Raw genomic sequence first — 56,975 nt, 5'->3', positions numbered from 1 at the left:
TTCTGGCGCTCGGCTCGGACTGGCCGATCGCCCACTACGACGTACGCCAGGTGCTGGCCACCGCACGGCTGCGGCGGCTGCCGGGGGCGTACGACACCGAGCCCGTGGCCCCGGAGCAGGCGCTGACCGGGCTGATGGCGCTGGAGGGCTGCACCTCGCACGCGGCCGTCGCGGCGGGGGAGCAGCAGGTGGCGGGGCGGATCGCGCCCGGCTTCCGGGCCGATCTGACGGCCTTCGGGCTGGACCCGGTCGACGCCCCGGCCGACGAGCTGGGCGAGGCGCCGGTGCGGCTGACGGTCACCGGGGGGCGGATCGTGCACCGCGGGTAGCGGCCCCGACAGGACGAACGGGGTGCGGGGCGGACATCGTGTCCGCCCCGCACCCCGCATCCCGTGCGGCCGCAGCCGCCGCCGCTACGGCCTTCGCGAACCGGCCGTCTCCGCCTCCGGCGCGGATTTCGGCTCCGGCGCGGACTTCGGCTCCGGCTCCGGTTCCGAGGCCGGGCGTGGCAGTCTGGCGGCGCGCAGTCCGGTCAGCCGGCCCTTCCCGTTCCCGGAGTGCACCCACTTCGGCAGCCGGTGCGGCAGCGAGCCGTACCAGACGCGGGAGACCGCGTAACCGAACGCGAGGCAGGCCATGCCGCCCACCGCGTCCAGCCAGAAGTGGTTGGCGGTGGCCACGATGACGACCAGGGTGAGCGTCGGGTAGAGCAGGCCCAGAATGCGGGCCCAGGGCGCCGAGGCCAGGGCGAAGATCGTCAGGCCGCACCAGAGCGACCAGCCGATGTGCATCGACGGCATCGCCGCGTACTGGTTGGACATGTTCTTGAAGTTGCCCGACGCCATCGAGCCCCACGTCTCGTGCACCAGCACGGTGTCGATGAAGTTCGCGCCGTTCATCAGACGGGGCGGGGCCAGTGGGTAGAGGTAGTAGCCGAGCAGGGCCACCGCCGTCGTCGCGAAGAGGACGAGCCGCGTTGCCGCGTAACGGCCCGGGTGGCGGCGGAACAGCCAGACGAGGACGCCGATGGTCACGACGAAATGCAGCGTCGCGTAGTAGTAGTTCATCGACACGATCAGCCATGTCACGGAATTGACCGCGTGATTGACCGTTTCCTCGAAGGCGAGACCGAGGGACTTCTCCGCCGACCAGATCCAGTCGGCGTTGCGCAGGGCCGCCGCCTTCTGCTCCGGAACGGCGTTGCGCACGAGTGAATACAGCCAGTAACTGACCGCGATGAGCAGAACCTCGAACCACAGCCGGGGGCGGCGGGGCATCCGCAGCGAGCGGAAGCGGGCGGACCAGCCGGGCTTGGCCGTCCTGTCGGCCACGATGGGTGAAGGACCGGCCGTCGACCGGCCTTCCTGTGCTGTCACCTGTGTTTCACCCATAGGCAGAGAGTCTTCCATAGAGATTCCCCTGCCCCCGATCATCCTCCGGTCGGGTTCCGGCCGCACATCCTGCGTCTCAAGGACGAGGGTGTGACCCTGAGCCGCCTGCGGGTCCGGCGGCCGTCGAGCCGCGAACCACCAGCTCGGGCATGAAGACGAACTCGCTGTGCGGGGCCGGGGTTCCGCCGATCTCCTCCAGGAGCGTGCGCACCGCGGCCTGGCCCATCGCCGTCACCGGCTGCCGGATCGTCGTCAGCGGCGGGTCCGTGAACGCTATGAGCGGCGAGTCGTCGTAGCCCACGACCGACAGATCCCGCGGCACGTCCTTGGACAGCCTGCGGGCTGCCCGGATCGCCCCGAGCGCCATCATGTCGCTCGCGCACACGACCGCCGTGCAGCCGCGCTCCATCAGGGCGGAGGTGGCCGCCTGGCCGCCCTCCAAGGTGTACAGAGAGTGCTGGATCAACTCCTCCACCTCGTCCGGGGCGAGGCCCAGCTGCTCCCGCATCGTGGCGTGGAAGCCCTCGATCTTGCGGAGCACCGGGACGAAGCGCTTCGGGCCGAGCGCGAGGCCGATGCGCTGGTGGCCGAGCGCCACCAGATGCGTCACCGCGAGGCGCATCGCCGCCCGGTCGTCGGGCGAGATGAACGGCGCCTGCACCTTGGCCGAGAAGCCGTTCATCAGGACGAAGGGGACGCCCTGGCCGCGCAGTTGCTCGTAGCGCTGTACGTCGGCCGAGGTGTCCGCGTGCAGCCCGGAGACGAAGATGATGCCGGACACGCCCCGGTCCACCAGCATTTCGGTGAGTTCGTCCTCGGTGGAGCCGCCGGGGGTCTGGGTCGCCAGCACCGGGGTGTAGCCCTGCCGGGTCAGCGCCTGGCCGATGACCTGCGCCAGCGCCGGGAAGATCGGGTTCTCCAGCTCCGGGGTGATGAGGCCGACCAGCCCCGCGCTGCGCCTGCGCAGTCGCACCGGGCGTTCGTACCCCAGGACGTCGAGCGCCGCGAGGACGGATTCGCGGGTGGTCGCCGCGACTCCGGGCTTGCCGTTCAGGACTCGGCTGACCGTCGCTTCGCTGACCCCCGCCTGAGTTGCGATATCGGCAAGCCGTGCGGTCATGGGATGGGACTGTACCGGGCCCGTGTCGGATTGCCCACCGTGCGTGGGGTGGTGCGGAGGCGCCGCCGCATGGCTGTGAGTGAGGCCTTCGGCAGGCTTTCCGGCAACGTCTTGCAAGGACTTGCGGCAGCGGATCGCGGGCTGCGGTCAGATCGTCGCACTGCGGATATGCCGTGTCGCGCCTGCCTCTGTCAGGGGTGGACGACCGCCGTCAAGGGACTTGACGGCAACCTTGAGGACACGCGAATGTAACGATCACCAAGGCTTGCAGAAATCCCCCGCAAGGTCTTTCGATCGTCTTTCATCCTTGTTACGTTCACGTCGACCCGGCGCCGCGACGGAGCGGTACGGCAGTTGAAGGAGTTCAGATGCGACGTGGCATAACGGCCACCGCCCTGGTCGCGGCCCTGGCGCTCGCGGCGACCGCCTGCGGCAGCGACGACGAGTCCGGCGGCGGCAAGAGCTCGGGCGAGCTCTCCGGCACGGTGACCTGGTGGGACACCTCCAACGTCGGCAGCGAGGACAAGGTCTTCAAGAAGCTGGCCGAGGGCTTTGAGAAGCAGCACCCGAAGGTCGACGTCAAGTACGTCAGCGTGCCCTTCGGCGAGGCGCAGAACAAGTTCAAGAACGCGGCCCAGGCCGGCGACGGCGCGCCCGACGTGATCCGCTCCGAGGTCGCCTGGACGCCGGACTTCGCGAGCCTCGGCTACCTGGCCCCGCTGGACGGCACCTCCGCCCTGAAGGACCAGGACGACTTCCTCAAGCAGGCCGTCGCGTCCACCAAGTACGAGGGCAAGACCTTCGCCGTTCCGCAGGTCATCGACTCCATGGGCGTCTTCTACAACAAGAAGATGTTCAAGGAGGCCGGTGTCGAGGCGCCCGCGAACCTGGACGACCTCAAGACCGTGGCCAAGAAGATCAAGGACAAGACCGGCAAGACCGGCCTCTACCTCCGCGGCGACGACCCGTACTACTTCCTCTCCTTCCTGTACGGCGAGGGCGGCGACATGGTCGACGCCGGCTCCAAGAGCGTCACCATCGACAAGCCCGAGGGCGTCAAGGCGTTCAAGGCGGTCAAGGCCCTGGTCGACGACGGCACCGCGAAGACGGACGCCTCGGACGGCTGGGAGAACATGATGCAGTCGTTCAAGAACGGCGACGTCGCGATGATGATCAACGGCCCCTGGGCCGTCGCCGACACCCTGGCCGGCAAGGAGTTCAAGGACAAGGACAACCTGGGCATCGCCCCGGTCCCGGCCGGCTCCGCCGCCCAGGGCGCCCCGCAGGGCGGCCACAGCCTCGCCGTCTACGCCGGCTCCAAGAACCTCCAGGCCTCCTACGCCTTCGTCGAGTACATGACGTCCGTGGACAGCCAGGCCACCGCCGCCGGCGAGCTGAACCTGCTGCCCACCCGCACCTCCGCGTACGCCAAGCAGGAAGCGGTCGACAGCGAGATCGTCGGCTTCTTCAAGCCGGTCGTCGAGACCGCCGTCGAGCGCCCCTGGATCCCCGAGGGCGGCAGCCTCTTCGAGCCGCTGCGCGTCGAGTACACCAAGGTCCTCACCGGCCAGACCACGCCGGAGAAGGCCGCCAAGTCCACCGGCGACTCCTACCGCAAGCTCCTCGAGGGCTGGAAGTAACAGGAAGGTTGGCCGACTGATGGCTGTCCACACCAGCCAGTCGGTGGTGAAGGCCGCGGGCGAGAACACCGCCCGCGGCCGGAGCCGCGGTACTGGCACCCCACCACCGACCCCCGGCCGTCTCCGGCGGGCCCTGTCGGTCCACTGGTACGCCTGGGCCATGGTCGCCCCGGTCGTCCTCGTGATCGGCGTGATCATCGGCTACCCGCTGGTCCGCGGCATCTTCCTCTCGACGACCGACGCCGACGAGCGCAACGTCGCCCGTTCCATCGGCGTCAACGAACTGCCCGCCACCTACAAGTTCGTCGGCGCGGACAACTACATCGACGCGCTGACCGGCTCGCAGTTCCTCGGCACGCTCGGCTGGACGCTGGTGTGGACCGTCTCCTGCGTGAGCATCACCTTCGCCCTCGGCATGGCCCTGGCGAACCTCCTCAACCGCCGTATCGCCGGGCGCTCCGCCTACCGCATGGCCCTCATCCTGCCCTGGGCCATCCCCGGCTTCGTCTCCGTCTTCGCCTGGCGCTTCCTCTACAACGAGGACCGCGGGCTGCTCAACAAGATCCTGACCGGATCGGGCCTCGACGGCGTCCCGTGGCTGAACGACCCCACCTGGGCCAAGTTCTCCGTCATCGCCGTCAACGTCTGGCTCGGCATCCCGTTCATGATGGTCGCCCTCCTCGGCGGACTCCAGTCCATCCCCTCCGAGCAGTACGAGGCGGCCGAGATGGACGGCGCGACCGCCTGGCAGCGCTTCTGCCACATCACGCTTCCCGGACTGCGCCCGGTCTCCACCACGGTGGTCCTGCTCTCCACCATCTGGACCTTCAACATGTTCCCGGTGATCTTCCTGCTGACCCGCGGCGGACCCGGTGAGGCGACCCAGATCCTGGTGACCCAGGCGTACAAGTTCTCCTTCGAGATCAGCCCGCGCGACTACGCGCAGTCCTCCACCTGGGGCGTGCTGATCCTCGTACTCCTGATGCTCTTCGCCGTGGTCTACCGGCGAGTCCTGCGCTCCCAGGGAGACAAGTGGTGACCACCGCGACCGACACCCCCGCCCGGCACGCCGTACGCAAGGCCCGACCGCGCGGCGAACGCTCCCCGATCGCCTCCGTCGGCCTGCACCTCACCCTGATCGTCGCCTCGGTGATCGCGGTCTTCCCGGTGCTCTGGGTCCTGCTGACCTCGCTCAAGCCGGCCGAACTCGCCACCACCACGGACTTCTTCCGCGAGACGACGTTCGTCAACTACACGAACCTCATCCGCGACACCGAGTTCCTCAACTGGTTCGCCAACTCCGCGATCATCGCCTCACTCTCCACCCTGATCGGCGTCTTCGTCTCCGCCACCACCGGCTACGCGGTCAGCCGCTTCCGCTTCCCCGGCAAGCGCGGGCTGATGTGGACGCTGCTGATCACCCAGATGTTCCCGGTCGCCGTCCTCATCGTGCCGATCTACAACATCATGTCGAACCTCGGGCTGCTCAATAAGCCCGCCGGTCTCGTCATCACCTACCTCACCATCGCGGTGCCGTTCTGCGCCTGGATGATGAAGGGCTTCTTCGACACCATCCCGCGCGAGATCGACGAGTCCGGCGAGGTCGACGGCCTCACCCCGTTCGGCACCTTCTTCCGGCTCGTCCTGCCGCTGGCCAAGCCGGGCCTCGCGGTCACCGCGTTCTACTTCTTCATCACCGCCTGGGGCGAAGTGGCCTACGCCTCCGCCTTCCTGGTCGGCGACGAGAACCTCACGCTGGCCGGCGGACTCCAGAAGTTCGTCAACCAGTACGGAGCCCAGTGGGGCCCCATGACCGCCGCCTCCGTCCTCATCGCCATCCCGGCCGCCCTGGTGTTCCTGTTCGCCCAGAAGCACCTCGTCACCGGCATGTCCGCCGGAGCCGTCAAGGGCTGAGGACCTCCCGGACACCAGCACCCGCACGCACCACCGCACCCGTCACGGCGGCGCCGGAACCCCGACCCGGACCCGGCGCCGCTCCCCACCCAGACACCTCAGGGACGACATGACCCAGCATCTCGCTGCCCCCTCCACCGGCACGTCCGACGACGCCCCGGGCCACCGCACCGGCTGGTGGCAGGACGCGGTGATCTACCAGGTCTATCCACGGAGCTTCGCCGACGGCAACGGCGACGGCATGGGCGACCTCGCCGGCGTCACCGCCCGCCTGCCCCACCTGAAGGACCTGGGCGTCGACGCGGTGTGGCTCAGCCCCTTCTACGCCTCCCCGCAGGCCGACGCCGGCTACGACGTCTCCGACTACCGGGCCATCGACCCGATGTTCGGCAATCTGCTGGACGCCGACGCGCTGATCCGCGAGGCCCACGGCCTGGGCCTGCGCGTCATCGTCGACCTGGTCCCCAACCACTCCTCCGACCAGCACGAGTGGTTCAAGCGCGCCCTGGTCGAGGGCCCCGGCTCCGCCCTGCGCGAGCGCTACCACTTCCGCCCCGGAAAGGGCGCCGACGGTGAACTCCCGCCCAACGACTGGGAGTCCATCTTCGGCGGCCCCGCCTGGACCCGTACGGTCAACCCGGACGGCACCCCCGGCGACTGGTACCTCCACCTCTTCGCCCCCGAGCAGCCCGACTTCAACTGGGAGCACCCGGCCGTCGCCGACGAGTTCCGCTCCATCCTGCGCTTCTGGCTCGACATGGGCGTCGACGGCTTCCGGGTCGACGTCGCGCACGGCCTCGTCAAGGCCGCGGGCCTGCCCGACCTCGGCGTCCACGACCAGCTCAAGCTGCTCGGCAACGACGTCATGCCGTTCTTCGACCAGGACGGCGTCCACGCGATCTACCGCAGCTGGCGCACCATCCTCGACGAGTACCCCGGCGACCGCATCGCCGTCGCCGAGGCGTGGACGCCGACCGCCGAGCGCACCGCCAACTATGTGCGCCCCGACGAGATGCACCAGGCGTTCAACTTCCCTTACCTGGCCACCGCCTGGGACGCCGCCGAACTGCGTAAGGTCATCGACTCCTCGCTCGACGCCATGCGCCCGGTCGGCGCGCCCACCACCTGGGTGCTCTCCAACCACGACGTCACCCGGCACACCACCCGGTTCGCCAACCCGGCGGGCCTCGGCACCCAGATCCGTACCCCCGGCGACCGCGAGCTGGGCCTGCGCCGGGCCCGCGCCGCCTCCCTGCTGATGCTCGCCCTGCCCGGCTCCGCCTACGTCTACCAGGGCGAGGAGCTCGGCCTGCCGGACGTCACCGACCTGCCCGACGAGGCCCGCCAGGATCCGTCGTTCTTCCGCGCCGCGGGCCAGGACGGCTTCCGCGACGGCTGCCGCGTCCCGATCCCGTGGACCCGCGAGGGCAGCAGCCACGGCTTCGGCGACGGCGGCAGCTGGCTCCCGCAGCCCGCCGGCTGGGGCGAGCTGTCCGTCGAGGCGCAGACCGGCGTGGAGGGCTCCACCCTGGAGCTGTACCGGGCCGCGATCGCCGCCCGCCGCGACCACCCGGGCCTCGGCGCGGGCACCGGCGTCGAGTGGCTGGACGCCCCCGAAGGCGTCCTCGTCTTCGCCCGCCCCGGCTTCGTCTGCACCGTCAACACCACCGGCTCCCCGGTCCGCGTCGCCGCCCGCGGCCGGGTGCTGCTCGCCAGCTCCCCGGTCACCGTGGACGGCGCCGAGGCCGAGCTGCCCGCCGACACCACGGTCTGGTGGACGGTGTGACACTGCCGTCGCCCAGGATCACGGCCGCGCCCCGCCTCTCCGACATCGCCGGACAGGCGGCGGTCAGTGAGGCGACCGTCAGCCGGGTCCTGAACGGGAAGCAGGGCGTCGCGGACTCCACCCGGCAGCGGGTGCTCGCGGCGCTCGACATCCTGGGCTACGAGCGGCCCGTACGGCTGCGGCAGCGCAGCGCCGGACTGATCGGCCTGGTGACGCCCGAACTCACCAACCCGATCTTCCCGGCGTTCGCGCAGTCCGTCGAACAGGTGCTGGCCGGACACGGCTACACCCCCGTGCTCTGCACCCAGGTGCCCGGCGGGGCCACCGAGGACGAACTCGTCGAGCAGCTCGTGGAGCGGGGCGTCGGCGGCATCGTCTTCCTGTCCGGGCTGCACGCGGACACCTCCGCCGACCCGGAACGGTATGCCGCGCTCACCGAACGCGGCATACCGTTCGTCCTGATCAACGGCTACAACGAGCGCATCAACGCCCCCTTCTTCTCGCCCGATGACAACGCTGCCGTACGGATGGCCCTCGGGCACCTCGCCGACCTCGGCCACCGCCGGATCGGCCTGGCCATCGGCCCGCAGCGCTACGTCCCCTCCCGCCGCAAACGCGACGGGTTCGTGGAGGCGGCCGTCTCGATGCTCGGCATGGACCCGGCGGAGGCCGAACCGCTGGTCTGCTCCACGCTGTTCAGCGTCGAGGGCGGTCAGGTGGCGGCCGGCGCCCTGCTGGACGCGGGCTGCACGGGCATCGTCTGCGGCAGCGACCTGATGGCCCTCGGCGTGGTCCGCGCCGCCCGGGGGAGAGGCCTGGAGGTGCCGCGCGACGTCTCGGTCGTGGGCTTCGACGACTCGCCGTTCATCGCGTTCACGGACCCGCCGTTGACGACCGTGCGCCAGCCCGTGCAAGCGATGGCGGCGGCCGCCGTGGGCGCGCTGCTGGAGGAGATAGGCGGAAACCCGGTGCAGCGCACCGAGTACGTCTTCCAGCCTGAGCTGGTCGTCCGGGGCTCGACGGCGGCGGTACGCACGGGGAGCTGAGGAAGGCTTCGGGGCACGTACGGAGCTTCGTGGCGCCGTACGGAAGAGACACGTACAGGAGAGGCACCAGGAGTCGGCCCAGGAAGGGCCGGCGGGGAGTTGTGGCGACTCCGGGTGCCTCTCTTGTCGTGACCGGCCCGGCCGGCCGGGCGCGTGGGGTCCGACACCGCGCGAGCGACGCCGGAACCCCCGGCCGACCGGACCGGAGTCGGATGAAACGTAACAGGCGCGCAATATCTTGCGAAAGACCTTGCAGCAAGAAATCGGGTGGACGTCAGGAAGAAAACGCCGCTGTTTCACGGATGTGAGCGGTAGATGTCCAAAGGGTTGACCGGTGACGGGCGGGCTCGTACGGTCTGCGCTGCGGCAAGGTTTGCATTCTTGCAGCAAGAACCTTCAGGAGCCTTGAGGGCATGGCGCGTTGCCGGCTGAGGCTGCACCGTCACCCGCGTTTCCCCCACCCGCAGGAGGAAAGACATGGCACGCAGACCCCTGTCTGTCGCGCTCGCCCTCGTGGCCGGCGCCGCCGCCCTCGTCATCCCCACCGGATTCGGCGCCGCGTCCCCCGCGCAGGCCGCCGCTCCGGGCGACAAGGACGTCACCGCCGTGATGTTCGAGTGGAAGTTCGCCTCCATCGCCAAGGCCTGCACGGACACCCTCGGTCCGGCGGGCTACGGCTACGTCCAGGTCTCGCCGCCCCAGGAGCACATCCAGGGCGGCCAGTGGTGGACGTCCTACCAGCCTGTCAGCTACAAGATCGCCGGCCGCCTCGGTGACCGCGCCGCCTTCTCCGCCATGGTCAACACGTGTCACTCGGCGGGCGTGAAGGTCGTCGCGGACGCCGTCATCAACCACATGGCGGCCGGCAACGGCACCGGCACCGGCGGCTCGTCGTACACCAAGTACGACTACCCGGGCATCTACTCCGGCAGCGATCTCGACGACTGCCGCGCCCCGATCAGCAACTACAACGACCGCGCCGACGTCCAGAACTGCGAGCTGGTCGGCCTCGCCGACCTGGACACCGGCGAGGACTACGTACGCGGCAGGATCGCCGGCTACCTCAACGACCTGCTCTCGCTCGGCGTCGACGGCTTCCGGATCGACGCCGCCAAGCACATGCCCGCCGCCGACCTGGCCGCCATCAAGTCCCGGCTGAGCAACCCGAACGTCTACTGGAAGCAGGAGGCGATCTTCGGAGCGGGCGAGGCCGTCTCGCCGTCCGAGTACCTCGGCACCGGCGACGTCCAGGAGTTCCGTTACGGGCGGAGCCTCAAGCAGGTCTTCCTCAACGAGAACCTCGCCCACCTGAAGAACTTCGGCGAGGGCTGGGGCTTCATGGAGTCCGGCAAGTCGGGCGTCTTCGTCGACAACCACGACACCGAGCGCGGCGGCGACACCCTGAACTACAAGAACGGCTCCGCCTACACCCTCGCCAACGTCTTCATGCTGGCCTGGCCCTACGGCTCCCCGGACGTCCACTCCGGCTACGAGTTCAGCGACCACGACGCCGGACCGCCGGGCGGCGGCCAGGTGAACGCCTGCTACAGCGACGGCTGGAAGTGCCAGCACGCCTGGCGCGAGATCTCCTCCATGGTCGGCCTCCGCAACGCCGCACGCGGCCAGGCCGTCAGCGACTGGTGGGACGACGGCGGCGACCGGATCGCCTTCGGCCGGGGCGACAAGGCGTACGTCGCCATCAACCACGAGGGCTCCGCGCTCACCCGCACCTTCCAGACCTCGCTGCCCGCCGGCGACTACTGCGACGTCCAGTCCGGCAACGGCGTCACCGTCAACGGCTCAGGCCAGTTCACCGCCACCGTCCCGGCCGGCACCGCCGTCGCCCTGCACGTGAATGCCCGGACATGCTCCGGGGGCGGCGGCACGAACCCCGACCCGGGCCCCGGCAACGGCTCCTCCGGCGCCTCCTTCGGGGTGAACGCCACCACCCAGCCCGGCCAGAACATCCACGTCACCGGCGACCAGGCCGCCCTCGGCAACTGGAACCCGGCGAACGCGCCGAAGCTCGACCCGGCCGCGTACCCCGTGTGGAAGGCGGACGTGGCCCTGCCCGCCGGGACCACGTTCGCCTACAAGTACGTCCGCAAGGACGTCGGCGGCAACGTCACCTGGGAGAGCGGAGCGAACCGCACCGCGACCGTCCCGGCCTCCGGGAAGGTCACGCTGACCGCCGACGTCTGGCGCGGCTGACCCGTACCCCCTTCTCCGCGGGCCGGTGGCAGCGCCACCGGCCCGCAGCCCACCCTCCTGACACCAGCCGAGGAGCATCCTCCGTGTCCCGAACCACCCTGAGACGAGGGGCGGTGGCCGCCCTGTGCGCGGCGCTGCTGCCCGTCGTCCCGGCGGCCACCGCCGCCGCGTCGCCCCGACCGCCCGCCCCGCCCTCGGACGCCCAACTGGCCCGCGAGGCGACCCGGCACGACCTCACGCGCGAGCAGTTCTACTTCGTGCTGCCCGACCGCTTCGCCAACGGCGACGCCTCCAACGACCGGGGCGGGCTGACCGGTTCACGTCTCGACCATGGCTACGACCCCACCGACAAGGGGTTCTACCAGGGCGGCGACCTCAAGGGCCTCACACAGAAGCTCGACTACATCAAGGGCCTCGGCACCACCGCCATCTGGCTGGCGCCGATCTTCAAGAACCGTCCCGTGCAGGGCACCGGCAAGGACGCGTCGGCGGGCTACCACGGCTACTGGATCACCGACTTCACCCAGGTCGACCCGCACTTCGGCACCAACGCCGACCTGGAGAAGCTGATCGACAAGGCCCACGCCAAGGGCATGAAGGTCTTCTTCGACGTCATCACCAACCACACCGCCGACACCGTCGACCACGCGGAGAAGGCCTACGGCTACAAGCCCAAGGGCGCCTTCCCCTACCTCGACGAGGACGGCCGCCCCTTCGACGACCGCGAGGGCGTCGAGAAGGTGGACCGGGACTCCTTCCCGTACACCCCGGTGCAGACGCCCGGCGTGGGCAGGAAGGTCCCGTCCTGGCTCAACGACCCCACCATGTACCACAATCGGGGCGACTCGACGTGGGCCGGCGAGTCCACCGAGTACGGCGACTTCAACGGGCTCGACGACCTGTGGACCGAGCGTCCCGAGGTCGTGCAGGGCATGCGGAAGATCTACGAGAAGTGGGTCCGCGACTTCGACATCGACGGCTTCCGCCTCGACACCGTCAAACACGTCGACCTGGACTTCTGGACCCAGTGGGCCACCGCGCTCGACGCGTACGCCGAGAAGCGCGGCCGGGACGACTTCTTCATGTTCGGCGAGGTCTACTCCGCCGACCCCGAGATCACCGCGCCCTACGTCACCCGGGGCCGCCTGGACTCGACGCTGGACTTCCCGTTCCAGGAAGCCGCCCGGCAGTTCGCCTCCCAGGGTGCGCCCGCCGACCGGCTCGCCTCCGTGTACGGGAACGACTTCCGCTACACCACCGACAAGGCCAACGCCTACGAGCAGGTCACCTTCCTCGGCAACCACGACATGGGCCGCATCGGGACCTTCCTGAAGCAGGACAACCCGCAGGCCGACGACGCGGAACTGCTGAAGCGGGCCCGGCTCGCCAACGAGCTGATGTTCCTCGGCCGGGGCAACCCGGTGGTCTACTCCGGCGACGAGCAGGGCTTCACCGGCGCGGGCGGCGACAAGGACGCCCGCCAGCCCCTCTTCGCCTCGAAGACCGCCGACCACCTCGACGACGACCAGCTCGGCACCGACCGCACCCACGCCTCGGACGCGTACGACCCCAAGCACCCCGTCTACCGCTCCATCGCCGCGCTCTCCAAGCTCACCGGGGATCACCCGGCGCTGCGCGACGGCACCCAGATCGAGCGGCTCGCGGACGGATCCGTGTACGCCACCTCGCGCATTGCGACCGAGCGGCCGTACGAATACCTCGTCGCCTCCAACAACGGCACGAGCCCGAAGAAGGTCCAGCTCGTCACCGAGTCGGCAGGGATGGACTTCCGTACGCTGTACGGCGGTTCCGGCATGGTCCGCAGCGGCAAGGACAAGAAGGTCACCGTCACCGTGCCCGCCCTCTCCAGCGTCGTGCTGAAGGCGGACCGGGCCGTCGGAGCTCCCGCGGCCAAGCCCGTGATCTCGCTGAAGGCCCCGGCCGCCGGCGCCACCGGCACCGTCGAGATCTCCGCCGACGTGGACGGCGGACAGCTCAACCGGGTCGTCTTCGCCGCCCAGGCCGGCAACGGCAAGTGGCAGACCCTCGGCACCGCCGACCACGCCCCGTACAAGGTCACCCAGTATCTGGACGCCTCGGTGCAGGCGGGAACGCCCCTGCGCTACAAGGCCGTTGTCGTCGACCGGACCGGCCGCACATCCAGCGCTCTCGCCTCGACCACCGCCGGCCAGGCTCCGACGCCCGGCAAGCCCGTGGCCGTCGAGCGCGACCGGGCCGTCGTCCACTACCGGCGCGCCGACGGCGACTACACCGGCTGGCAGCTCAAGTCCGGTGACAAGACCGCCGAGTTCATCGGCCGGGACGCGTACGGCGCGTTCGCCTGGATCGACGTGGAGGAGGGCGCGGGCTCTCTCCCGTACACCGTCGAGAAGGACGGCACGACCGACGGCCCGGAGCGGACCGTCGACCTCGGTGCGACCGGTCAGGTCTGGATCGAGCAGGGCAAGGACGAGCAGACGGCCGAAGCCCCCGAGGCCCCGCCGCAGGACACCACGAAGGCGGTGCTCAACTACCACCGCCCGGACGGTGATTACGACGGCTGGGGGCTGCACACCTGGGCCGGGGCCAAGGAGCCCACCGACTGGGCGAAGCCGCTGGCACCGGTGAAGAAGGACTCCTACGGGGTCACCTTCGAGGTGCCGCTCGTCGACGGCGCCACCACGCTCAGCTACATCCTGCACAAGGGCGACGAGAAGGACCTGCCCACCGACCAGTCCCTCGACCTCGCCACCTACGGCCACGAGGTGTGGATGCTCGGCGGCAAGCCCGGCTATCTGCTCCCGCAGACCGGCGGCGGCGCGGCCCCCGACCTGTCGAAGGCCGAGGCGCAGTGGATCGACGCGAACACCGTCGTCTGGAAGGTGAAGGCCACCGACGCCACCAGCCAGCAGCTCGTGTACGCGAAGAAGGGCGGCATCTCCGTCGTCGACGGGGCGCTCTCCGACGAGGGCCAGTGGCTGCGGCTCCAGCAGGGCGAGCTGAGCGACGCGCAGAAGGCCGAGTTCCCGCATCTGAAGGACTATCCGGCCTTCACCGTCGACCCGCGTGACCGCGACCGCGTCCGTGAAGCCCTGCGTGGCCAGCTGATCGCGACCCAGCGTGCCGCCAACGGCGCGCTGCTCGCCGCCACCGGCGTACAGACCGCGGGCATCCTCGACGACCTGTACGGGAAGAAGGCGGCCTCCGCCGAACTCGGCCCGGTCTTCCGCAAGTCGACGCCCACGCTCTCCGTGTGGGCCCCGACCGCCGCGACCGTCGCCCTCGAACTCGACGGCCGCACACACCCGATGAAGCGCGACGACCGCACCGGCGTCTGGTCGGTCACCGGGAAGAAGAGCTGGCAGGGCAAGCCCTACCGGTACGCCGTGACCGTCTGGGCTCCGAGCGTCCAGAAGCTGGTCACCAACAAGGTCACCGACCCCTACTCCACCGCCCTGACCGCCGACTCCGCCCGCAGCCTCGTCGTCGACCTCACCGACCCGAAGCTGGCCCCGCGCGGCTGGTCCGGCCTGAAGAAGCCTGCCGCCACCCCGCTGCGGGACGCCCAGATCCAAGAGCTGCACGTCCGCGACTTCTCCGTCACGGACCGCACGGCCGAGCACCCCGGTGAATACCTCGCCTTCACCGACACCCGCTCGGCCGGAATGAAGCACCTCAAGAAGCTCGCCGACTCCGGCACGAGCTACGTCCACCTGCTGCCCGTCTTCGACATCGGGACCATCCCGGAGAAGAAGAAGGACCAGGCGACGCCCGACTGCGACCTGACCGCCCCCGCACCCGACTCCGAGAAGCAGCAGGAGTGCGTGAGCAAGGCCGCCGCCGAGGACGGGTTCAACTGGGGCTACGACCCGCTGCACTACACCGTCCCCGAGGGCTCCTACGCCTCCGACCCGGACGGCACCCGGCGCACGGTCGAGTTCCGGCAGATGGTGCAGGGCCTCAACCAGGCCGGTCTGCGCACGGTCATGGACGTCGTCTACAACCACACCGTCGCCTCCGGGCAGGACGACAAGTCGGTCCTCGACAGGATCGTGCCCGGCTACTACCAGCGGCTCCTGGAGGACGGCTCCGTCGCCACCTCCACCTGCTGCGCCAACACCGCGCCCGAGAACACCATGATGGGCAAGCTCGTCGTCGACTCGATCGTCACCTGGGCGAAGGAGTACAAGGTCGACGGCTTCCGCTTCGACCTGATGGGCCACCACCCCAAGGACAACATCCTCGCCGTCCGCACGGCGCTCGACAGCCTCACGCTCGCCAAGGACGGCGTCGACGGCAAGAAGATCGTCCTGTACGGCGAGGGCTGGAACTTCGGCGAGATCGCGGACGACGCCCGCTTCGTCCAGGCCACCCAGCAGAACATGGCCGGCACCGGCATCGCCACCTTCTCCGACCGGGCCCGCGACGCCGTGCGCGGCGGCGGCCCCTTCGACGAGGACCCCGGCGTCCAGGGCTTCGCCACCGGCCTCTACACCGACCCCAACTCCTCCCCGGCCAACGGCACCCGCGCCGAGCAGAAGGCCCGGCTGCTGCACTACCAGGACCTGATCAAGGTCGGCCTCACCGGCAACCTCGCCGACTACACCTTCACCGACACCTCCGGCCGTACGGTCAAGGGCTCGGACGTCGACTACAACGGGGCGCCCGCCGGATACGCGGCCGCACCCGGCGACGCGCTGGCCTACTCCGACGCCCACGACAACGAAACCCTCTTCGACGCCCTCGCCTTCAAACTCCCGGCCGCCACCACGGCCGCCGAACGGGCCAGGGCCCAGGTGGTGGCGATGGCCGCCGCCGTCCTCTCCCAGGGGCCCTCGCTCTCCCAGGCGGGCAGCGACCTGCTGCGCTCCAAGTCGCTGGACCGCAACTCCTACGACAGCGGTGACTGGTTCAACGCCCTGCACTGGGACTGCCGCGACGGCAACGGCTTCGGCCGGGGCCTGCCGCCCGCCGCCGACAACCAGGACAAGTGGGCCTACGCGAAGCCGCTCCTGGCCGCCACCGGCACCATCGCGCCGAAGTGCGCCCAGATCGACGGGGCTTCGGCCGCCTACCGCGACCTGCTCACCATCCGTACGACGGAGAAGGAGTTCTCGCTGAGCACCGCGGGCCAGGTGCAGTCCGCCCTGTCCTTCCCGCTCTCCGGCACGGCCGAGACGCCCGGCGTGATCACCATGCGCCTCGGCAAGCTCGTCGTCGTCCTCAACGCCGCGCCGGCCACCGCCACCCAGCGGCTCGCCGCACCGGCCGGGAAGACGTACGCACTGCACCCGGTCCAGGCCAAGGGTGCGGATCTTACGGTCAAACGAGCCAGGTACGACGCGAAATCGGCCACTTTCACCGTCCCGGGACGCACGGTGGCCGTCTTCACTCTGCGCTGACCTCGGGCGGCACTACGGTGACGGCAGACGTCGGCAACGGTGCCGCGACAGCCGTCCTGGTCCACCGGGCCGGTCCCGCTCTCCCCGCCGGGGGAGGCGGGGCCGGCCCGCGGCCGTCGGCCCGCCGGCGCACCCTGCCCCAGCGTGCGGACGGTGATGATGACCAAGGTGGGATACCTTCCCGAGGAGACGAGCAGCTTCGTCGGGAGGCGGGCCGAACTGGCCCGGCTGCACACCGCGTTGACCACCCGGCGGATGACCACCCTGATCGGCCCCGGCGGCGTCGGCAAGACCCGGCTCGCGCTCCGGGCGGCCCGCGCCGCCGCCGACCGTTACGCGGACGGCGCCTGGTGGGCCGACCTCTCCCCGCTCTACGACGACGGGCTGCTGCTCCCCACCGTCTCGGACGCGGTCGGCCTCGCCGACCACACCCTGCGGATGCCCGTCGAGGCGCTCTGCGAATGGCTCGGCGACAAACACCTCCTGCTGGTCCTCGACTCCGCCGAACACCTCCGCGCCCCCTGCTCCCACCTGCTGGCCGAGATCCTGACCACCTCCTCGCGCCTGACCGTCCTGGTCACCAGCAGGCAGCCGCTCGGCACCCGGGGCGAGCACGTCGTCGCGGTGGAGCCGCTCCCGGTCGACGGCGCGCCCGACGCCCTCCAGCTCTTCGCCGACCGGCTGCGTGCCGCCGACCCCGGGGCCGGTCTCGACGCACCCGGCGACGAGGCGGCCGCCGCCGAGATCTGCCGCCGCCTCGAAGGCATCCCGCTCGCCATCGAACTGGCCGCCGCGGGCATCGGCCGGCACAGCGTGGCCCAGCTCGCCGCCCGGATCGGCACCCGCTTCGACGCCCGCAGCGCCCCCTCCGGCACCCTCTTCGGCACGCCCTTCGGTACGCCCTTCGGCACGCCCGGCCGGAGCGGCGGCCTCGCCCTCGGCCCCGGTTTCGGCGCACCGGGCGCGGGCGACGGGGCCGAAGGGGCCCACGGAGCCGGCGGGGGCGACGAGGACCCGGGCCGCACGGCCCGCCTCGACCTCCTCGCCGACGCGACGGTGTGGCCCCGCCGCCACCGCACCCTGCGCACCGCCATCGGCTGGTCCCACGAGCTGTGCACCCCGCTGGAGCGTCTGCTGTGGGCCCGCCTCACCCCGCTGCGGACCGACTTCGACGCGGAGGTCGCCCGCGAGGTCTGCGCCGGGGGCCCGCTCACCGCCGACGAGGTGGGCCGGGCGCTCCAGGGCCTCGTCGCCCAGTCCGTCGTCCAGCGCGACGGCGACCGCTACCGGATGCTCGACACCCTGCGCGAGTACGGCCGGATGTGGCTCACCGAGCTGGGCGAGGCCCGCGCCGCCGCCGACCGGCACGCGGCCAGCTTCCTGGGCCTCGCCCGCCGCGCCCACGACGGCTGGACCGGGCCGGACCAGGTGTCCTGGTACCACAAGGTGTCCGACACCCACCTGGACCTGTGCGCCGCGCTGGAGCACCTGCTCGCCCACGACGTCGGCGGGGCCCAGGAGATGGCGGGCCGGGTCGGCTTCTTCTGGGCCTGCTGCGGCCACCTCTCCGAGGCCCGCGACTACGCCCGGCGCGCCCTGGACGCGGGCCCCGTCGACGGCCCCCACCGGACCAGGCTGCAATGGGTCATGGGCGTCGCGGCCCTGCTCCAGGGCGACTTCGCGACCGCCGAGAAGTACGGCGCGCTCTGCACGGCCGTCGCCCTGTACGACCGGGACGACGAGGGCATGCTCGGCGCGGCCTATCTCTCCGGCCTCACCCAGCTGATGACCGGGGAGCCCGCGGCGGCGCTGGAGGCGGCCGAGCGCGTCCTGCGGATGACCGGGAGCGTCCCGGCGGGCTCGGCCCACCGGCTGCGCTGCCACCTCGTCACCGTCTTCGCGCTCACCGCGCTCGGCCGGCTCACCGAGTCCGAGGCGGCGGCCACCGCGCTGCGCCGCGCCTGCGAACGCGGCGGCGAGTACTGGACCCGCTCCTACGCGGACTATCAGCTCGCCCTGATCGCCCTGCTCCAGGGCCGCCCGGCGGACTCCGCCGCGCACGCCCGGTCGATGCTCGCGGGCAAGCACCGGCTCCGCGACAGCTTCGGCATCGCGCTCGGCCTGGACATCCTGGCCGCCGCCATCGCCGCCCAGGGCGCGGGAGCCCAGGCCGCCCGGGTCTACGGCACCGGACACGCGTACTGGCGGATGGTCGGCCACCCCCAGCGCGGCACGCCCGAGCTTGGGCCGGTCCGCGAGACCTGCGAGCTCCAGGCGCGGGCGGCGGTCGGCGACGAGGCGTACCAGCGCGCCTTCGAGCGCGGCCAGTCCGACAACGCGGAGGTCGGTCTCGCCGCCGCGCTGCGCACCGGTCTCCAGCTCTGACCAGGCATGGAGCGTCTCTTGTGTCCCCGGACTACCCGCATCCGCCGCCTTGTGGGTAAGGTTAGGCATACCTAAGTAGCCGCTTGGGTTCCGCTGACCCTTCCTGGAGAACTCGGATGCGTCTTTCCCGCCCCCGCGCCACGCAGCCGACCCGCGCCGAGCGTGTCCGGTCGATCCTGACCGTCGCCCACTCCATGACGGTGGTCAGCGACGGCCTGCACACCGAAGTCCGCCGCCTCGACGGCACGGGCGCGATGGGCCACATCCACCTGCACGCCCCGAACGACGGCAGCCACGCGCCGAGCGGCGAACGCGTCCCGGCCCGCCTGGAGTTCACCGACATCGCCCCCACGCCCGTACGCGACCGGCTGCGCGCCCGCGTCACGGTCACCGGGCTGCTGGCCACCCCGTACAGCACCGATACGCAGGAGAGCACCTGCATGGAGTTCGGGCAGGCAGTCCTGGAGGACGCCGAGGGCCGCACCTTCGTCACCCTGGAGGAGCTGGAGGAGGTCGACACCGACCCGATCGCCGCCTGCGAGGCGGGCATGCTCACCCATCTGGTGGACGACCACGCCGAACTCGTCCCGCTGCTCCTGCGCCTCGTCCATCCCCGCCCCGAGCGCGGCATGACCCGGGCCGTTCCGCTGGCGATGGACCGCTTCGGGCTGACCCTGCGGCTCGAATACCCCCGCACCCACGAGGACGTACGGCTGCCGTTCCCCCGCCCGGTCACCGAGATCGACCAGGCGGGCCCGCAGATCCACGCCCTGCTGGCCGCCGCCCGCCGCGTCTCCCACCGCAACGGCCTGCCCGCCTGAGCGGATCGCGGCGTCAGCGCGGCAGACGCTGCGCCGGGACGGCGGGCACATCCGGGGCGAACGCGGAGAGCCGGGACAGCAGTTCACCGAACGGGCCGTCCACCGGTTCCTGGGACAGCACCCGCAGCACGATGCCCGCCATCTCCTGGTCGTACGCGGCGCTGACGGCGGCCAGCGCCGCGAAGTCGTGCACCAGCTGCATCTCCAGCTCCTCGCGCGGAATGCGCCGCCCGTCCAGCCAGATCAGCGCCGTCGACTCGGCGAGCGACACCCAGGAGCGGACCACCAGCTCGAGCCGGGCGGGTGGTTCGCTCACCCCGAGGTGCGTGATGATCTGCTCGTACGCGGCCTGCCGCACCCCGTCGATCATGGCGTTCGCCGTCGAGGAGCCGACCGCGGGCCCGCCCCGCATCAGCGCCGAGAAGCCGGGGCCGTGCTCGTCCACGAAGTCGAAGAACCGCCCCATCACCCGCAGCAGCCGCGCGCCCAGCGGCCCTTCCAGGGGCTCCAGGAAGCGGGCCGCCAGCTCGTCGGCGGCCCGCCGCAGCGCCGCCTCGTACAGGCTCTGCTTCCCGGGGAAGTAGTGGTACACCAGCGGACGGGAGATCCCCGCGGCGGCGGCGATCTCGTCGATCGACACATCCTCGGGCGAGCGGCGGCTGAACAAGTCCAGCGCGACGCCGATCAGTTGCTGTCTGCGCTCGTCGACGCCCATCCTGCGCCGCACCCCGGTCGTCATGCGAACAGCCTATCCGGGACGCGGTCGCACAGAGCCTAGAGGTCCAGGACGAGACGCCCGCCCCGGCAGCGCGAGACGCAGATCAGCATCGAGTCGCCCCGCTCGTCCTCGGTCAGCAGCTCGTCCCGGTGGTCGATCTCGCCCTCCAGCACCCGCTGTTGGCAGGTTCCGCAGAACCCCTGCTCGCAGGAGTACGCGACATGGGGCAGCTCCGCGCGGACGGCCGCCAGCACCGACTGCCCGGCCGCGACCGGCACCGTGCGCCCGGTGCGCCGCAACTCCACCTCGAACGCCTCGGAGCTCGCACCGGGTCCCGTAGCGGCCGAGAACCGCTCCAGGTGCAGCGGGTGCCCCTCGGGGAGCGCGGCGGCGACGGCCTCCATCAACGGCTCGGGCCCGCAGCAATAGACCGCGGTGCCCGGGGCCAGGTCCGCCAGCGCCCCCGCCACGTCCGGGTGCCCGGCCTCGTCCTGGGCGACGACCGTGACCCGGCCCCCGTCCGCGCCGAGCTTCTCGACCTCCTCCAGGAACGGCATCGACGCCCGCGACCGGCCCCCGTACAGCAGCCGCCACTCGGCCCCCGACGCGGCCAGCGACCGCAGCATCGGCAGGACCGGAGTGATCCCGATGCCGCCGACGACGAAGACGTAACCCGGAGCTTCGGCCAGCGGGAAACGGTTGCGCGGCCCGCGCACCTCCACCTCCAGGCCCTCCTGGAGCTGCTCGTGCACCTCCCGCGAACCGCCCCGGCCGTCCGCCACCAGCCGGGTCGCCACCGTGTACGCACCGGTGTCCGCCGGGTCGCCGCACAGCGAGTACTGCCGCACCAGACCGGACGGCAGCACCAGATCCAGATGGGCCCCCGGCTCCCAGGGCGGCAACCCGGAGCCCTCCAGCCGGAGTTGGACGACTCCGTCGGCGACCACGGTCCGCCCGGTGATCAGCAGCCGGCGGACCGCCGTCGCCCGCCGCTCGGAGTGGCCCGATATCGGCTCGGGCAGCGCGGGCAGCGGCCACAGCGGTGACCGGGCGATCCGGCGTTTCAGGGCTCGCCGGGTGAGCAGGGCGACGCCGGAGACCAGCACGACGGTACGCAGACGGGGCAGCGCCATGGTTCAGGACCCTCCGGTGGTGGCGGCCTCGGCGGCGAGGGCGGCGGGGGAGCGGGTCAGATAGTCCACGGCCTGGGCCGTACTGCCCTCCTGCGAAGGGTGGTAGGACCGGCTGAGATAGCTGGGGACGGACCGCAGGATCGCGCCCGTGCTGGGCAGCGTGCCCTGCTTGCCGCTCGCGTGGAACGCCTTGAAGCTGGCCTTGCCGTCCAGCAGCGTGGGGTCGTTCTCCATGAAGAACCGGGTGCCGCGCTGCCAGAGGAACACCAGCGCGGAGAAGGCCGCCGCCCAGGTGCGCACCCGCCGCCGGTAGCCGCCGTCCACATGCATGAAGACGTCGAAGGCCACCGACCGGTGCTCGACCTCCTCCGCCCCGTGCCAGCGCAGCAGGTCCAGCATGGTCGGGTCCGCGCCCCGGCGGTCCAGCGCCTCGGCGTTGAGGATCCAGTCGCCGAGGAACGCGGTGTAGTGCTCGATCGCCGCGATCGTCGCCACCCGCTCCATCAGCCACCACTTCGACGCCCGCCCCGGCGGCAGGGTCCGGTCCCCGAGCAGCTTCTCGAAGAACCAGTCGACCTGCGCGGTGTACGGGGTCGGGTCGAGGCCCAACTCCCGCAGATGCGGCAGCACATCGTCATGGGCCTGCGAGTGCACGGCCTCCTGCCCGATGAACCCGATGACGTCCTCGCGGAGTTGGTCGTCATGGATGTACGGGAGTATCTGCCGGTAGACGTGGATGAACCAGCGTTCCCCGGCCGGGAGCAGCAGGTGGAGCACATTGATGGTGTGCGTGGTGAACGGGTCGCCCGGCACCCAGTGCAGGGGCGTCTTCTCCCAGGCGAAGGACACCTTGCGGGCCTTGAGGGGCGTCCGCTCCGACGCGACCGCCGCTGGCTGCGTGTTAGACATGGTGTCAATGTACTGACGGGTATGCGGGGGGACCAGAGGCGTGCACGGATTTCCGTGTCGTTCCGCGAGGCCCCGCGCGATCATTGCCCGTATGACGAAACCTGTGCAGGCCCGGTCCTTCGACGCCATCGCCGCCGCCTACGACGCGCACCGCCCCAGCTACCCGCCCGCCCTGTTCGACGCGATCGAGGAGCTGGCCGGTGTGCCCCTCGACGGAGCCCGGGTCGCGGACGTCGGCGCGGGCACCGGACTGGGCACGGCCCGGCTGTACGAGCGCGGGGCCCGGGTCACCGCGGTGGAGCCGGGCGACGGGATGGCCGAGCAGTTCCGCCGGAGCCTGCCGGACGTGCCCCTGGTCCGGGGCGACGGGAACAGCCTGCCGCTGCGGACCGGGTCGATGGACCTGATCACGTACGCCCAGGCCTGGCACTGGACCGACCGCGCCCGCTCGATACCCGAGGCCCGCCGGGTGCTGCGGCCGGGCGGGGCGCTCGCCCTGTGGTGGAACGACGGCGACCCGTCGGTGGAGTGGCTGGTCGAGCAGGAGAACCGGATGCGGGTCTTCTTCGGGGTGGACATCCCGGCGGTCCCCGGCATGCGGGCCCGCTACCGTGCCGTGCTGCCCGACGGGCTCGACTTCCGGACCCGGCAGGTGACCTGGAGCCGTCGCGTACCGCTGGACGCGCATATCGCCAACATGGCCACCCACTCCGACTTCCTCATCGGCGACCCGGTGGCGGTCCGCGACTTCTTCGACCGCGAACGGGCCCTGCTGACCGCTCTGTTCCCGGACGGCGAGGTCGAGGAGGCCTATCTGGTGAGTCTTGCCGTAGCCCATCCCTGAGCCCGGATTCGGGTGCAGGATGGCCCGATGGCGACAGAACCGGAATTGCGAGGCGCACGGCGCGGCGGGGCAACTGCGGTGGTCCTGGCGGGAGTTCTGCTCCTGGCCGGGTGCAGTACGGAATCGGCCGACGACGGCAGGGGGCAGCAGCGGCCCACGCCGAAGCCGGCCGCGACGGGCACGCTGGAGCAGCTGGCGGAGAAGGCCGGCTGTGACCCGAACGTGCAGACCGACGCGGCCGAGCTCCGGCAGGCCAACTGCAGGACGGACGAAGGGCGTTACGTCCTCACCACCTTCGCCACCGACCGCGGGCAGCGGGAGTGGATCAACGAGGCCAAGGACTACGGCGGCTCGTACCTCGTCGGACGGCGGTGGGTGGCCGTCGGCGAACCGGACGTGGTCGCGGCGCTGCGCGGCCGGCTCGGGGGGACGGTGGAGACCGCCTCGCCTCACCACTCGGGGGAAAGTGGCGGAGGGGGGAGCGAGGACGGGCACTCCGGTCACCACAAGAGCTGACCGCGCAGGTTCACGGGGGCCGCACGCGCCGCGTCAGCGGCAGCGGCGGCCGTCGTTGATGCACCGCACCATCTTCTTCATCAGCCGGTCGTCGAAGACGTTGATGAAGTCGCCGTGATCGGTGATGGGCTTGTGCAGCTGCTCGGGGAACGAGTCCACGGCGAAGCCGGGCCCCGGCGGAACGTCGTAGACGATGCGCTGCACCAACTGCGGCACCGCCCGGAACCCGTTCGGGCACCGCCCGTTCTCCTGGGCGAACGCCACATGGGTGCGATGGTTGGCGCTGTCGGTGTTCTGCCCGTCCCAGCAGTTCTGGAAGGCGAACGTCCGCACCACCTGACTGCCCTCGGGGCAGATCGGGTACTTGTCCGTCAGCTGGCGGTCCTCGAATCCGGTGCAGCTCCACGAGGCGTTGGCATTGGCGTCGCCGTTGGTGAACGCCTTCGCGTCCCCGGTGATGATCCGCAGGAAGCGCGGCATCGCGGTGACCCTGCCGACGGGCGAGCCGACGAACTTCAGCGTCACCTCGGACGGCGTCTGGATCTCGCCGACGTTCTGGTCCCGGCCGCCGCCGTCGGCGTCCACGTCGTTCTCGTCCTGCCCGTTCTGCAGCCGCAGGACGGGCCAGTAGTAGGTCGACCGGTCGCCCTGGTTGCGGCAGGTGGTCGCGCCGTCCGCCAGATCGTCGTCGCTGGCGAAGGCGTCGTTGGCCTGATTGCCGATGTAATCGTGCATATGGTGCGCGCCGTTGCTCACGCCGGGCGCGACGATGACGTTGTCCGGGTTGAACTTCCCGTTCTCATTACGGCCGCAGTCGGTGGTGAAGGTGCCCCGGGACGCGCCGCGGCGCTGGCGGGGCCGGTCGGCATTGGGCTGGACGGACTGGATATCGACGAAATCGGCGGCCACGGGACCGTTGCCGCCCTGGCCCTGCCCGGGGTCTTCCCCTTGGCCGGGATCCTGGCCGCCCGGGTCCTGGCCACCGTCCTGCCCCTGTCCTCCGTCCTGCCCCTGTCCTCCGTTCTGGCCCTGACCTTGATTCTGGCCCTGGTCCCGCCCTTGGCCGTCGTCCTGACCGCCATCACCGCCACCGTTGTCACCGCCGCCGTCACCGCCGTCGCCGTTGCCCGGGCGGTTGTCGTCGGCGCGCAGGCTGCATCCGGCGAGGCTCTCCAGCCCCGCCGGCCGCTCGCCCACCCGTCCGATCGCAATGCCGATGCGGTCGAGGCTCGCGGTCCGCTTGCTGCGCAACGGGCCCAGCACGGCGTTCTCCGCCAGCCCGGGATCCTGGGCTATCTGCTCCTTCCGGTCCGCGAACTGCCGGTAGGCATCGGTGATCTGGGTATCCATCGCCGCGAGTTCGCGGTCGACCTCCCCGCGTGCCTGGTCCGGAACCTCGGGCAGCCCGTTCACGGCTTCGGGGCAGTCGATGGTGGACATCTGCCGGCCGGCGGCGTTCTGCGTCCGGGTGGGCGGAGAACCGGACGGTCCTTCTCCCGCGGAGGCGTAGACATTGACCGCGACCAGCCCACCTCCCCCCAGGATCAGGGCTGCGGAGGCGGCAATGGCCCGGTTGGCCAGTGTGGAACGTTTCTTGCGCGATGTGCGTCGCATGGGACTCCTCTGCTTCGAGGGAGAAGCGTGACGTCCCATACGCGCGAGCCCTGCGACCCGTTCAGCCCTCCGGCCGATTCGTGCGAAGCTCCAGCCGGAAAGCGGCCCGAACCACCGACTCTCAGGCGAAGGCGGCCAATGGGGCATCCACCGGGGCCGCCGTGAGCCGGTTGGCGAGGGTCGACAGGGTGTACGCGCCGATGCCCAGGACCACTTCGAGGGCGTTCTGTTCGGTGTATCCGTACGCCAGGAAGTCCCGCAGGGCCGCGTCGTCCACCGCCCCCGCCGAGGCGAGCACCTCCAGCGTGAACCGCCGTACGGCGTCCAGTCGTTCGTCCGGCAACGGGGCCCCGGAACGGTCACGGTCACGGTCGCGCAGGGCGGCGATCAGTGCCGGGTCGGCGTCCAGGGCGGTGAGTTTCGCGGTGTGCATCGCGACGCAGAGGTGGCAGTCGTTGCGGGTGGCCATCGTCATGATCAGGACTTCGCGGGAGAGCGGGTCCAGGGTGCAGGCCTCGAAGATCGCGCTGATCTTGAGGAAGCCGTCCAGCGTGTGCGGCGAGGCGGCGAGCCGGGCGATGGCGGCGGGCCGGTAGCCCAGTCGCTCCGTCACCGCCTCCATGGCGCGTCGTGATGCCGGCGGGGCGGTCTCGGGGGTGAGATCGGGAAAGGGCATGGCGAACCTTTCACGGCGCTAGGATCGACAACATGGTTGACGAAAAAAAGGTAAACCAGGTTGTCGAGTCTCGCAATGGCTTTGAACTGCCACTGCTGCTCTTCGCCGGCTTCCGCTCGATTATCGACGCCCTGCACCAGGACCTGGCCGAGCACGGACACCCCGGAACCCGGCCCGCGTACGGCTTCGCCCTCCAGGCGGTGGGCCGCGACGGCGCGGCCATCGGCGAGATCGGGCGGCGGCTCGGGGTCTCCAAGCAGGCCGCCGGGAAGACCGTCGAGAAGCTGGCGACGCTCGGTTACGTGGAGCGCGCCCCGGACCCCGCCGACGGCCGGCGCACCCTGATCCGCCTCACCCCGCACGGCGTCGACCTGCTGACCCGGTCCGCCGAGGGCTTCGACCGGCTGCGAGCGGAGTGGGCCCGGACGCTCGGCGAGGACCGGCTGGCCGCCCTGGAGCAGGACCTGCGCACGATGGCCCCCGGCGGCGCGTTCCGGCTGGACGCGGCGGGCTGGTTCACGGACTGAGCGCGGGTCCGGGCCCCACGACGCCCGGTCGCCGGGCGGAGGCGGCTCGGATCAGCCGTGGTCCAGATACGCCAGCACCGCCAGCACCCGGCGGTTGTCGTCGTCCGACGGCGGCAGGTCGAGCTTTCCGAAGATGTTCGACGTGTGCTTGGCCACCGCCCGCTCCGTGATCACCAGCTGCGCGGCGATGGCCGCGTTCGAGCGGCCCTGGGCCACCAGCTCCATCACCTCCCGCTCGCGCGGGGTGAGGCCGCCCATCGGCTTGTCCTGCGAACGGCGCGACAGCAGTTGGGAGATGACCTGCGGGTCCATCGCCGTGCCACCCGCCGCCACCCGCCGTACCGCGTCGATGAACTGGTCCGCGTCGAAGACCCGGTCCTTCAGCAGATAGCCGATGCCGCCGTTGCCGTCCGCCAGCAACTCCCGTGCGTACAGCTGCTCCACGTGCTGCGAGAGCACCAGCACCGGAAGCCCCGGCCGGGCCCGGCGGGCGGCCAAGGCGCACTGCAGGCCCTCATCCGTGTGGGACGGCGGGAGCCGGACGTCGACGACGGCGACGTCCGGCTCCAACTCGGCGAGGGCCTTGGTCAGTTCGGGCCCGGTCTCCACAGCCGCGGCGATCTCGAAGTCGTACGCCTCCAGCATGCGCACCAGGCCGTCGCGCAACAGGAAGAGATCTTCGGCTAGGACAACTCGCAAGGAATCTCCATGGTCACCATGGTGGGACCGCCCGCGGGGCTGCTGACGGCCAGTACGCCGTCGAATGTACCCAGTCGCCGTTCGATTCCGCTCAGCCCCGAGCCCGATCCGACCACCGCACCGCCCTTGCCGTCGTCCGTCACGGAGATCCGCAGCATGCCCTCCGCGTGGTGCACGTCCACGTAGATCCGTGTCGCCTCCGCGTGCTTCACCGTGTTCGTCAGGGCCTCGCTGACCGCGAAGTACGCCGCCGACTCCACCGGGGCCTCCGCCCGCCCCGGCAGCTCCACCGTCACCTCCGAGGTGACCGGCAGCCGCAGGGCCAGCGCCTTGACCGCGTCGCCGAGACCCCGCTCCGCGAGCACCGGCGGATGGATGCCCCGGACCAGGTCGCGCAGTTCGGTCAGCGCCTCCGCCGACGACTCGCGGGCCATCGCCAGCATCTTCTTCGCCTGTGCCGGGTCCTTCTCGATCAGCGCCTCGATCGTGCCCAGATTCATGCCCATCGCGACCAGCCGGGCCTGCGCCCCGTCGTGCAGATCCCGCTCGATACGGCGCAGCTCGGATGCGGCCGTGTCCACGGCCTCGTGCCGGGTGTCGGTCAGCCGCTGCACGCGCTGCTCCAACTCCTGGTCCTGAGTGGGCGCCAGCAGCGTGCGGGCCAGCACGAAGTGCAGCCGCAGCAGCGGCCTGCTCGCCCACAGCCCGACATGGAACAGCACGATCCCCAGCGCCAGCGCGGCGAGCCCGGTCAGCTGGCTGTCCACCGGCACGAACCCGTACCAGTACGGGTCGTCGCGGAACACGTGCCACAGGCCCGCCGCCAGGACGAGCCCCTCGACCGGGTAGATCATCAGGCCCGCCGCCAGGAACGCCACCACCGTGCCGGCCGTCATGTCGACCAGCAGCCACTGCAGGTCCCGCCAGGTCGCCGGGTCCTTCAGCATCAGAGAGGTGCGCTCCACCTGACCGGTGACGCCCGTCCGCAGATCCTTCGGGAACGGCCGGTACGGCACCGGAATCCGGACGTCCGACCAGGTCACCGCCCACAGCCGCCGCTGGTTGGCGTGCTTGCGGACCGCCTCCAGCACCACCGGGGTGGTGAACACCCCGATGCCCAGCAGGATGAAGGAGATCGAGACCACCGCGAGGACGAACAGGGTGATGGAACCCGCCAGACCGGCGACCGCCAGGAACAGCCCCCGCCCCGCCGCCACCATCGACGGCCGCAGCCGTCCCGAGAACACCTTCATCGTGGTCCCTCTCCCCTCACGGACCCGGGCTGTTCCCGGTCCGCAGCCAGTCTCACCCGGGCAGGACCCGCCGCGTCAGCCGGTCCGCCACCCGGAGGGGGTGTACCTGGCACCACCCCCGTATCCGCCCCCTACACCTCCGCGACCGGGGGCTTCGACGGCTGGGGCGGACCGCGCCGGATTCCTAGATTCGAAGCGTCCCGATCCACCGACGCGACGCCTACCTCTGGGGGAGAGACCACATGAGGCGCAACCTCGCCGCACGCATCGGCGTGTGGAGCACCCACCACCGCAAGACGGCCGTTCTCGGCTGGCTGCTCTTCGTCGTGCTCGCCACGGGCATCGGCGGGGCCACCGGCATGGTCGAGATGACCAACGCGGAGAACGGCGCGGGCGAATCCGCCCGCGCCGAACAGATCCTCCTCGACGCCGGACTCGACAAGTCCGCGGGCGAACTCGTCATGGTCTCCGCCCCCGCCGCCGGAGAGTGGAAGCCGGCCGCCGACGCCCTCGCCGACGCCGTACGCAAGACCGGCGAGACGCAGAACATCGCCCCGCCCGTCGTCTCGAAGAACGGCAAGGACGCGCTGATCACCTTCGAGATGAAGGGCGAGGCCGCCACCTCGTCCGACCGCGTTCAGCCCGTCCTGGACGCGGTCGCCGCCGTCGGCGAGGACCACGCGGACATCGAGATCCACCAGTTCGGCGAGGCCAGCGCGGGCAAGTGGCTGGGCGACCTGCTGGCCGAGGACTTCAAGAAGGCCGAGTTCACCGCCGTGCCCCTGGCCCTCGGCATCCTCCTCGTCGCCTTCGGCGCGGTCGTCGCCGCCCTGCTCCCGGTCGGCCTCGCGCTCACCGCGTGCATGGCCGCCTTCGGTCTCCTCTCGATCGCCAGCCACCAGCTGCACCTGTTCCAGACCACCTACTCGGTGATGTTCCTGATGGGCTTCGCCGTCGGCGTCGACTACTGCCTCTTCTACCTGCGCCGCGAACGCGACGAACGCGCCGCCGGACGCGACGCCGAGACCGCCCTGCGCATCGCCGCCGCCACCAGCGGCCGGGCCGTCCTCGTCTCCGGCCTCACCGTGATGGTCGCGATGGGCGGCATGTTCCTCTCCGGGCTCCTGCTGTTCAAGGGCTTCGCCCTCGCCACGATCATCGTCGTGTTCATCGCCATGCTCGGCTCGGTCACCGTCCTGCCCGCCCTGCTCTCCTGGCTCGGCGACCGCATCGACGCGGGCCGCGTCCCGCTGCTGAACCGCCGCGCCAAGCACGGCCAGGCCGGCAGCGGCCGCATCGTCGGCCGGGTGCTCGGTCCCGTACTCGCCCGGCCCCGCGCCTTCGCCGTCGCCGCCGTCGTCCTGCTGCTCGCCCTCGCCGCGCCCGCCCTCGGCATGAAGACCGAATCCCTCGGCCTGGAGAAGCAGTTCGGCTCCGACTCCCAGCTCTCCATCGCCCACACCCGCATCACCGACAGCTTCCCCGGCGGCCCCGCCCCCGCCCTCGTCGTGGTCACCGCGCCCGACATCACCGCCCCGAAGGTCGCCAAGGCCCTCGACGGCTTCGAGGACGTCACCGTCCACCGGGACAAGAACGTCGCCGAGATCGAGATCCCTCTGCCCGGCGGCACCGCCGACCTCACCGAACTCCGCGAGAAGACCCTGCCCGCCGCCTTCGACGGCACGGGAGCGAAGCCTCAGGTCACCGGCGAGACAGCGGGTTCCGTCGACTTCAACGACCAGCTCCGCCGCGGCATCGTCCCGGTCTTCGCCTTCATCACGGCGGTCACCTTCCTGCTGATGCTCTTCTGCTTCCGCAGCTACGTCATCGCCGTGACGTCCATCGTCCTCAACCTGCTCTCCGTGGCCGCCTCCTACGGCGTGATGACCGCCGTCTTCCAGCACGGCTGGGGCGCTTCGCTCATCGGTTCGGAGGGGGTCGGCGCGATCGAGGCGTGGATGCCGCTGTTCGTCCTCGTCGTCCTGTTCGGCCTGTCCATGGACTACCACGTCTTCGTCGTCTCCCGGATCCGCGAGGCACGCGGCGGTGGCCTGGACAACCGGGCCGCGATCGAGACCGGCATCCGCCGCACGGCCGGGGCGGTCACCGGAGCGGCGGCCATCATGGTGGCGGTGTTCGCGGTGTTCGGCACCCTGTCCATGCAGGACATGCAGCAGATGGGCGTGGGCCTCGCCGTCGCGGTGCTGCTGGACGCCACCGTCGTACGGATGGTGCTGCTGCCCTCCGTGATGCTGCTCCTGGGCGAACGCAACTGGCGTACCCCGCGCGGCCTTTCACGGCTGCCGAGCCTGGAGCACGACGAGCCGGCCGAGCCGGTGCGCGACACCGTACGGGTCTGAGGACGCGCCGGTACGAGAGCCACGACGGGGAACACGGGGCGGCCCCGGACCACGGTGAGGAGGAACCGTGGTCCGGGGCCGCCGGACGTACTGTGCGGTGCGACCGGGCCGTCAGGGCGTGTACTTGTACCCGACCCGGCGGACCGTCTGGATCGAACGGCGGTACTCCGCACCGAGCTTGCGGCGCAGCCGGGCGACATGGACGTCGACGGTGCGCCCGTCGCCCACATGCCCGTAGCCCCAGACCGTCGTCACCAGCTGGTCACGGGTGTGCACCCGGTGCGGGTGCGCCACCAGATGGGCCAGCAGCTCGAACTCCAGGTACGTGAGGTCGAGGGCGACGCCGTCGACCGAGGCCGTACGCCGGGTGGCGTCGATCCGGACCGGACCGGCGGGCGCCTTCTCGTCGGCGGCCGGGTCGGGCGCCGGCTGCTGGGGGAACGGCGAGCCGCCCGCCCGGTGCTGGGAGGCGGCGACCGCCCCCGCGAGCGCGGGCTGCTGATCGGCCGGCACGAGCACCAGGTAACCGATCATCGGCGGCTGGCCCGGCAGCGCGGGCAGGGTGTGCGGCGGAGCCGGCAGCCAGGTGGCCCCGGGCGGGAGGAAGCCCGCCACGTCGGCCGGGGCCGCGACCTCGTCGCGGTCGACCGCGCGCAGCCGGTGCCGGTTCGGGTGGGCGGGGAGGGAGCGGGCGGTGGGGTGGGCCGCAGCGGGCGCCGGGGACGCCGCGGTGGCGGCGGACGCGGCGGAGAAAGTACGAGTGTTCGCCATGAGGGGTCAGCTCTTTCGCGCGAGGAGTCGTCAGGGACGGACTTGCGTCGTGCGCGCGGACCGAAGGCCGGGGTGAGCGGCTTTAGTGGGCCTGCGCGTTCCACGCGCGGCAACACACCCGGTCGAAATCATGGTGCTGACGGGAAGGCCAGAACGGTTCGAGGTCGCTGCGACCCGACGCGATGTGCTGGTAGCTGGCCATGTGCTCCATTGAAGCAGACATTGCGGCTGTGCATCAGACTCCTCTCACCCGTCGATACGGACCCTTTGCGTTACGTTCCTCACGTCCGGCCGCCGCGGCCCACGAAAGAGGGGCCCACCGGCGAACCGGCGGGCCCCTCTTCGCGTGTCCGGTACGTGACCGGCGGCGGGATCAGACCTGGTCGGCCTTCTCCAGCGCGGTGCAGCAGGTGTCGACGATCAGCCGCGTGACGACGTACGGGTCGACGTTGGCGTTCGGACGACGGTCCTCGATGTAACCCTTCCGGTCCTGCTCGACCTGCCACGGGATACGGACCGAGGCGCCGCGGTTGGAGACGCCGTAGCTGTACTCGTTCCACGGGGCGGTCTCGTGCAGACCGGTGAGCCGGTCGTCGATGCCCGCGCCGTAGTTCTTCACGTGGTCCAGCGGCTTGGAACCCTCACCCAGCGACTCGCACGCGGTGATGATCGCGTCGTAGCCCTCGCGCATCGCCTTGGTGGAGAAGTTGGTGTGCGCGCCCGCGCCGTTCCAGTCGCCCTTGACCGGCTTCGGGTCCAGGGTGGCGGAGACGTCGAAGTCCTCGGCGGTGCGGTAGAGCAGCCAACGGGCCACCCACAGCTGGTCGGAGACCTCCAGCGGGGAGAGCGGGCCGACCTGGAACTCCCACTGGCCGGGCATGACCTCGGCGTTGATGCCGGAGATCCCGAGCCCCGCCGCCAGGCAGTTGTCGAGGTGCTTCTCCACGATCTCGCGGCCGAAGATCTCGTCCGCGCCGACCCCGCAGTAGTAGCCGCCCTGCGCGGCCGGGAAACCGCCCTCGGGGAAGCCGAGCGGCCGGTGGCCGTCGAAGAAGGTGTACTCCTGCTCGATGCCGAAGATCGGGGCCTGGCCCGCGAACTGCTCGGCGACCGGGCGCAGCGCGGCACGGGTGTTGGACTCGTGCGGCGTCATATCGATGTTGAAGACCTCGCACAGCACGAGGACGTCGTCGCCGCCGCGGATCGGGTCCGGACAGGTGAAGACGGGCTTCAGTACCCGGTCGGACGCGTGGCCCTCGGCCTGGTTGGTGCTGGAGCCGTCGAACCCCCAGATGGGCAGATCCGCCACGTCACCCGACGGCGTCCCGTCCATGATCTTCGTCTTGGAGCGAAGCTTGGCGGTCGGCTCGGTGCCGTCTATCCAGATGTACTCAGCCTTGAACGTCACGGACGCCATCCTTTGCGGGTGCAGCGGTCTATGCAGCGCAGCTTGGCAAGACGCGATTTCCCGTCCGTTGCCCTCATGTGAACCCCGTGTTACCGAGGTTTCCTGTGTTTTGCCCGTGCTGAACGGGGCGTTTTGTCCGGCCCCGTCACCCGTCGCTCGTCGCCCGTCACCCATCGCCCGTCGCCCGTCACCCCGCCCCCGCCCGCAGGCAGAGGCCGACGCTCACACGTTGCCCTTGAGCAGCGCCGAGAACCCGGCCGCCCGCAGCCGGCGCACCAGCTCCTCCCGGCTCGACCCCAGCACGGCGGCCGCCGCGTCCAGCCGCCAGTCGGCCCCGGCCACGGTCCGCAGCAGATGGCCGCGGCGGATCTGCGCGTCGGAGAGCCGGAACGTCTTGAGGTAGGCGACCCGCCCCCGGTGATCGGTGATCGTCTCCCCGATGTGCTGCCCGCCCGTGTCCCGGACGAACGGCGGCAGGAAGCGCCACAGGGTGAAGGACTTCATCCGGTACACCTGGTCGAACGCGTACGAGGAGTCCAGCAGCTCCCGCGCGAACACGGTGTCGTGCGCCTCCTCCCAGACCCGCTCCTGAGCCCGCGCGGCCGCCCGCAGCTCACCGAGGTCGCGGATGTGCTCCGCGCCCCCGATCCGCACCGGAGTCTGCGCCACCGGCGCCCCGTACAGCGCGTACTGGTGCACCAGCTCCCCGTAGAGGTCCTCCACCAGCGAGGCGTGCAGAAGGCGGTAGTCGTCCGGGTGCGGGACGACGAAGGCGGCGGCGAGCGTGTCGGAGACGTACACCATCACCCCGCACTGGCCCGGATGGATCTCGAAGATCCGCAGCGCGTCCGCGAGCCCGCGCACCGACCGCCCGAGGTACGCGTCCTCGGCGCGCGGCGAGAGCCCGTCGCGCAGGGCCGTGCGGGACCACTCCTCCCAGGCGGTCGACGGACCGCCGAAGTGCAGCGCGAGATAGCCCTCCAGCGCCAGATGCAGCGGCAGGAACCGCAACCGGTCGCCGGGCCGCCGCTTGGCCATCCGGTGATGCGGCAGCGGCGGCAGGGGGATGGCCCGGGGCACGTCGCCGCCACCGAACTGGGTGCCGTACGCGGCCGACTGCCGACCCGCCTCCGGGTGCTGGCCGTCCTCGCCCGACCAGTCGGCGACCAGCCCGTGCGGGATGTACGAGACATAGCGCTCCCGCTGCCCGAGCTCGACGATCCCCACGCCCAGGCCCTCGTACACCTCACGGTGCAGCCGCAGCCCCGCCACCGGCTCCGCCCGGACCAGCGGGACGAGCCGGACGCCGCCCCACACCTGCGAGGGCCGGGCGGTGAGCCCGCTCAGCTCCAGCCGGTTCACACGACCACCCCTTCGCCTTGTCCGTCTCCCCCTCCGGTGAACCGGGCCACCCGCCGGTCCAGATAGGCGTACAGCTCCGCCGGCCCCGTACGCCCCTCCGCGAACCGGGCGATCTCCACCAGGGCGGGCAGATCCTCCGCGTCCCGGATCCCGGCCGTCGCCACCCCCGCCGCCAGCCGCCGCACATCGAAACCCTCGGCGTCGTATACGGGGTTGACGTGCACCACGGCCGTCCGCCGCGCCGGATCCAGCCGGTGCCGCCACACCCGCAGCACCTCGCCGGCCAGCCCCGCCGGGGCGTTGTCCCAGCCGTCCGAGACGATCACCAGCCGGTCCGGGGCCGCCCCGCCAGGACCCGGCTCCAGCGCGTCCAGCACCCGCATCCCCAGCGGGGACGGCCCCCACGGCCGTACGAGCAGAGCATCCCGCGCCCCCGAGGTCCACAGCCCCCGGTACGCGCCGGGCGCGGCGAGCGCCTCCAGCAGATGGTGGCAGGCCAGCGCCACGGCGAGCGGCCGCCGCCGCTTCTGCCCCGACCCGGACGAGGAGAAGCTGTCGTCCAGCACCGCGTGCACCCGCCCCCAGCTCCCCGCGTGCCCGCCCGCCGCCCGGCGGGCCGCCGCGCGCAGGGCGCCGGTCAGCTCGGCGCGCCGCTCGGCACGCTGCTCGAAGCCGAGCGACAGCACGTACAGCGCGAGCCGGGTCAGCGGCATCACGGTCAGATCGACGTCCGGCCGCCGCTCACCCACCACTCGCTGCTCCTGGGTACGCAGCCGCTCCAGCCGGGTCATCCGGGGCGCGGCGCGCTTCAGGAACACCTCGCGCTTCATCCCGTGTCGGGCGGCGAACCCCTCCGCGACGGTGAACGGCAGCTCGGCCACCGCCCCCTGCTCGTAGTGGGCGCGCCGCCAGGCGTCGAGCAACCCGTGCTCGTAGCGGGGCAGCCGCCCCGGCCGGAACAGGAACGCCCCGACCTCGGAGAGCGGGGCGGCCCCCTCCGGGCAGGGCAGATGGATGTGCCGGGCGGCGGTCTTCAGCCCGGCCCGGTACTTCACGGCGTCATGGCCCAGATCCGGCCGGGCCGCCAGCCAGTCCCGCATGATCGCGCGGGTCCGCCGGTTGTTGACTCCGGCCCGCCGCAGCTCGCCGAAGAGCCGGTAGACGCGCGGCGGCGGCAGCAGTGCCAGCCGGGCGGCGATGAGCCGGCCCTCGGTACGCCGCTCCTCGGGGCTCGCCTCGCCCGTCGTCTCCAGCAGTCGGCGCACGATGAGCGCCGCGTTGTGGTGGTTGATGTCCAGGGCCAGCGAAGCCGCGTACACCCGGCGGTAGTTGACCCGTACATAGGTGTGCAGGAAGTCCAGGGACAGCTGCTGGTCGGCGGCGCCCGAACGGAACTCGCGCTGCCCGGTCGCGGTGATCGCCGCGTTCACGAAGAGCAGGACGTCCTCGGCGGCGACGAGGTCGGTGGCGCGGTCGGCGCGGCTTTCGGGCGTGTTCATGGTCGTCCCCCGGGAGGCTGGAGTGCCGGCCGGGGAATGGAGGCGCGAACAACGAAATCATCGCTTCACAGGCAAGTCTCGGGAGTCGCGCCGGAGTCCCGCGGCCGGCCCCGGAAACGTAACGGGGCAAGGCCGCTTCGCGCCACCGCATTCGGGGTCCGGGTGCCTTCCGGGGCGTGGCGGCGTGCGGGGCCGGGCATCCTGGCCGGGCGCCTGCCCCGGCGGGCGGGCGAGCGGGCGGGTGAACGCCCCGGCCCCCTGCCCGACCGCCCGCCGCACCCGGCACACTGGCACGCATGACGACTGCAGGCACCACCCCTCTGCGCATCGGCCTCCTCGGCACCGGCCCCTGGGCCCGCAACACCCAGGCCCCCGCGCTCGCCGCCCACCCCGGCGTCGAGCTGAGCGGGGTGTGGGGCCGCCGCGCCGAGGCGGCGGACGCCCTCGCCGCCGCCCACGGGACGCACGCGTACACCGGCGAGGAGGGCATCGACGCGCTCCTGGAGGCGAGCGACGCGGTGGCCTTCGCGCTGCCGCCGGACGTCCAGGCCCCGCTCGCGGTCCGGGCGGCGGAGGCGGGCTGCCACCTCCTGATGGACAAGCCGGTCGCCACGACGGTGGCGGGGGCCCGTGCGGTGGCCGAGGCGGCGGAGAAGGCGGGCGTGGCCTCGGTGGTCTTCTGCACGCTGCGCTTCGCGCCCGAGACCTCCGCGTGGATCGCCGAACAGGCGGCGGTGGACGGCTGGTTCACGGCCCGCGCCCAGTGGCTCGGCTCGCTCTACGCCGAGGGTTCGAGCAGCGAGTACGCGGACTCCCCGTGGCGGCGCGAGAAGGGCGGCCTGTGGGACGTCGGCCCGCACGCGCTCTCCGTGCTGATCCCGGTCCTGGGCGACGTCGAGCGCCTGACCGCCGCCCCGGGGCCGGCCGACACCACGCACCTGATTCTGCGCCACACCTCCGGCGCGTCCAGCACGGTGACGCTCGGGCTGAGCGCCCCGCCCGGCGCGGCGGGCGTCGAGATCGAGTTCCGGGGCGAGCGGGGCACGGCGTCGATCCCCGGCTGGGCCGGCGCGGAGACCGCGTTCCGGGGCGCGGTGGACGCCTTGGCCGAAGCGGTACGCACGGGGGTGCCGCACGCCTGCGACGCCCGCTTCGGCCTGCACCTCACGGAGCTGCTGGCGGCGGCGGAGGAGCAGGCGGCGGGCTGACCGGCGGCAGGGAGCGGCACAGGGCCTCCAGCGCCTCCGGATAGGCGGACTCGGCGGGTGTGGCGTACCCGACGACGAGCCCGTCCCGGGGGTGTCGGTGGTCCGCCCCCGGGTGCAGATAGTCGGCGAGACCCTCCACCGCGAGCCCCTGCCAGGCCGCCGCCCGGACCGCCGACCGCTCGGTGCCGGGCGGCAGCTCCACCACGGCATGCAGCCCGGCCGCGATCCCGGTGACCCGGACGTGCGGGGCCCGCGCGTGCAGGGCGGCCACCAACTGGTCCCGGCGGCGACGGTGGCGCTGCCGCATCCGCCGCACCTGCCGGTCGTACGCGCCCGACTCGACGAAGTCCGCGAGGGTGAGCTGCTCGGTGGCGCTGGAGAACTGCTCCCGCTCGCCCTTGGCCGCGACGACGGGGGCGACGAGCCGCTGGGGCAACACCATCCACCCGATCCGGAGCGCAGGGGAGAGGCTTTTGCTCACGGACCCCACCAACACCACATGCTCGGGATCGAGCCCCTGGACGGCGCCCACGGGCTGCCGGTCGTAGCGGAACTCCCCGTCGTAGTCGTCCTCGACGACGAGCCCGCCGGTGGCCCGGGCCCAGTCGACGACGGCCGCCCGCCGCGCGGGGTGCAGCGGTCCGCCGGTGGGGAACTGGTGGGCGGGCGTGAGGAGTACGGCACGGTCGCGGCGAGTGAGCCCGTCGTCCCGGGCACCGTCCGCGTCCACGCCGAGCGGCCGGGTGCCGACCCCGTGGGAGGCGAGCAGCTCGCGGTGGAAGGGCAGCCCGTACTCCTCCGCCGCCCACGGACCGCCGACCACCTCCGCGAGCAGCCGCAGCCCGTGCGCGGCCCCCGAGCACAGCACGATCCGCTCCGGCGCGGTCCGTACCCCGCGCACCCGGGCCAGATAGCCGGCCAGGGCCCGCCGCAGCTCGGGCCGCCCGTGCGGATCACCGGGCCCGAACGCGTCGTCGGGTGCGGCGGCGAGCGCCCGCCGCGCCGAGGCCAGCCAGGCGGTGCGCGGGAAGACCGAGGGGTCCGGCTGCCCCTGGACCAGGTCATGGACCGGGCGCGCCGGGCGCTCGGGGGTACGCGGCCGATGCACCGGGGTCACCGGGACGGCCCGCTCGGCGACCCGCGTCCCCGACCCCTGCCGGGCCGCCAGCCACCCTTCCGCGACGAGCTCCGCGTACGCGTCGGCGACGGTGTTGCGGGCCAGGCCCAGGTCGGCGGCGAGCGAGCGGTAGGGCGGCAGCCGGGTGCCCGGGGCGAGCCGCCCGCCGCGCACGGCATCACGGAGCGCGTCCATCAGAAGGGCCCGGCGATTACCCGTGCCGGAGAGCTCCAGCGGCAGATCGCTGCCCAGGACCTCCGCGGAATTGACCCATGAATCCGTCATAGAAATGCACCCCACACCCAGTCGCCTGTCGCCCTAGATTCGTACCCATGACGACGACGGAGATCAAGACGAACGACCGCACCACCGCCCCCGCCACCACCGTGCGGCGCAACAGCGGCACGGGCCGGCTCGACTTCGCGAAGACCGCCCCGAAGGTCTTCCGGGCGGTGATCGGCCTGGACGCGGCGGCCCGCGCCGGCCTGGACCCGACGCTGGTCGAACTGGTCCAGATCCGCGCCTCGCACCTGAACCGGTGCGCGTACTGCCTGCACATGCACACCACGGACGCGCGCAAGGCGGGCGAGAGCGAGGAGCGCCTGCACATGGTCGCGGTGTGGCAGGAGGCGACCCACTTCTTCACGGAGAAGGAGCAGGCCGCGCTCGACCTGACGGACGCGGTCACGCGGATCGGTGACGCCGGAGTGCCGGACGCGGTCTACGACCGGGCGGCGGCCCACTTCGACGAGGAGGAGCTGGCCCACCTGCTGGCCCTGATCTTCACGATCAACACCTGGAACCGCATCGCCCTGTCCACGGCCAAGCGCGCGGGCACGGACGAACGCTGAGCCCGCACGGCATTCGCCCCCGGGGTCTCACAAGAGCTGGATCGTCAACGGGCCCACGTCCTCAGACACCGCGCCCCAGCGCGTCCCGCACCGCCTCCTCGCTCCGCGCCACCACGGCCGTGCCGTCCTCGGCCGTGATGATCGGCCGCTGGATCAGCTTCGGGTGCTCGGAAAGGGCTGCGACCCACCGCTCCCGCGCCCCGGCGTCCCGGGGCCACTCCTTGAGCCCCAGCTCCTTAACGGGCCCACGTCCTCAGACACCGCGCCCCAGCGCGTCCCGCACCGCCTCCTCGCTCCGCGCCACCACGGCCGTGCCGTCCTCGGCCGTGATGATCGGCCGCTGGATCAGCTTCGGGTGCTCGGAAAGGGCTGCGACCCACCGCTCCCGCGCCCCGGCGTCCCGGGGCCACTCCTTGAGCCCCAGCTCCTTCGCCGCCGCCTCCTGGGTCCGCGTGATGTCCCACGGCTCCAGACCGAGGCGGTCCAGCACGGCCCGGATCTCCTCCGGCGAGGGCACGTCCTCCAGGTAGCGGCGGACGGTGTAGTCGGCCCCTTCCGCGTCGAGCAGGGTGAGCGCGCTGCGGCACTTCGAGCAGGCCGGATTGATCCAGATCTCCATGGGGCCAAGGTTACGCGAGGGACTGCCGAAATGGCCTCTGGCCAGGGGCGATTGTCAGTGGAGGGCAGTAAAATGGAGGGAGTTCGTGAGGGTTCCACCACGCTGCCAGGAGGATGCCGATGGCCGTTGCCACAGCCACGACCGAGCCGCTCGACCGACAGCTCCCGATGCCCTTCCACCCGCCGCTTCCGGTGCCGCTGCCGAAGAAGCGACTGCCCGCGGGCCGCCCCCGCGAGTGGTACGTCTCCCACAACCGCCGCCTCAAGGCCATGCGCCTGGCCATCGCCCTGCTCGACAGCGGGGTCTACCAGCCCTCCAGCGCCGGCAACCACCGGATACGCGTCACCGCCGAGCGCCTGGGCATCCACCCGCCGTCCGACACCACCTGCCGCATGGTCCGCGCCCTGATCCGCTACGGCCGCTGACCCGACTCACGCGTCGATCGCCCGGTGTCCCCGGCCGGCCCGTCCGGCCGGGGACACCGGCATGCCCGGCCCGCCGCCCCTGCGGGATCATGGTCACGACCGCACAGGGGACACGGGTGAAAGGGCGTCACCATGGCGGCAGATCTCTGGACTTCGGCCGTATCGCTCGCCGGGGTCGCGCTGGGCGGTGGCCTGACGGCTCTCGCCCAGCGCGCCACCCAGCGCTCGGCGGAACGCGTCGAGGAGCGCCGCCAGGCGGTGGCGACGACGGAGAGCCGCCGGGCCGAACAGATCGCTGTGCTCAAGGAGTTCGTCTCCTGCGCCCAGGCCGCGGAACGGGCCGCCTACCGCCGCCCCGACCCGTGGGGCGACGACGAGGACGGCTGGATGACGCAGACGAGCCCGGTCATGACCGCACTGTGGACCGCGTCCGGCAATGTCACGCTCCTGTGCGACGAGGCCTTGCGCGAGCCCGTGACGGCGTACGGCCACGCCCTCAACGCCGCCGTGTGGCGCGACATCGGGGACGTCGAGGTCAACGAGCACCTGGAGGAGGCCAAGACCGCGTTCATGAACGCGGCACGGACGAGCCTCGCCGGCTCCTGACCGGCCACACGCACGCGAGGTAGGCTCCCGGCTTCATGAAGGTACTCATCTCGGTCGACATGGAAGGCGTCTCGGGCATCGTCCACCCCGCCGAGACGAACCCCGAGCGTTACGACTACCAGCGCGGCCGGGAGCTGATGACGGCAGACGCGAACGCGGTGATCGCGGGCGTCCTGGACGCCGACCCCACGGCCGACGTCCTGGTGGCGGACGCGCACGGCACCTTCCGCAACCTCCTGCCGGAACAGCTCGACCGCCGAGCCCGTCTGGTCCGGGGCAAGCCGCGCGCGCTGAACATGCTCGCCGGGCTCGCCGCGGAGACCGACGCGGCGCTGTTCGTCGGCTACCACGTGCGCGCGGGGGAGGGGCCGGGCGTGCTGGCGCACACCATGAACGGCGAGATCCTCGACGTACGGGTGGCGGGCCGCTCGCTGGGCGAGATCGGGCTCAACGCCGCCATGGCCAGCCACCTCGGCGTACCGGTCGTCCTGCTCAGCGGCGACGACGCGGCCTGCGCCGAGTTGACCGAGCTGGTCCCGGCGGCGGTCACCGTCGCGGTCAAGGAGGCCCTGGGCGCTGCGGCCGCCGTGACCCTGCACCCGGAGGAGGCCCGGGACCGGCTGCGCCGAGCGGCGGCGGACGCGATCACCCGCCGCGCGGAGATCCCGCCCCTGACGCTCGCCCCCGCTCCGCTGGACGTGGAGGTCGACCTCGCGGGCGCGCACACCGTCGACCTGGCGACCCTCGTACCGGGCGTCACGCGCACCGGCGGCGCCCGTACGGTCGCCTTCACGGCCCCCGACTACGCGACGGCGTACCGCCTGATCCTGCTGCTCGCGCAACTGGCCACGATCAGGCCCGCCTAGCGAGCGGCTCGCCGAAAACGCGTCGAACACCGCACGGGTTGCCTCTACTGTGACCGGGTGACAACCCAGGTGATCGTGCTGAACGGCGGCTCCAGCTCCGGCAAGTCCGGCATCGTCCGCTGCCTCCAGGCTCAATTGCCGACCCCGTGGCTCGCCGCCGCGATCGACACGTTCGTCGACGCGCTGCCCGCGTCCCTGAGGTCGGGCGGCGAGGGCATCGAGTTCGCGGCGGACGGCGGTGTGGCGATCGGCGAGGAGTTCCGCAGGCTGGAGGCGGCCTGGCGCGAGGGCGTGGCCGCGATGGCCCGGGCGGGAGCGAAGGTCATCATCGACGACGTGTTCCTCGGCGGCCCGGCCTCCCAGGAACCGTGGCACAAGGCGCTGACGGGCCTGAACGTCCTGTGGGTGGGCGTCCACTGCGAGGGCGCGGTCGCGGAGGCCCGCGAGATCGCCCGGGGCGACCGCCCGAGGGGCATGGCCGCGGCACAGGCGGAGACGGTCCACCGGGGCGTGGCGTACGACCTGGAGGTGGACACCACGCACACGGAGTCCCTGACCGTCGCGAGAACGATCGCACGCCACGTAACCTGACCGACCGACCTGACCGCCCCCTGCATGCACACACCAGTCTGGAGCCCGATGAGCGACCTGTGGACCGGCGAGAGGGTACGCCTGCGGGGCATCGAACCGCAGGACTGGGAGGGCTTCCGGGCCCTGGCCCTGCACACCGTGGACGCCCGCAACGCCGACGTGGTCGAACCCCCGCGCTCGGACGAGAGCTTCCGCGCCTGGGCCACCGAACGCGCCGGCCGCACCCCGAACCCGGCCTCGTACCAACTGGTCATCGAGACCCGCTTCGAGCACGCCTTCGTGGGCGCGGTGTCGGTCGGCGAGACGGACGCGAGGGCGGGCCGCTTCCGTACGGGCATCGAGGTCACCCGCGAACACCGCCGCCAGGGCTACGCGGCCGAGGCCACCGAACTGATCCTCACCTACATGTTCGCCGAACAGCGCTGTCACAAGTGCGAGGTGGAGGTCTACGCCTTCAACGACGCCTCGCTGGCCCTCTACCGCAAACTCGGCTTCGTGGAGGAGGGCCGCCTGCGCCAGCACGAGTTCTTCGCGGGCACGTACCACGACGTGGTCCTGCTGGGCATCACGGCGGACGAGTACTGGGCGGGAAGGGCGCGGCCCTCGCTGCGCTGACGCCGCGCTCACACCACCCGTACAGGCCCCTGGCGATCAGTGGGCTCGCTGCCCCGTCGAGGCCGCGGAGCTCTTGAACTCGAACTTGAAGTCGGTGCCGTCCAGTACGTCGCCGGCGATGACCTTCCACTGGTCCGCCGTGGTGGTCTTGTAGGCGCTCTGGGTGCCCACATCGCCCTTGGCGGCCGTACCGGCCGCACTGGCCGTACCGCCGACGAGACCGCCCCCGGCGAGCGCGCCGGTCATGGCGACGGCGAGGAAGCGCTTGCGGATCTGCATGAGAAACCCCCGATGTCGATGGCCGCGGCCCGACCCCCGGTGCAGCGGGCCGCGTTGACCGACAACCGCGATGGCGGGTCGCTCCCAGGGCCGGTACCTGGAATGTTGCAGGTACCGACTGCTCTGTCGTCCGCCGCGGCGGACGGCTGGAGAGCGATCGCCACGAGCGTCAAGGACTACACCGAGCTTCAGTTCCACTCCCGGAGCGACATCAAGTTGACGGGGTGCTACGCCGCGTGAGCGACGGGGTTGTGTTCTTCCGGCGATGGATGCCAACTCGGCCAAGCCGGGGTGTGGGTACACCAGCATCCCGAGTCCCGGCCCGGTCGACATTTGCCGGGCCGGCGACGGTGCGGTCGTGGCGGTTGAGGTCAGCTGGCCGCCTGTCCGAGTCGGCACCGCTGGTGTCGTCAAAAGCACCAGGCAGCCACGGGCCCGACTGTATTGGACAGGGTGACCTTCGATGCGCAGGTCGAGCTCGCCGGGAAGCGATAAAGTGCGGCGCCGAGCTCCCGCCAGTGTCCGCCGGGTTGATCAGCGCCGGAGGAGACCGGTCAACGCACGGAGTGCGAGCAGAAGTTGGCTGAGCAGCAACTCCAGTACTCGCGCGGCCGCTTGCCGACGCTGGATCCGGCGTGACCACACCGCAGGCAGAACAACGCCCAGATAGAGCAGCAGGAAGACGACCAGGACAACAACACCCGGAGAGGAGAACGCGGTCGCACTGGTGCGGACGGCATCGGCGAATGGCACGAGGGTCCCTTCGTGGAGAACAGGTCGATCGGGACTCTCGCTGTCCGATGGGTCCGTACGGAACCGCGATTCTCTGTTTGTACAGTCGAAGCCGAGAGTGGGAAGGTCACCGGGCGTACGTCGAGTGGCCGTCCAACGGCGGGGTGAGACAGATCGGACAGGCGAGGCAGCGTGCCGGGCAGTGCTGAGGAACGGTTCCGATCGGACCTGCGGACCCTGGGGGAGTGGCGCCTCAGCAGGCTCAAGCCCGTGCCGGCGCTGCGCAGACTTGCGAGCAGTGCCCGTGTCAAGTCACCTTCGACGGTCGCCGGCTGGCTCCTCGGACGGAACTTGCCGATGTCTGCGGAGCGATTGATCGAGCTGGTGCGCGCCATCGGTGCCGAGGCGAAGCGCCAAGGAGTGGAGCCGCTGCGCGACGAGCGGCATCTTTTCGACTTCGACCACTGGCGCCATCGCCATCGGGATGCCGCTGCCGAGCGGATGAGTGGGCACAGCGGTGGCAGCGCGCGACAGCCGGTGTACTCGGGCGGAGGGCCCGGCATCGTCAGCCCCCTCGATCTACCACGTCCGCTGGCCGACTGGCAGCCTGAGCGGCTCGGAGTGCACGGGGCGATCGCCGATCCGCTGCGGGCGGACGCCATAGGCTTCGTGCTCCCGGCGTACATCGTCCGCCGCCACGACCACGAGCTGCGGGACCTGCTGACGGATGCGGCGTCCGGAGAGGATCCCGTTCTGCTTGTGCTGAGCGGGTACAGCTGCACAGGAAAGACCCGCGCCGCGTACGAGGCGGTCGCTGCCTGCCTCGCCGACTGGATGCTGGCGTATCCGAAGGACGCCGACAGCCTGCACCGGCTTCTCGCCGCCGACGCTCTCGGCCCACGCACTGTGCTGTGGCTCAACGAGGCCCAAGAACTGCTCGGCGGCCATGGCGGTGAGGCCGCTGCTGCCGCACTGCGCCGAAGGTTGGAGCAGCCGGAGCCGTTGGTGGTCATCGCCACCCTTTGGCCGGGCCACCGACACGAACTGACCGATCGCCCGACCGGAGTCCAGGACCGCCACCCGCAGGCCAGAGCGCTGCTCGCGGGGGCGCGGGTGATCACTGTTCCTGCGGTCTTCGACGGCCCGGCGTTGGGACGGCTGCACGAGACGGACGACGGGTCGCTGGCCGTCGCCGCGCAAACCGCTCCGGACGGTTCCGTCACTCAGACCCTGGCGGGCGGCCCGGCTCTGATCCAGTGGTACGAGCAGGCGGACGGAGCGCAGGATTGCTATGGCAAGGCCGTTGTCACGGCCGCGATGGACGCGCGCAGACTAGGCCATACCTCCCCGCTCCCGCTCGCGCTTCTGGAAGCGGCCGCGCCAGGCTATCTGACGGATGCTCAGCGTGCCGCAGCGCCGGTGGAATGGTTCGAGACCGCATTTGCCTTCGCACGGACCAGGATCAAGGACGTGGTGGCGGCGCTCGGCGACGTTGCCCACGACCACGGCATGGGCGCGCAGCCGGGAGTGTGCCGCCTGGCGGACTACCTCGACCACTACGCCCGGACGGCCCGGCGCGAGTGCTTCCCGCCGGCCTCGTTCTGGCACGCCGTCGAACACCACTCGGCGACCGCTGCCGACCTGTACGAACTGGCCCGCTCCGCACAGCACCGGGGGCGGCTGCGTCTGGCGGCCGCGCTGCTGCGCCGAGCGGCGGACGAAGGACACGGTCCGGCTTGGGAGCCGATCGTCACGATGATGGCGTACCGGGACCTGACCGAGGAAGCCGAGAGCTTGGCGCGATCGGTCCTCCGGAGCGGGGACCCGGAGCCGATGCTGGCCTTGGCCTGGACGCTCAGTGAGTCCGGCGACGCCGATGAGACCGAGCGGCTTGTCAGGGAAGCGGCCACGACCGGGCTGGCTTCCGCGCTGACCTCGCTGGCGGAGGTGCTGTCTCAAGGGCCGGAGGCGGAAAAGGCGTTGGCAGAGGCTGCGGAGCTCGGAGATCCGGAAGCGCCGTTCCTGCTGGCCAAACTTCGCCAGAACCAGAACACGTGCGACCTTGCGGAGTATGAAGAGCTTCTCTGGATGGGAGCCTCGGCGGGTGACCGGAATGCCAAGGGCGAACTGGTGACGCTCAAGTGCCATGCTGACGAGTGGGACGAGGCTGAGGTCCTGGCCCGATCGTTCGCGGAACGTGGCGATGGATTCGAACTGGGCATGATGGCGATCGAACGGGATCAGGGCGGTGACCGGGCCGAGGCCGAACGGTTGGCCTGGACGGTCGTCGAACTGGCCGACCGGGATGCGCTCGGCGCAGCGAAGCGGCCTTGGCCGGTCGGGACGTTCGCTGCGGTCGCCGCACTGATGAGCGTGTACTCGGACGACGTGGAGTCGGTCCTGCATCGGCTGACTGAGTTCCGTAACCCTCAGACCTGGGCAGTGGCGGCCCGGTGCCAGGAGGCGCACCACCCGGACCGGGCCGAGACGCTGTATCGGCGCGCGGCAGAGCGAGGAGACCTCTACGCGCTGGAGAGGCTGGCCATGATGGAACGGAACCGGAAGGCGCCCGGTGCCGAACGCACGCACCGGGCGGCGGTCGATGCCGGTTGTGGCGTCGGCCCGCTTGCTGATCTCTGGGAGCACGAGGGCAGAGCTGAGGAGGCCGCGCAGGCACAGTGCTACGGCTTGGAGATCGACGGCTCGATCGCCGCTCCCTGGACGTTCTAGCCGCCGAGGCCGACAGCAACGAGTGGGGCTGTCGGACGTGTCGGGCAACCGCGCGAGACGGTGGCGAAGCCGGTGCTGGTGCGGACGTCGGCGAGGCCTGGCTGCTCTTCGAGGACGAGCACGGCCGCTTCCCTCTCCACTCAGGCGAGTCCGCCCGGACCGAGTACGCGTACACCGTGGCCCACGAGAAGGGGGCAACTGGTTCCAGGAGCCGTACGTCTGCCCACCCGCGCAACGTGAGGTCCAGTTGGTCCCCCCGGCTGTTCTCGACCTGTCGTCCGGGGCACCGAGACATCCATGACCGCCGAAGCCTCGCCGTTGCGCACCCCGCTCATCCGCGGGGACGCCGGTGAACAGCGGACGTTCACGTGGATTTCGAGCTGCCCGCCGAACGGGACGAAGCAGAACGGGTCGTGGACGAGCTGTTCGCCGCCATGGACCGCATCGGTCAGGTGCACCCCTTCGCCAAGGGCACGGGCCTCGCGACCCCACAGATCGGCATCAGCCGCGCCGCCGCCGTCGTCCAGCAGCCCGGCGACGCGCCCTCCATCGTCCTGCTCAACCCCCGGATCACTGAGAGCTGCAACGAGACGGACGAGTACTACGAGGGCTGCCTGAGCTTCTTCGACGTACGGGGCCTAGGCCGTTTCTTTCGGATCATCTGATCGTTGGTTGATGTGTGTCGTTGACTGACGCCCAATGGGCGAGGATCGAGCCGCTGCTGCCGGACCGGACTCCGAAGCGGGGCGGGCGGTGGCGGGATCACCGGCAGGTGATCGACGCGATCGCGTTCAAGTACCGCACCGGGACGCCGTGGATGGACCTGCCCGAGCACTTCGGATCGTGGAAGGGCGCTCATAACCGGTTGCGGAAGTGGGCCACCGACGGCACCTGGGAGAAGGTCTTCACCGCCCTGCTGGCCCAGGCCGACGCCGAAGGCGACTTCGACTGGGTCGTCGCGGTCGACTCCACCGTCGTCCGAGCTCATCAGCACGCTGCCGGGGCCCGTCAAAAGGGGCCCCGGCCGACGAGCCGGACCACCATGCCCTCGGACGGTCCCGCGGCGGGCTGACCACAAAGATCCACCTTGCCGCGGACAGCCGCTGTCGGCCGCTCGCCTTCGTTCTCACACCCGGCCAGGCAGGTGACGCACCCGCGTTCACCCAGGTAATGGCCCGGCTACGGGTGCCCCGGCCGACCGGCCGTCCCCAGGACCACGCCGGAGGTGGTCCTGGCCGACAAGGCGTATTCGTCCCGCGCGATCCGCGCTCATCTTCGCCGGCGTGGGGTCCGGGCGGTGATCCCACAGCCCGCCGACCAGGCCGCGAACCGCAAACGCCGCGGCAGCCATGGCGGCAGACCACCGGCCTTCGACCGCGACGCCTACAAACAGCGCAACACAGTCGAGCGGTGCATCAACAAGCTCAAACAGTGGCGCGGTCTGGCCACCCGATACGACAAGACCGCCACCATCTACCAAGCGGCACTCCACCTCGCGGGCATCTTCATCTGGTCCGCGCGCTGACTCGAAGCCGCCCTTGGCGCAGAATGATCGTGTGTTTCCTCCTCGACTGCTGTGGTGCGATCCTCGGCCCATTCCCCGGTTCAACCTTCAGGAACCGGTGACACTGATCGTCCGGGATCCCGGCTTCCACGAGCCGACTGACGAGGACGACTGCGCGGTGTTCTCCTACTTCTGTCAGGCGCATGACCGCTTCTACCAGCGCGAGGCTTGCGGGGAGGGGCCGCATCTCATCGCTCTGCACTGTGAGGAGCACGGGCTTGAATACATGTGGCCACAGCCACTCACGCTCCTGTTCCCTGCAGGTTTTGAGCCGCCGCTCAGCGGGGTGCAACTCAGCTGGCTGCAAGCAGAGTGGGATGCCACCTAGCCATGATCCGAAAGAGGCGCCCTAGTACCCCGCCCCATGACGATCACTGGCGCGGGAGCCACCCCTATTCCCGTGGAGCAGTACCAGTGAACGCTCGTGACCTTCGGCGCTGCTCTGAATAGAGGCCGATGCGATCGTGCGGAATCCGGGAACACACAGGCCTGACCGGCTCAGGGCGAGGAGGTGCGAGTGGCCAGTTCCGTTCTATGGCGGGAGCGCTTGTCCGCAGGCACCAAGGCAGTTCAGGAGGAAGCGATCCGCTGGTACCAGGAGACGCCCCACGGGCAGGCTTATGTGCCGAAACGGTGAGCACCGTTACGACGTCGTCCTTGGCGAGCAGGCCCTCTATCCGAACAACGGTGACGGCGCCAGGGCAGCCCTGCGGGAGGCCCGGTCCTTCTGGAGCGAGGCTCGGCGCGACTGACAGCACCATCGACGGCTGCCGCGCACTCCGAGGGGGTGTCAGGGGCTGCGGAACGGCCTCGAAGGTGCTCGGACCGTCGGTACGCGCGTCATGACGCCGCCGACCCCGATACGCCTGCCGACTCCGCGGCCCCGCGCGCGGCTTCGAGGCGCTCCATGTTCTCCTCGCCCCACTGCCCGAGTGGTGCGAGGACCTCGATGAGCGAGTGGCCGAACTCCGTGAGCGAGTACTCCACCTTGGGCGGGACCTGATGGTGGACCTCCCGGTGCACCAGGCCGCTCGCCTCCAGCTCCCGCAGTTGCAGGGTCAGCATCCGTTCGCTGATGCCGGTCACCGTGCGCCTCAACTCACCGAAGCGCAGAGGCCCTTCATCGAGCCAGAACAGGATGAGGCCCTTCCACTTTCCTCCCATGACGTCGATCGCGGCATCCAACCCGCACGTATAGCTCCGCCTCTTCATCAGTGCTCCCTAACAAAAGTGTGGGTATCGGCTAAAAATGTAGGTACTTGTAGAACAGTTCGCGCCCCCACAGCATGGAACCGACAGTGCACGGAGAGCGCAACAGCCCCGTGCGAAAGCGGACATGAACCTGGTCGCAGGGTTCGGCCGCATCGGCTGGAGACAGGAGCACCACCACATGACAGGGCACCTCCGCACCCCCGTGACCGTCATCGGGCTGGGCTCGATGGGCAGGGCGCTGGCCGAGGCCTTCATCGACGCCGGGCACCCGGTCACCGTATGGAACAGGACCCCGTCGAAGGCCGCACCGCTTGTGGCGAAGGGGGCCGTACAGGCGCGGTCGACGGGTGCGGCGGTCGCGGCGAGCGGGCTCGTCATCACCTGCCTGACCACGTACGACGACACCCTCGAAGCACTGGAACCGGCGGCCGCCGCCCTCGACGGGCGTGCCCTGGTGACCCTGAACAGCGGGTCGCCTGCCGGGGCCCGCGCGATGGCGGCCTGGGCGGACGGGCACGGAACGCGGTATCTGGACGGAGCGATCAAGAACGTGCCGTCTGCGGTCGGGGCCGAGAGCACGCTCCTGTACTACAGCGGAGATCGCTCGGTCTTCGACGAGTTCACCCCGACGCTGCGGGTGATGGGCGGCGACACCGTCCACCTCGGTGAGGACCCGGATCTGGCCGCCCTCTACGAGATGGCGGTGGGCGGCACCCTGCTGCCCGCGCTCGTCGGCTTCTTCCAGGGCGCGGCGGCCTTGCAGGCGCGCGGCCTGGAGGCCGCCTCCATGGTGCGGTTCAGCGTCAAGTGGTTCGAGATGATCAACTCGGTCCTGCCCGTCTTCGCCCAGGAGATCGACAGCGGCGACTACAGCGATCCGGCGTCCTCGGTGAACCTGTTCCTGGCCGGCGCCGTCCACGACGAGGAACTCGGCAAGGAGGCGAACCTCGACGTCGAGTGGCACAAGGCCTTTCACGACCTGCTGCGGCGAGCGGTCGACGCGGGCCACGGCGACCACAGCATCTCCGCCCTGACGGAAATGCTCAGGAAGCCCGGCCGGGCTGCCGCGTAGCCCGGAGCGCGACCCGGCCGGCGTACTTGTCCGTGGCGCGGCTGACGAACGAGCGAGGGCCGCCGCCTCCCGGAGGAGGTGGCGGCCCTCGGCTTCTCGGGCGCGGGTGAGCCCGGCCCGGGTGTGCCTAGATGTCGAAGTACAGCTCGAACTCGTGCGGGTGCGGCCGCAGCTGGATCGGGGCGATCTCGTTCGTGCGCTTGTAGTCGATCCACGTCTCGATCAGGTCCGACGTGAAGACGCCGCCCGCCTGGAGGTACTCGTTGTCCGCCTCCAGGGCGTCGAGCACGGCCGGGAGGGAGGTCGGGACCTGCTGGACGTTGGCGTGCTCCTCGGGAGCCAGCTCGTAGAGGTCCTTGTCGATCGGCTCGGCCGGCTCGATCTTGTTCTTCACGCCGTCCAGGCCCGCCATCAGCAGCGCGGAGAACGCGAGGTACGGGTTCGAGGACGGGTCCGGGGCGCGGAACTCGACGCGCTTGGCCTTCGGGTTCGAGCCGGTGATCGGGATGCGCATCGCGGCGGAGCGGTTGCGCTGCGAGTACACCATGTTGACCGGGGCCTCGAAGCCGGGGACCAGGCGGTGGTAGGAGTTCACCGTCGGGTTGGTGAAGGCCAGCAGCGACGGGGCGTGCTTCAGGATGCCGCCGATGTAGTAGCGGGCCATGTCCGACAGGCCGGCGTAACCCTGCTCGTCGTAGAAGAGCGGCGAGCCGCCCTGCCACAGCGACTGGTGCACGTGCATGCCCGAGCCGTTGTCGCCGAAGATCGGCTTCGGCATGAAGGTCGCGGTCTTGCCGTTGCGCCAGGCGACGTTCTTCACGATGTACTTGAAGAGCATCAGGTCGTCGGCCGCGGCGAGCAGCGTGTTGAACTTGTAGTTGATCTCCGCCTGGCCGGCGGTGCCGACCTCGTGGTGCTGGCGCTCGACCTGGAGGCCGTTCTTGTCCAGCTCCAGGGAGATCTCGGCACGCAGGTCGGCGAAGTGGTCGACCGGCGGGGTCGGGAAGTAGCCGCCCTTGTAGCGGACCTTGTAACCGCGGTTGTTCTCCTCCGACCCGGTGTTCCAGGCGCCGGCCTCGGAGTCGATGTGGTAGAAGCTCTCGTTCGCCGACGTCTGGAAGCGGACGTTGTCGAAGACGTAGAACTCGGCCTCCGGGCCGAAGTACGCGGTGTCCGCGAAACCGGTCGAGGCGAGGTAGGCCTCGGCCTTCTTGGCGATGTTGCGCGGGTCACGGCTGTACTGCTCGCCCGTGATCGGGTCGTGGATGAAGAAGTTGATGTTGACGGTCTTGTCGCGGCGGAAGGGGTCCACCCGAGCCGTCGACAGGTCCGCGCGCAGCGCCATGTCGGACTCGTGGATGGCCTGGAAGCCGCGGATCGACGAACCGTCGAAGGCCAGTTCCTCGGCCGGGTCGAAGGTCGCTGCCGGGATCGTGAAGTGCTGCATCACCCCGGGCAGGTCGCAGAACCGGACATCGATGAACTTGACGTCGTTGTCCGCTACGTACTTCTGCACTTCGTCGGCGTTCTGGAACATCCAACTCCTCCTACTCCCGGCCCGGGAGGGACGGGGTTGTAGCTCGTGGTGCGGCCAGTGCGGTGGCACACGCTGGACCCGACCATAGGCAGGCGTGATTTCTCAAGCGTGACCCATTTGTTTCGCCCAAGTTAACCGGGGCGGTGGTGGGCGGCATCTCAGCGGCTGTCTCCGCGCGGCTGTTTCCGTGCCCCGCCCGGCCGGGGGCAAACATGGGCGCAGTACCGTGGACGGGTGGACAACAGGCAAGCAATCGGATCGTGGCTCTCGGGGCCCCGCGCGGCCGCCGAGCAGATGGGCGCCGACTTCGGCTACCGGGGCAAGGGACTCGGGCTGCCCGAGGAGGGGCCCGGCGCGGTCGCTCCGCTCGGGCGGCGCTTCGGGGCGCTCTTCATCGACTGGTCGCTCTGCATGGTGATCGCATACGGGCTGTTCGCTCGCGGTGACCAGCAGGCGGCGGGGAACTGGGCGCTCGGGATCTTCCTCGTGATGAGCCTGCTGACCGTCGGGACCATCGGCTGCACTCCCGGGAAGCGCCTCCTGGGCGTACGGGTGGTCGCCGAGGGCGGCGGGCGGCTCGGGTTCGGGCGCGTGATCGTGCGGACCGTGCTGCTGCTGCTCGTCATCCCCGCGCTGGTCTGGGACCGCGACGGGCGTGGGCTGCACGACCGGCTGTCGCGTGCCGTGCAGGTCCGGATGTGACCCCGACCGCCTAGGGGCGTGAGAAACGGGGCGGCCCCGGGACCGTTCACCGGTCCGGGGCCGCCCCGTCGTGTGCGTACGTCGGCCGCCGCCGTCAGCGCATCTTTCCGCCGCGGGGCATCCGCATGCCCTTGGGCATCGGGCCCTTCGGCAGCGGCATGTTGCTCATCAGGTCGCCCATCGCGCGCAGCCGGTCGTTGGTGGAGGTCACCTGCGGGCCGGTCAGGACGCGGGGGAGCTTCAGCATCTTGGTGCGGACCTTCTTCAGGGGCACCTGGCCCTCGCCGTTGCCGACGATGATGTCGTGCACCGGCACGTCCACCACGATGCGGGCCATCTTCTTCTTCTCGGCCGCCAGCAGGCTCTTCACCCGGTTCGGGTTGCCCTCGGCCACCAGGACGATGCCGGCCTTGCCGACCGCCCGGTGGACGACGTCCTGGCTGCGGTTCATCGCCACCGCGGGGGTGGTGGTCCAGCCGCGTCCGATCCGGTCCAGGACGGCGGCCGCCGCTCCGGGCTGGCCCTCCATCTGTCCGAAGGCCGCCCGCTCGGCGCGCCGGCCGAAGATGATCGCCATCGCGAGGACGGCCAGGACGAAGCCCAGGATGCCCAGATAGACCGGGTGACCGATCGCGAAGCCGATGCCGAGGAGGACACCGAACGTGAGGATTCCGACGCCCGCGACGACAAGACCGATCTTGCTGTCGGTCCGCTTGGTCATCTTGTAGGTCAGGGCGATCTGCTTGAGCCGCCCTGCGTTCTCGGCGCTGTCCGCGCCTTCAGTTTTTGCCTTCCTCGCCATGTACCGAAGTTTACGTGGCGGGGGAGCGAGTCAGGAACGTGGGAGCGGTCCAGGAACGTGGGAGCGACCTAGGAACGGTGGTCGGCCACGGCTTCCAGCACGTGCTGGGCCTCCACCCGGTCCTTGGCGCGGCGGCGGTCCTCCAGGACGGCCGTCCAGGCGTTGCGGCGGGCGGTGCGCTGGCCGCTGCTCAGCAGCAGCGACTCGACCGCGCGCAGGGCGGTGGTGACGGACGGAAGGGCGTGGGCGCGGACCGGTGCGGCCTGCATCGTGGTGTTCCCCCTCGGAATGGATGCGCCCCCAGGGGCGCGGACTGAGTACGGGAAGCGGTGACGGCGGCTGCGGATGATCGCCGCCGCACGTGTACCTAGGGTCACTGCTTGGTGTTACCAGCGCATGACCGGGCGGTCAAACACCAATGAAGCCTTGATTCCGGCGCCGCGCACGCCGAAGCGGTCCGTACGCGTCCCCGACCTGCGGGGAGCGTCCGGACCGCTTCGGTCACGCGGTTACTGCTCGGTAGTCGCTCGTGAGCGGATTCACACGGCCGGTGCGGCCTGGACGCTCCCGGCGGCGACGCCGCGCGCCTCCATCGCCTGCTGGAAGAGACGCCCCGCGCGGTACGAGGACCGCACCAGCGGGCCCGACATCACGCCGGAGTAGCCGATCGCGTCGGCCTCGTCCTTCAGCTCGACGAACTCGTGCGGCTTCACCCAGCGCTCGACCGGGTGGTGCCGTACGGAGGGGCGGAGGTACTGCGTAATCGTGATGAGCTCGCAACCTGCGTCGTGCAGGTCCTGGAGCGCCTCGCTGACTTCCTCGCGGGTCTCGCCCATGCCGAGGATCAGGTTGGACTTGGTGATCAGACCGGCCTCGCGGGCCCGGGTGATGACCTCCAGGGAACGCTCGTAACGGAAGCCGGGGCGGATCCGCTTGAAGATCCGCGGCACCGTCTCCACGTTGTGCGCGAGCACCTCGGGGCGCGAGGAGAAGACCTCGGCGAGCTGCTCGGGCTCGGCGTTGAAGTCGGGGATCAGTAGCTCGACCTTGGTCGCGCCGGCCTCCCGCTCCGCGGTGAGCGTGTGGATCTGGCGGACGGTCTCGGCGTACAGCCAGGCGCCGCCGTCCTCCAGGTCGTCGCGTGCGACGCCGGTGATGGTGGCGTAGTTCAGGTCCATCGTGACGACCGACTCGCCGACGCGGCGGGGCTCGTCACGGTCCAGCGCCTGCGGCTTGCCCGTGTCGATCTGGCAGAAGTCGCAGCGCCGGGTGCACTGGTCGCCGCCGATGAGGAAGGTGGCCTCGCGGTCCTCCCAGCACTCGAAGATGTTGGGACAGCCCGCCTCCTGGCAGACCGTGTGCAGCCCTTCGCCCTTCACCAGCTGTTGCAGCTGCTTGTACTCGGGGCCCATCTTCGCCCGCGTTTTGATCCACTCGGGCTTGCGCTCGATGGGGGTCTGGCTGTTTCGGACCTCCAGGCGCAGCATCTTGCGCCCGTCGGGTGCGACAGCGGACACTCCGGCTCCCCTTTGCTTTCTGCTGCGTTGGATTCGCGTTGGGTCGCGGTTCGATCCGCAGGTGGGTTCGCGGTTCGATACGCGGTTCGGATTCGCTTTGGATTCTTTGGCGAACACCAGGGTACGCCCGTACATCAAACGGTCCTACGCCTGCCCAACCTGCGGCCGGCGGGGCCTATTCCCCGGCCGGTGGTGGCGGTCGGGGCTACTGGCCGGTACGACCGGTGGGCCCTAAGCGGGGGCGGGCGCCGGAGCCGGGGCCGTGGCCTTGGGCTGTTCGACCGCCCTCGGCGCGAGCTCCGCGTTCTCCAGGATGTCCCGCAGGTGCTTCTCGACGACCGGCAGCACCTCCTCGATCGTGATCTCCCGGCCCAGCTCGTTGGAGAGGGACGTGACCCCGGCGTCGCGGATGCCGCACGGGACGATCCGGTCGAACCAGGTGTTGTCCGGGTTCACGTTGATCGCGAAGCCGTGCATCGTGACGCCCTTGGCGACCCGGATCCCGATCGCGGCCAGCTTGCGGTCCTCGCGGCGCTGGCCGGCGTTGGACGGGGCGTACTCCGGGCCGTTCAGCCGCGGGTCGAACTCCTCGTCCTGGAGTCGCGGGTCGAAGTCCAGCGAGAGGCCGCCCAGCGCCTGGCGCTGCTCGACCGGGTCGCCGAGCACCCAGACACCGCTGCGGCCCTCGACCCGGGAGGTCTCCACGCCGAAGTCGGCGGCCGTGCGGATCAGCGCGTCCTCCAGTCGGCGGACGTGCGCCACGACGTCGACCGGGCGCGGCAGCTTCTGGATCGGGTAGCCGACGAGCTGCCCGGGGCCGTGCCAGGTGATCTTCCCGCCGCGGTCCACATCGATGACCGGGGTGCCGTCGAGCGGACGCTCGTTGTCCGCCGTGCGGCGTCCCGCGGTGTAGACGGGCGGGTGCTCCAGGAGCAGGCAGGTGTCCGGCACCCGGTCCTCGAACCGGTCCGCGTGCACCTCACGCTGTTTCTGCCAAGCCTCCGTGTATTCGACGGCCTGTTCGCCGAAGCCCAGACGGACGAACCGCAGCTCGCTCACCGATGCCTCCCTACGTGGGCCCCGTATGCCCGGAGGGGTGTCCCCGGGATGACGGCGCCCTGCACTGATCGCGCCCGCATCCACTGTACGGCCGTCGCCCGAACGGCCTCCCGGCAGGTGGAACGGCCGCGTCCCGGGTACGCGGGCCGCGCATTCATGTGATGGGCGTTTCCGTCAGCTCTGTCCGGAATCCTCACACGATCGGATGAACGTGGAGCAAAGGGTGGCGGTGACCGCCCCGGTGGCCGCTAAATTCGCGCCGTTCCCATGAGGGCTGCCCGTCCGGCCCCGAAGGCAGGAGACCGTACAGCTGATGTCGGAACGACCCCCGCAGCGCACGCCCAACCGCCGACTCGCCTCACTCATCGCGGAAGCCGGGTTCTCGCACGCCGGCCTGGCCCGCCGGGTCGACCAGCTCGGCCTCGAACACGGCCTCGACCTGCGGTACGACAAGACCTCGGTCACCCGCTGGCTCCGGGGACAGCAGCCGCGCGGCACCACGCCCGCGCTGATCGCCGAGGTGTTCACCCGGCGGCTCGGGCGACGGCTCTCCGCGCAGGATCTCGGGCTCGACGCCTGCGCCCCCGTCTACGCGGGTCTGGAGTTCGCGGCCACTCCCACCGAGGCGGTCGACATCGTCAGCGGCCTCTGGCGCAAGGACTCCGGCACCCACACCGAGCTGCGCAAGATCGCCTTCACCCCGGCCGGACTCGTCGTCCCCAGCCGGGACTGGCTGATCGGCCGGGCCGACGAATGGGTGGCCCGGGACGGCGGCGCCGCCCGCCGGGCCGGGGGAGAGGCCGGAGCCGCCGGGCGTACGGACGGGGTGCCGCGCACCGAGGCCCGGGGCCTGCCGCGCCCGGCCG

The 56,975-nt window shown here is 71.0% G+C and carries 49 protein-coding genes and 3 pseudogenes (1 of these 52 running past the window's edge); 28 read left to right on the top strand and 24 right to left on the bottom strand.

Translation table 11 applies throughout. The annotated features are described in order from the left end of the window. On the top strand, positions 1-329 hold the 3' portion of the coding sequence (locus G3I54_RS20000; protein ID WP_164616234.1) for an amidohydrolase. It extends 1,270 nt beyond the left edge of the window; only the last 329 of its 1,599 coding nucleotides appear in the window; its start codon lies beyond the left edge, outside the window; its stop codon occupies positions 327-329. An 84-nt stretch (positions 330-413) separates the two neighbouring features. Here G3I54_RS20000 and G3I54_RS19995 read toward each other — a convergent pair whose 3' ends face one another. Both G3I54_RS19995 and G3I54_RS19990 read right to left on the bottom strand, forming a co-directional pair. Then, on the bottom strand, positions 414-1,409 hold the full coding sequence (locus G3I54_RS19995) for a phosphatase PAP2 family protein (RefSeq protein WP_164616233.1): 996 nt from the start codon (positions 1,407-1,409) through the stop codon (positions 414-416). A gap of 58 nt (positions 1,410-1,467) precedes the next feature. Further along, a complete protein-coding gene (locus G3I54_RS19990) occupies positions 1,468-2,511 on the bottom strand; it encodes a LacI family DNA-binding transcriptional regulator (RefSeq protein ID WP_164616232.1) in 1,044 nt (347 codons plus the stop codon). A gap of 368 nt (positions 2,512-2,879) precedes the next feature. Here G3I54_RS19990 and G3I54_RS19985 point away from each other — a divergent pair, with 368 nt between their 5' ends. The 9 genes from G3I54_RS19985 (at position 2,880) to G3I54_RS19945 (ending at position 19,716) form a co-directional block, all read left to right on the top strand. After that, entirely contained in the window at positions 2,880-4,151 is a 1,272-nt protein-coding gene (locus G3I54_RS19985) for an extracellular solute-binding protein (RefSeq protein WP_164616231.1), read from the top strand. Positions 4,152-4,170: 19 nt separating this feature from the next. Next, positions 4,171-5,190, top strand: a complete 1,020-nt coding sequence (locus G3I54_RS19980) for a sugar ABC transporter permease (protein WP_164616230.1) — start codon at positions 4,171-4,173, stop codon at positions 5,188-5,190. After that, a complete protein-coding gene (locus tag G3I54_RS19975) occupies positions 5,187-6,065 on the top strand; it encodes a carbohydrate ABC transporter permease (RefSeq protein WP_164616228.1) in 879 nt (292 codons plus the stop codon). The genes G3I54_RS19980 and G3I54_RS19975 overlap by 4 nt, the downstream gene beginning before the upstream one ends. 109 nt (positions 6,066-6,174) lie before the next feature. After that, a complete protein-coding gene (locus G3I54_RS19970; protein WP_164616227.1) occupies positions 6,175-7,851 on the top strand; it encodes a glycoside hydrolase family 13 protein in 1,677 nt (558 codons plus the stop codon). Next, complete coding sequence (locus G3I54_RS19965) at positions 7,836-8,897, top strand: LacI family DNA-binding transcriptional regulator (RefSeq protein ID WP_203686781.1); 1,062 nt, start codon at positions 7,836-7,838, stop codon at positions 8,895-8,897. Before G3I54_RS19970 ends, G3I54_RS19965 begins: the two co-directional genes overlap by 16 nt. 477 nt (positions 8,898-9,374) lie before the next feature. Beyond that, the gene (locus G3I54_RS19960) at positions 9,375-11,108 is read left to right on the top strand and encodes a carbohydrate-binding module family 20 domain-containing protein (RefSeq protein ID WP_164616225.1); all 1,734 of its coding nucleotides are present in this window, start codon (positions 9,375-9,377) and stop codon (positions 11,106-11,108) included. 83 nt (positions 11,109-11,191) lie between these two features. Next, positions 11,192-16,510: a pullulanase-type alpha-1,6-glucosidase gene (gene pulA / locus G3I54_RS19955; RefSeq protein ID WP_164616224.1), complete on the top strand. Its 5,319-nt coding sequence runs from the start codon at positions 11,192-11,194 to the stop codon at positions 16,508-16,510. Between the two features lie 156 nt (positions 16,511-16,666). Then, positions 16,667-18,895, top strand: coding sequence for an NB-ARC domain-containing protein (locus G3I54_RS19950; RefSeq protein ID WP_164616260.1), 2,229 nt, complete (start codon positions 16,667-16,669; stop codon positions 18,893-18,895). Between the two features lie 116 nt (positions 18,896-19,011). Further along, the gene (locus tag G3I54_RS19945) at positions 19,012-19,716 is read left to right on the top strand and encodes a DUF2470 domain-containing protein (protein WP_164616222.1); all 705 of its coding nucleotides are present in this window, start codon (positions 19,012-19,014) and stop codon (positions 19,714-19,716) included. Positions 19,717-19,729: 13 nt separating this feature from the next. Here the strand turns inward: G3I54_RS19945 and G3I54_RS19940 are convergent, their stop codons facing one another. Genes G3I54_RS19940 through G3I54_RS19930 form a run of 3 tightly spaced genes read right to left on the bottom strand, consistent with a single transcriptional unit; the run spans position 19,730 to position 22,476 of the window. Beyond that, positions 19,730-20,455 (bottom strand): TetR/AcrR family transcriptional regulator, encoded by a 726-nt coding sequence (locus G3I54_RS19940; protein ID WP_164616221.1) that lies wholly within the window; start codon positions 20,453-20,455, stop codon positions 19,730-19,732. Between the two features lie 35 nt (positions 20,456-20,490). Next, positions 20,491-21,567: a PDR/VanB family oxidoreductase gene (locus G3I54_RS19935; RefSeq protein WP_164616219.1), complete on the bottom strand. Its 1,077-nt coding sequence runs from the start codon at positions 21,565-21,567 to the stop codon at positions 20,491-20,493. 3 nt (positions 21,568-21,570) lie between these two features. Further along, complete coding sequence (locus G3I54_RS19930; protein ID WP_098026377.1) at positions 21,571-22,476, bottom strand: metal-dependent hydrolase; 906 nt, start codon at positions 22,474-22,476, stop codon at positions 21,571-21,573. A 91-nt stretch (positions 22,477-22,567) separates the two neighbouring features. Between G3I54_RS19930 and G3I54_RS19925 the strand changes: the two genes are divergently transcribed. Together G3I54_RS19925 and G3I54_RS19920 are read left to right on the top strand one after the other, a co-directional pair. Then, a complete protein-coding gene (locus G3I54_RS19925) occupies positions 22,568-23,320 on the top strand; it encodes a class I SAM-dependent methyltransferase (RefSeq protein WP_164616218.1) in 753 nt (250 codons plus the stop codon). 27 nt (positions 23,321-23,347) lie between these two features. Beyond that, positions 23,348-23,836 carry a hypothetical protein gene (locus G3I54_RS19920; protein WP_164616217.1) on the top strand — a complete coding sequence of 163 codons (489 nt, stop codon included), beginning with the start codon at positions 23,348-23,350 and terminating at the stop codon, positions 23,834-23,836. Between the two features lie 33 nt (positions 23,837-23,869). Here G3I54_RS19920 and G3I54_RS19915 read toward each other — a convergent pair whose 3' ends face one another. Then, positions 23,870-25,450, bottom strand: a complete 1,581-nt coding sequence (locus G3I54_RS19915; RefSeq protein WP_164616216.1) for a DUF1996 domain-containing protein — start codon at positions 25,448-25,450, stop codon at positions 23,870-23,872. Between the two features lie 121 nt (positions 25,451-25,571). Beyond that, complete coding sequence (locus G3I54_RS19910) at positions 25,572-26,126, bottom strand: carboxymuconolactone decarboxylase family protein (RefSeq protein ID WP_164616215.1); 555 nt, start codon at positions 26,124-26,126, stop codon at positions 25,572-25,574. Between the two features lie 32 nt (positions 26,127-26,158). Between G3I54_RS19910 and G3I54_RS40005 the strand changes: the two genes are divergently transcribed. Then, a complete protein-coding gene (locus tag G3I54_RS40005; protein WP_164616214.1) occupies positions 26,159-26,653 on the top strand; it encodes a MarR family winged helix-turn-helix transcriptional regulator in 495 nt (164 codons plus the stop codon). 51 nt (positions 26,654-26,704) lie between these two features. On the opposite strand, the gene G3I54_RS19900 is transcribed toward G3I54_RS40005, so the two are convergent. After that, positions 26,705-27,352 (bottom strand): response regulator transcription factor, encoded by a 648-nt coding sequence (locus tag G3I54_RS19900; RefSeq protein WP_030806149.1) that lies wholly within the window; start codon positions 27,350-27,352, stop codon positions 26,705-26,707. Next, positions 27,337-28,605 carry a sensor domain-containing protein gene (locus G3I54_RS19895; RefSeq protein WP_164616213.1) on the bottom strand — a complete coding sequence of 423 codons (1,269 nt, stop codon included), beginning with the start codon at positions 28,603-28,605 and terminating at the stop codon, positions 27,337-27,339. Before G3I54_RS19895 ends, G3I54_RS19900 begins: the two co-directional genes overlap by 16 nt. 242 nt (positions 28,606-28,847) lie before the next feature. Between G3I54_RS19895 and G3I54_RS19890 the strand changes: the two genes are divergently transcribed. Then, positions 28,848-30,965, top strand: a complete 2,118-nt coding sequence (locus G3I54_RS19890) for an MMPL family transporter (RefSeq protein WP_203686766.1) — start codon at positions 28,848-28,850, stop codon at positions 30,963-30,965. Between the two features lie 111 nt (positions 30,966-31,076). On the opposite strand, the gene G3I54_RS19885 is transcribed toward G3I54_RS19890, so the two are convergent. The 4 genes from G3I54_RS19885 to G3I54_RS19870 form a co-directional block, all read right to left on the bottom strand. Next, complete coding sequence (locus tag G3I54_RS19885) at positions 31,077-31,736, bottom strand: winged helix-turn-helix domain-containing protein (protein ID WP_164616212.1); 660 nt, start codon at positions 31,734-31,736, stop codon at positions 31,077-31,079. A gap of 373 nt (positions 31,737-32,109) precedes the next feature. After that, positions 32,110-33,144 carry a glutamine synthetase gene (gene glnII / locus G3I54_RS19880; protein ID WP_164616211.1) on the bottom strand — a complete coding sequence of 345 codons (1,035 nt, stop codon included), beginning with the start codon at positions 33,142-33,144 and terminating at the stop codon, positions 32,110-32,112. A gap of 222 nt (positions 33,145-33,366) precedes the next feature. Next, positions 33,367-34,506, bottom strand: coding sequence for a hypothetical protein (locus G3I54_RS19875; RefSeq protein WP_164616210.1), 1,140 nt, complete (start codon positions 34,504-34,506; stop codon positions 33,367-33,369). Then, positions 34,503-36,005: a hypothetical protein gene (locus G3I54_RS19870; RefSeq protein WP_164616209.1), complete on the bottom strand. Its 1,503-nt coding sequence runs from the start codon at positions 36,003-36,005 to the stop codon at positions 34,503-34,505. The genes G3I54_RS19875 and G3I54_RS19870 overlap by 4 nt, the downstream gene beginning before the upstream one ends. Before the next feature lie 296 nt (positions 36,006-36,301). Here G3I54_RS19870 and G3I54_RS19865 point away from each other — a divergent pair, with 296 nt between their 5' ends. After that, complete coding sequence (locus G3I54_RS19865) at positions 36,302-37,213, top strand: Gfo/Idh/MocA family oxidoreductase (RefSeq protein ID WP_164616208.1); 912 nt, start codon at positions 36,302-36,304, stop codon at positions 37,211-37,213. Here G3I54_RS19865 and G3I54_RS19860 read toward each other — a convergent pair. Continuing rightward, positions 37,170-38,615, bottom strand: a complete 1,446-nt coding sequence (locus G3I54_RS19860) for a PLP-dependent aminotransferase family protein (protein ID WP_164616207.1) — start codon at positions 38,613-38,615, stop codon at positions 37,170-37,172. The two genes, G3I54_RS19865 and G3I54_RS19860, sit on opposite strands and share 44 nt — an antisense overlap. Before the next feature lie 47 nt (positions 38,616-38,662). Here G3I54_RS19860 and G3I54_RS19855 point away from each other — a divergent pair, with 47 nt between their 5' ends. After that, positions 38,663-39,181 carry a carboxymuconolactone decarboxylase family protein gene (locus G3I54_RS19855; protein ID WP_164616205.1) on the top strand — a complete coding sequence of 173 codons (519 nt, stop codon included), beginning with the start codon at positions 38,663-38,665 and terminating at the stop codon, positions 39,179-39,181. A gap of 61 nt (positions 39,182-39,242) precedes the next feature. On the opposite strand, the pseudogene G3I54_RS19850 reads toward G3I54_RS19855, so the two are convergent. Next, positions 39,243-39,419: pseudogene (locus tag G3I54_RS19850) on the bottom strand (ArsC/Spx/MgsR family protein); the annotation flags it as partial. Positions 39,420-39,434: 15 nt separating this feature from the next. Then, the gene (locus G3I54_RS19845) at positions 39,435-39,800 is read right to left on the bottom strand and encodes an ArsC/Spx/MgsR family protein (RefSeq protein WP_164616204.1); all 366 of its coding nucleotides are present in this window, start codon (positions 39,798-39,800) and stop codon (positions 39,435-39,437) included. A gap of 119 nt (positions 39,801-39,919) precedes the next feature. Here G3I54_RS19845 and G3I54_RS19840 point away from each other — a divergent pair, with 119 nt between their 5' ends. The 5 genes from G3I54_RS19840 (at position 39,920) to G3I54_RS19820 (ending at position 42,903) form a co-directional block, all read left to right on the top strand. Next, positions 39,920-40,225: a hypothetical protein gene (locus tag G3I54_RS19840; protein WP_164616203.1), complete on the top strand. Its 306-nt coding sequence runs from the start codon at positions 39,920-39,922 to the stop codon at positions 40,223-40,225. A 132-nt stretch (positions 40,226-40,357) separates the two neighbouring features. Then, positions 40,358-40,831, top strand: coding sequence for a hypothetical protein (locus G3I54_RS19835; RefSeq protein ID WP_164616202.1), 474 nt, complete (start codon positions 40,358-40,360; stop codon positions 40,829-40,831). Positions 40,832-40,866: 35 nt separating this feature from the next. Beyond that, positions 40,867-41,697: a M55 family metallopeptidase gene (locus G3I54_RS19830; RefSeq protein ID WP_164616201.1), complete on the top strand. Its 831-nt coding sequence runs from the start codon at positions 40,867-40,869 to the stop codon at positions 41,695-41,697. Between the two features lie 57 nt (positions 41,698-41,754). Beyond that, positions 41,755-42,288, top strand: a complete 534-nt coding sequence (gene cpt, locus G3I54_RS19825) for a chloramphenicol phosphotransferase CPT (protein WP_164616199.1) — start codon at positions 41,755-41,757, stop codon at positions 42,286-42,288. A 48-nt stretch (positions 42,289-42,336) separates the two neighbouring features. Then, entirely contained in the window at positions 42,337-42,903 is a 567-nt protein-coding gene (locus tag G3I54_RS19820; protein ID WP_164616197.1) for a GNAT family protein, read from the top strand. A 36-nt stretch (positions 42,904-42,939) separates the two neighbouring features. On the opposite strand, the gene G3I54_RS19815 is transcribed toward G3I54_RS19820, so the two are convergent. Beyond that, complete coding sequence (locus tag G3I54_RS19815) at positions 42,940-43,182, bottom strand: hypothetical protein (RefSeq protein ID WP_164616196.1); 243 nt, start codon at positions 43,180-43,182, stop codon at positions 42,940-42,942. A gap of 534 nt (positions 43,183-43,716) precedes the next feature. Continuing rightward, positions 43,717-43,935, bottom strand: a complete 219-nt coding sequence (locus G3I54_RS19810) for a hypothetical protein (RefSeq protein ID WP_164616195.1) — start codon at positions 43,933-43,935, stop codon at positions 43,717-43,719. Positions 43,936-44,271: 336 nt separating this feature from the next. On the opposite strand from G3I54_RS19810, the gene G3I54_RS19805 reads away from it, so the two are divergent. The 4 genes and pseudogenes from G3I54_RS19805 (at position 44,272) to G3I54_RS19790 (ending at position 48,536) form a co-directional block, all read left to right on the top strand. Further along, positions 44,272-46,644, top strand: a complete 2,373-nt coding sequence (locus G3I54_RS19805) for a hypothetical protein (protein WP_239144451.1) — start codon at positions 44,272-44,274, stop codon at positions 46,642-46,644. A gap of 368 nt (positions 46,645-47,012) precedes the next feature. Continuing rightward, entirely contained in the window at positions 47,013-47,309 is a 297-nt protein-coding gene (locus G3I54_RS19800; protein ID WP_343240369.1) for a peptide deformylase, read from the top strand. 14 nt (positions 47,310-47,323) lie between these two features. Further along, positions 47,324-48,169 (top strand): annotated as a pseudogene (locus G3I54_RS19795) (IS5 family transposase). Positions 48,170-48,266: 97 nt separating this feature from the next. After that, positions 48,267-48,536, top strand: coding sequence for a hypothetical protein (locus tag G3I54_RS19790; protein ID WP_164616194.1), 270 nt, complete (start codon positions 48,267-48,269; stop codon positions 48,534-48,536). Positions 48,537-49,048: 512 nt separating this feature from the next. On the opposite strand, the gene G3I54_RS19785 is transcribed toward G3I54_RS19790, so the two are convergent. Next, on the bottom strand, positions 49,049-49,420 hold the full coding sequence (locus tag G3I54_RS19785; protein WP_164616192.1) for a helix-turn-helix domain-containing protein: 372 nt from the start codon (positions 49,418-49,420) through the stop codon (positions 49,049-49,051). Between the two features lie 178 nt (positions 49,421-49,598). Here G3I54_RS19785 and G3I54_RS19780 point away from each other — a divergent pair, with 178 nt between their 5' ends. Then, positions 49,599-50,492, top strand: a complete 894-nt coding sequence (locus G3I54_RS19780) for an NAD(P)-binding domain-containing protein (RefSeq protein WP_164616191.1) — start codon at positions 49,599-49,601, stop codon at positions 50,490-50,492. A 127-nt stretch (positions 50,493-50,619) separates the two neighbouring features. Here G3I54_RS19780 and glnA read toward each other — a convergent pair whose 3' ends face one another. Beyond that, positions 50,620-52,029, bottom strand: coding sequence for a type I glutamate--ammonia ligase (gene glnA / locus G3I54_RS19775; protein WP_164616190.1), 1,410 nt, complete (start codon positions 52,027-52,029; stop codon positions 50,620-50,622). A gap of 294 nt (positions 52,030-52,323) precedes the next feature. On the opposite strand from glnA, the gene G3I54_RS19770 reads away from it, so the two are divergent. After that, complete coding sequence (locus tag G3I54_RS19770) at positions 52,324-52,731, top strand: RDD family protein (RefSeq protein WP_203686772.1); 408 nt, start codon at positions 52,324-52,326, stop codon at positions 52,729-52,731. Between the two features lie 94 nt (positions 52,732-52,825). On the opposite strand, the gene G3I54_RS19765 is transcribed toward G3I54_RS19770, so the two are convergent. The 4 genes from G3I54_RS19765 to lipB all read right to left on the bottom strand — a co-directional run bounded on the left by G3I54_RS19765 (position 52,826) and on the right by lipB (position 56,109). Further along, positions 52,826-53,533 carry a DUF4191 domain-containing protein gene (locus tag G3I54_RS19765; RefSeq protein ID WP_030080758.1) on the bottom strand — a complete coding sequence of 236 codons (708 nt, stop codon included), beginning with the start codon at positions 53,531-53,533 and terminating at the stop codon, positions 52,826-52,828. A 68-nt stretch (positions 53,534-53,601) separates the two neighbouring features. Further along, entirely contained in the window at positions 53,602-53,802 is a 201-nt protein-coding gene (locus G3I54_RS19760; RefSeq protein ID WP_003969591.1) for a hypothetical protein, read from the bottom strand. A gap of 270 nt (positions 53,803-54,072) precedes the next feature. Continuing rightward, positions 54,073-55,050 (bottom strand): lipoyl synthase, encoded by a 978-nt coding sequence (gene lipA, locus G3I54_RS19755; protein ID WP_164616188.1) that lies wholly within the window; start codon positions 55,048-55,050, stop codon positions 54,073-54,075. 231 nt (positions 55,051-55,281) lie between these two features. After that, positions 55,282-56,109, bottom strand: coding sequence for a lipoyl(octanoyl) transferase LipB (gene lipB, locus G3I54_RS19750; RefSeq protein WP_164616187.1), 828 nt, complete (start codon positions 56,107-56,109; stop codon positions 55,282-55,284). Positions 56,110-56,422: 313 nt separating this feature from the next. On the opposite strand from lipB, the pseudogene G3I54_RS19745 reads away from it, so the two are divergent. Then, positions 56,423-56,975, top strand: a pseudogene (locus G3I54_RS19745) (regulator); the annotation flags it as partial.

The organism is Streptomyces sp. SID14515 (assembly GCF_010548505.1).
Taxonomy (GTDB): Bacteria; Actinomycetota; Actinomycetes; order Streptomycetales; family Streptomycetaceae; genus Streptomyces; species Streptomyces caviscabies.
The sequence above is the reverse complement of the archived record's forward strand: the minus strand, read 5'-3'. Positions and strand labels throughout refer to the sequence as shown.

Excerpts from the sequence above, each read along its gene's own strand:
- G3I54_RS19930 (WP_098026377.1), bottom strand. The coding sequence starts at position 22,476 with ATGTCTAACACGCAGCCAGCGGCGGTCGCGTCGGAGCGGACGCCCCTC.
- G3I54_RS19985 (WP_164616231.1), top strand. The coding sequence starts at position 2,880 with ATGCGACGTGGCATAACGGCCACCGCCCTGGTCGCGGCCCTGGCGCTC.
- G3I54_RS19815 (WP_164616196.1), bottom strand. The coding sequence starts at position 43,182 with ATGCAGATCCGCAAGCGCTTCCTCGCCGTCGCCATGACCGGCGCGCTC.
- G3I54_RS19785 (WP_164616192.1), bottom strand. The coding sequence starts at position 49,420 with ATGAAGAGGCGGAGCTATACGTGCGGGTTGGATGCCGCGATCGACGTC.
- G3I54_RS19765 (WP_030080758.1), bottom strand. The coding sequence starts at position 53,533 with ATGGCGAGGAAGGCAAAAACTGAAGGCGCGGACAGCGCCGAGAACGCA.
- G3I54_RS19890 (WP_203686766.1), top strand. The coding sequence starts at position 28,848 with ATGAGGCGCAACCTCGCCGCACGCATCGGCGTGTGGAGCACCCACCAC.
- G3I54_RS40005 (WP_164616214.1), top strand. The coding sequence starts at position 26,159 with ATGGTTGACGAAAAAAAGGTAAACCAGGTTGTCGAGTCTCGCAATGGC.
- G3I54_RS19935 (WP_164616219.1), bottom strand. The coding sequence starts at position 21,567 with ATGGCGCTGCCCCGTCTGCGTACCGTCGTGCTGGTCTCCGGCGTCGCC.
- G3I54_RS19990 (WP_164616232.1), bottom strand. The coding sequence starts at position 2,511 with ATGACCGCACGGCTTGCCGATATCGCAACTCAGGCGGGGGTCAGCGAA.
- G3I54_RS19910 (WP_164616215.1), bottom strand. The coding sequence starts at position 26,126 with ATGCCCTTTCCCGATCTCACCCCCGAGACCGCCCCGCCGGCATCACGA.
- G3I54_RS19960 (WP_164616225.1), top strand. The coding sequence starts at position 9,375 with ATGGCACGCAGACCCCTGTCTGTCGCGCTCGCCCTCGTGGCCGGCGCC.
- glnA (WP_164616190.1), bottom strand. The coding sequence starts at position 52,029 with ATGTTCCAGAACGCCGACGAAGTGCAGAAGTACGTAGCGGACAACGAC.
- G3I54_RS19835 (WP_164616202.1), top strand. The coding sequence starts at position 40,358 with ATGGCGGCAGATCTCTGGACTTCGGCCGTATCGCTCGCCGGGGTCGCG.
- G3I54_RS19940 (WP_164616221.1), bottom strand. The coding sequence starts at position 20,455 with ATGACGACCGGGGTGCGGCGCAGGATGGGCGTCGACGAGCGCAGACAG.
- G3I54_RS19980 (WP_164616230.1), top strand. The coding sequence starts at position 4,171 with ATGGCTGTCCACACCAGCCAGTCGGTGGTGAAGGCCGCGGGCGAGAAC.
- G3I54_RS19895 (WP_164616213.1), bottom strand. The coding sequence starts at position 28,605 with ATGAAGGTGTTCTCGGGACGGCTGCGGCCGTCGATGGTGGCGGCGGGG.
- G3I54_RS19820 (WP_164616197.1), top strand. The coding sequence starts at position 42,337 with ATGAGCGACCTGTGGACCGGCGAGAGGGTACGCCTGCGGGGCATCGAA.
- G3I54_RS19865 (WP_164616208.1), top strand. The coding sequence starts at position 36,302 with ATGACGACTGCAGGCACCACCCCTCTGCGCATCGGCCTCCTCGGCACC.
- G3I54_RS19770 (WP_203686772.1), top strand. The coding sequence starts at position 52,324 with ATGGGCGCCGACTTCGGCTACCGGGGCAAGGGACTCGGGCTGCCCGAG.
- G3I54_RS19885 (WP_164616212.1), bottom strand. The coding sequence starts at position 31,736 with ATGGCGAACACTCGTACTTTCTCCGCCGCGTCCGCCGCCACCGCGGCG.
- G3I54_RS19805 (WP_239144451.1), top strand. The coding sequence starts at position 44,272 with ATGTCTGCGGAGCGATTGATCGAGCTGGTGCGCGCCATCGGTGCCGAG.
- G3I54_RS19870 (WP_164616209.1), bottom strand. The coding sequence starts at position 36,005 with ATGAACACGCCCGAAAGCCGCGCCGACCGCGCCACCGACCTCGTCGCC.
- G3I54_RS19845 (WP_164616204.1), bottom strand. The coding sequence starts at position 39,800 with ATGGAGATCTGGATCAATCCGGCCTGCTCGAAGTGCCGCAGCGCGCTC.
- G3I54_RS19915 (WP_164616216.1), bottom strand. The coding sequence starts at position 25,450 with ATGCGACGCACATCGCGCAAGAAACGTTCCACACTGGCCAACCGGGCC.
- G3I54_RS19860 (WP_164616207.1), bottom strand. The coding sequence starts at position 38,615 with ATGACGGATTCATGGGTCAATTCCGCGGAGGTCCTGGGCAGCGATCTG.
- G3I54_RS19995 (WP_164616233.1), bottom strand. The coding sequence starts at position 1,409 with ATGGAAGACTCTCTGCCTATGGGTGAAACACAGGTGACAGCACAGGAA.
- G3I54_RS19950 (WP_164616260.1), top strand. The coding sequence starts at position 16,667 with ATGATGACCAAGGTGGGATACCTTCCCGAGGAGACGAGCAGCTTCGTC.
- G3I54_RS19920 (WP_164616217.1), top strand. The coding sequence starts at position 23,348 with ATGGCGACAGAACCGGAATTGCGAGGCGCACGGCGCGGCGGGGCAACT.
- G3I54_RS19925 (WP_164616218.1), top strand. The coding sequence starts at position 22,568 with ATGACGAAACCTGTGCAGGCCCGGTCCTTCGACGCCATCGCCGCCGCC.
- G3I54_RS19760 (WP_003969591.1), bottom strand. The coding sequence starts at position 53,802 with ATGCAGGCCGCACCGGTCCGCGCCCACGCCCTTCCGTCCGTCACCACC.
- G3I54_RS19840 (WP_164616203.1), top strand. The coding sequence starts at position 39,920 with ATGGCCGTTGCCACAGCCACGACCGAGCCGCTCGACCGACAGCTCCCG.
- G3I54_RS19830 (WP_164616201.1), top strand. The coding sequence starts at position 40,867 with ATGAAGGTACTCATCTCGGTCGACATGGAAGGCGTCTCGGGCATCGTC.
- G3I54_RS19780 (WP_164616191.1), top strand. The coding sequence starts at position 49,599 with ATGACAGGGCACCTCCGCACCCCCGTGACCGTCATCGGGCTGGGCTCG.
- G3I54_RS19970 (WP_164616227.1), top strand. The coding sequence starts at position 6,175 with ATGACCCAGCATCTCGCTGCCCCCTCCACCGGCACGTCCGACGACGCC.
- G3I54_RS19855 (WP_164616205.1), top strand. The coding sequence starts at position 38,663 with ATGACGACGACGGAGATCAAGACGAACGACCGCACCACCGCCCCCGCC.
- G3I54_RS19945 (WP_164616222.1), top strand. The coding sequence starts at position 19,012 with ATGCGTCTTTCCCGCCCCCGCGCCACGCAGCCGACCCGCGCCGAGCGT.